This window comes from Nocardia sp. CC201C (genome assembly GCF_030010695.1).
Classification (GTDB): domain Bacteria; phylum Actinomycetota; class Actinomycetes; order Mycobacteriales; family Mycobacteriaceae; genus Nocardia; species Nocardia otitidiscaviarum.
Window position 1 is genome coordinate 1 of sequence record NZ_JASCXP010000010.1, and the last position, 41,696, is coordinate 41,696.

Sequence of the window (41,696 nt, forward strand, 5' to 3'; positions counted from 1 at the left end):
CGCACCAGGTACCGGCCGAAGCCGTCGTCGCCGACGCGGGAGATCCAGGCCGTCGGCACCCCGAGTTGGGTCAGCACGGCCGCCACATTGGCCTCGGCGCCGCCCGCCCCGCGCTCGAAGACGGGGGAGTCCTCGAGTGGTCCCGGCTGGGCCACCAGCACGGCCAGTCCCTCGCCCACGGTCACCGCCCGCGGCCGGTTCGGCATAGGCCAGATCACACGAACTCCCTTCGAACCCTTGCGGCTTTCGGCCATCCCGTGCAGACTAACCACCACTTACGCATTACGCAACAAGCGTTGCAGAATATGCAATGCATAGCGGCTATCTCGCCGCCCGCCGCGAACCGTGAATACCGAAGGGAGTTCCGTGGCCATCGACTCCGACGCCGTCGCCGCGCTGGACGAGCGCAGGCTGGGTCCGGAACACAAGTCCCTCCCGCCCACCGCGTGGGGGCTGACCGTGCGCGAATACCTGGACACCGCACCGCATCTCGACGACCTCGCCACCCCGGTGCTGACCGTGGACGCCGCGGCCATGGAATCGAACCTCGCCGTCATGGCCGATTGGACCCGCGCCGCCGGGGTACGACTGGCCCCGCACGGCAAGACCACCATGGCCCCGCGCCTGTGGGAGCGGCAGCTCACCGCCGGAGCCTGGGGCATCACCCTGGCCACCGGCTGGCAGGCGCAGGTGGCCCGCGCCTTCGGCGTGGACCGCATCCTGCTGGCCAACGCCCTGGTCGATCCGGTCGCGCTGCACTGGGTGGCGGCGGAGCTGGCGACCCATCCGGATGTCGAATTCCTGTGCTGGGCCGACAGTATCGCCACCGTCGAACTCATGGACCGCGTCCTGGAGTCCGCGCCGCACACCGATCGGCTCACCGTCCTGGTCGAACTGGGCGGACCGCACGGGCGCACCGGGGCGCGTTCGGTGCGGGGCGGACTCGAGATCGCCGCGGCGATCAGCGCGTCGAAGCGGCTGCGCCTCGGCGGCGTCGGCGGGTACGAGGGCGCACTCGCCCACGACCGGACCGACGGCGCGCTGGCAGCGGTGCACCGCTACCTCGACGATCTGGCCCGACTGCACGGTGAGATCGCCGCGGCCGGACTGTATCCCGGCGCGGCGGTGATCACCGCGGGCGGCAGCGCCTACCCGGAACTGGTGGTCGACCACCTCGCCGGACTCGCGGACGAGGACGGCGCGCGCGGCGTCGCGACCACGGTGGTGTTGCGCTCGGGCGCGTACCTGATCCACGACGACGGCTTCTACGCCGGAATCTCCCCGCTCGGCGCGGGCCACGCCGAGCGTCCGCTGCGCTCGGCCATGCACGGGTGGGCGCGCACCGTCTCCCGGCCGGAACCGGAGTTGGCGCTGCTCGATGCCGGCAAGCGCGATCTCCCGTTCGATGAGGGGCTGCCGGTCCCGCAGCGCATCGCGGGACCGGCAGTGCGCGCACTGCCCGGCCGGGCACTGGTGTCGGCGCTCAACGACCAGCACGCCTTCCTGCGGCTGCCCGGCGGCGGCCCGGAGGACGTGCCGGTCGGCAGCGTGGTGCGGTTGGGACTGTCGCATCCCTGCACCGCCTTCGACAAATGGCGACTCATCCCCGTGATCGACGATGCCGATGCCGACCGGCCCCGCGTGGTCGATCTGCTGCACACCTTCTTATGAGAGGCGGCGACCGTGCATGAGTTGCTGATCAGCGATATCGACATCATCGACGGAACGGGTGCGCCGCGCTTTCGCGGCGACGTCCTGGTCGACGGCGGCCGCATCACCGCGCTCGCCGAGCCCGGCACCGTCGCCGGAGCCGACCGTGTGGTGCAGGGTGAATCCCTGGTGCTGGCACCGGGTTTCATCGACATGCATGCCCACTCGGATCTGCATCTGCTCACCGATCCGGGGCATTTCCCCAAGCTCAGCCAGGGGGTGACCACCGAGGTCATCGGCCAGGACGGGCTGTCCTACGCGCCCGTCGACGGCCGCACCCTCGACATCGTGCGCCGCCAGATCGCCGGGTGGAACGGTGATCCGGATCTCGACTTCGACTGGCGCACGGTGGGGGAGTATCTGGACCGGCTGGACCGGGGCATCACTCCCAATGCCGCCTACCTGGTGCCGCAGGGCACGCTGCGGCTGCTCGTCGTCGGCCCGGACCAGCGGGCCGCCACGGCGACCGAGATCGACCGCATGCGCGAACTGCTCGCGCGGAGCCTGGCCGAGGGTGCGGTCGGCATGTCCAGCGGCCTCACCTACCCGCCCGGAATGTACGCCGACACCGACGAATTGGCCGCCCTGTGCGAGGTGGTCGCGGACGCGGGCGGCTTCTACGCCCCGCACACCCGCTCCTACGGCAGGGGTGCGCTCGACGCCTACGCGGAGATGATCGGGCTGGCCCGGCGCACCGGCTGTGCGGTGCACCTCACCCACGCCACCATGAACTTCGGCGAGAACCGCGGGCGCGCACCGGAACTGCTCGCCATGATCGACGCGGCGCTGGCCGACGGCTGTGATATCAGCCTCGACACCTATCCGTATCTGCCCGGCTCCACCACGCTGTCGGCGCTGCTGCCGAGCTGGGTCATGTCGGGCGGGCCGGATGCGGCGCTGGCGCGCATCGCCGATCCGGTGCAGCGGGTGCGGATCGCCGCCGATGTCACCGTGCACGGCTCCGACGGCTGCCACGGCGTGACCGTCGACTGGGACACCATTCAGCTCAGCGGCGTGCGCGATCCCGCGCTCGGGCAGTACGTCGGCCGCACCGTCAGCGAGATCGCGGCCGACCGCGACCTGCCGCCGGTGGCGGTGTTCTTCGACCTGCTGACCCGAGACCAGTTGGGCACCACCATTCTTCAGCACGTCGGCCACGAGGAGAATGTGCGCGCCATCATGCGTCACGCCCGCCACATGGGCGGCAGCGACGGCTTGCTCGTCGGGGACCGGCCGCACCCCCGGGCGTGGGGCACCTTTCCGCGCTACCTCGGGCAGTACGTGCGCGAACTCGGGCACCTGGGACTGGAGGACTGCGTCAACCACCTCACCGGTCGGCCCGCCGAGCGGTTGCGACTGCGCGACCGCGGGCTCATCCGGGAGGGCTACGCCGCCGATCTGGTGATCTTCGATCCGGCGACCATCACCGACACCGCCACCTTCGAACAGCCGAAACAGCAGGCGCGCGGCATTTCCCACGTGCTCGTCAACGGCGTGTTCGCCCTCGACGACGGCGCACCCACCGGCGCGCTGGCCGGTCGCGCGCTGCGCATGGATTCCGAGCGGAAGGAGACCCGGTGACCACCGCCCTGGAGGTGATCCGCACCGACCGCGCGCTGACGGTGGTGCGGGCACCCGAGATCCCCGACCCGCTCGCGCTCGCGGAGGCCCTGGCCGGGGCCGGGATCCGAGCATTGGAACTCACCTTCACCACCCCCGACGTGCTGGACTGCCTGCGCAAGGCCGCCGCCTCGACGAGCGCGGTGGTGGGCGCGGGCACGGTGCTCACCTCCGAACAGGCCGAAGCCGCCATCGACAGCGGTGCGCACTTCCTGGTCACTCCCGGACTGCGCCCCGCCGTCGCCGATGTGGCGCTGCGGCGCGGTATCCCGGTCGTCATGGGCGCTTTCACGCCCAGCGAGGTCATGGCCGCGCTCGACCTGGGCGCGGCGGCGGTGAAGATCTTCCCCGCCCGCGCTCTCGGGCCGGGCTATCTCCGTGATCTGCGCGGTCCCTTCCCGGCGGTGGATCTCATTCCCTCCGGTGGCGTCAACGCGGCCAATGCCGCCGATTTCCTCGCGCACGGCGCGGTGGCCGTCACGGCCGGAACCGATGTCGTCGCACCCTCCGATGTCGCCGCGGGCCGCTGGTCCGCCATCGCCTCGCGCGCGGCCTCGTTCGTTCGATCCCTTGAAGTGAGGTAACCCATGGGCGCCACCGTCGACTGGCTGCGCACCACCACCCCCGGGCTGCTGGTGCTGTGCGGGCTCGCCATCGCCGTGCTGCTGCTCGCGATCATCCGGTTCAAACTCGAGCCGTTCATCGCCCTGCTGCTCACCGGCCTCGGCCTGGCCCTGGCCGCCGGACTGCCGGTCTCCACCATTGTCGGAACACCGTTGAAAGCCGGGGAATCCCTGCTGGAGACGGGATTCGGCGGCATTCTCGGGCATATCGCGGTCATCATCGGCCTCGGCACCGTGCTCGGCGCGATCCTGGAACGCTCCGGCGGCGCGGACGTGCTCACCGAGAAACTGCTGAAACTCTTCGGCGACCGGGGCGCTCCCATCGCCATGGGCCTGCTCGGCCTCATCTTCGGCATCCCCGTGTTCTTCGATGTGGGCATCTTCGTCCTCGCACCGCTGGTGTACGTGGCCGCCACACGCGGGGCTCGGTCGCTGGTGCTGTACGCCATGCCCATGCTGGCGGGCCTGTCCATGACGCACGCCTTCCTGCCGCCGCATCCGGGGCCGGTCGCCCTGGGCGGCCTGCTCGGGGTCAGCCTGGGCTGGCTCATTCTGATCGGATTCGTCTGCGGCATCCCGGGATTCATCGCGGCGGGCATCGTGTGGGGCGGCTGGATCGGCAAGCGCGTGCAGGTCGAGGTGCCCGCGGACTTCCTGGTGCGGCCGCGCCAGTCGGCCGCCGGGGAGGGGCCTGGTACCGCGACCGATCCGAAAACCGGTGTGCTGGAACAGAAAGCGCCCTCCGTCGCGCTCATCGGGGCCATTATCGCCGTACCGCTGCTGCTCATTCTGGGCGCGACCTTCGGCAGCCAGATTCTCGACGACGGCTCGCGTGCGCTGGCCGTGCTGACCTTCCTGGGCACGCCCGCCGTCGCACTGCTGGTCGCGGTGCTCATCGCCTTCTACGTGCTCGGCATCAGGCGTGGGTCCAGCGTGCAGGAACTGGGTGTGCTCACCGGAGAATCGCTGCGGCCCATCGGCATGCTGCTGCTGGTCGTCGGCGCGGGCGCGTTCTTCGGAAAGGTCATCTCCGCCACCGGAATCGGCGCGGCGCTGGCCGACACCATGTCCGCGGCCGGGCTGCCCGTCATCGTGCTGGCCTACCTGATCAGCTGCGGGCTGCGCATCGCGCAGGGATCGGCGACGGTGGCCATCGTCACCACCGGCGGCATCGTCGCCCCGCTGCTGGCCGACCAGGGATACTCGCAGTTGGCGCTGGCGCTCATCGCCATGGCCATCGCGGCGGGTTCCATCATCCTCAGCCACGTCAACGACGGCGGGTTCTGGATCATCGCCAAGTACTTCAACCTGACCGTCAAGCAGACGCTGCAGACCTGGACGGTGCTCGAGACGGTGCTGTCGGTGGTGAGTTTCGCGGTCGCGGGCCTGCTGTTCGCGCTCCTCGCCTGAGGCGTTCGACGGTGGTCGATGGCGGCGGGAACCAGAGCCCGCCGCTATTACTTCGCGCCGAATGTCCGATTCGGTGCGTAACCTGGCTCTATGACTGATGCCGGTGAACTCGCGAGAGCCCTCTCGGGCCTGTCCGATGCCGACCTGGCCGCCGCTGTGGCAGCCGCCACCGATGGTCGCGCCGCCCTGGGAGCACTGCACGAGGTGGCGGCCTCACTGGCCGCGACCACCGGTCATGTGCCGGTCGCGGTGGGTGTGAGTACGGACACCCAGATTGGCGCGAACTATCCACAGCCCGACGCGCCGGGTGCGTTCGGGCAGGTCGGGGCCGCTCCTGTGACCGCCGGCATACCGGAGCCGACGCCGGGTATCGAAGCGGTCGGGGGCTATTCGCCCGGCGGAGTCCCTACTTTCGAGTCAGTTCGCGATAAGGTCGAGCAGCGCTACGGCACCGCGCGGGGGATGGGCGAATTGGATCGGCAGACACCTGTGGGCCGCAGCGTCGCCGAACAGTGGGATGCGCGGGAGAAGGCCGCGCGGGAACGCCTCGAGCAGATCCGGAAATCGGTCCACGAACAGGACTCCGATCAGCCGTAGTCTGCGCGGGCGGTCCCGGATCAGCAGATGGGTGGAAGCCGATGACCGAGCCGCGTGAGATCGCAGAACGACTCCTGGACGCCCAGGTCGAATACCTTGTCGGAGAAGTGAGCGGCGACCGGTTCGCCGAGGTGGTCGCCCGGGATGTGGAAGCCGTACTCGGTGTCGCCGACACCATGGTCTTCCGCGAGGTCGTCGGCATCGACGAGGCCAAGCAAACCGTCGCCACCGTGATCAATCTGATCGGCGGCAGCCCCGTGCTGCGGGATGTGGTGAGCGTCTTCGCCGACTCCATCTACGACAATATCGCCGAGAACAACGAGTACACCCTCGGCGACGTGGTGGACCGCGAGCCCGTCGAACAGTTGCTGGAGAAGATCTTCGGCATGCACCAGGCGCAGGAGCGGATTCTGGAGCGGCTCACCGAGAGTCCGCTCATCGCCACGGTGGCCTCGAAGTTCGTGGACAAGCTGATCAACGACTTCATGGAGTCCAACCGGCAGATGGCGGGCAAGATCCCGGGCGTGGGATCGCTGGTGTCGCTGGGCACCTCGGCCGCCAAGCAGGCGCGCAAGGCCGCCGAGAAGGCCGCCGGCGACGGCACCTTCCTCGGCGAAATGGCCGGTAAGGGAGCGCAATTCGCGCTGAAGCGCACCAACAACGCGATTCGCGAGATGCTGCGTGACGCGCCCGTGCACGACGCCGCCATGGAATTCTGGGATCTGCACGCCGGGGAGCCGGTGAGCGGTCTGCGCGAATACCTCTCGCAGCAGGAACTGCGCGAACTGGCCGTGATCATCTACCAGATCGCGCTCACCACCCGCGAGAAGGAGTACTTCGGGCTGCTCGTCGACGAATGCGTGGACGTGTTCTTCACCAAGTACGGCGATCACACCCTCGCCGCCATGCTGCCCGAACTCGGACTCTCGGGCGAGGACATCGCCGGGGAGATCCTGCGCTACGGTCCGGCGGTCATCGAGCAGGCCAAGCGAAACGGTGTGCTGTCCAAGCTGATTCGCGAGCGGCTGGAGCCGTTCTTCCTGTCCGAGCGGGTGCTGGGCATCCTCGCCGACGCCTGACCGGAGTGCATCGGCTCACAGTCGCGGCCGCGCTATGAGGCCGCGCACGGACCGGAGCGCCCCCGGCGCACCGGTCCGCCCCTCGGGCACAGTGGAAACAGAGCCCGAGGAGGAAACATGGAACTGCCGATCACCGGCCGGAGCCTGTGCGTACTGTCGACGGAGCCACTGCTCGCCCTCGGCGTGGGCGAATACGAACTGCACATCGGCGGCGAACTCGCCGTGGAAACAGCCAACGGCATCGAACACTTCGTCGTGGGCGACCCGTCCCGCGACAACGGTGACCTGGTGGTCCTGCTCGACGGTGTGATCACCACGGCCACCGTCCCCGACTCCGGCGGCCTCCACCTCACCCTGGACACCGGCCGCACGGTGGTGATCGAGCCGGACCGGTACTTCGAGGCGTGGTCGCTCACGGGCCCGAACTACCTGGCCGTCTCCATGCCGGGCGGCGAACTCGCGGTCTGGTCCACCTGAACGACATTCGCACCGCTGGGTATGGAATCGGAGGCGTGGCAGGCGTCGCGACGTGACGAATCGACGTCCCCGAGACGCCGAGCGGTTTCCGCGCAGACCTCGGCGCTACTCCACGGGGTGCGGGCACAGCGGGGTCGGCTCGACCTGGAACGGTGCGCGGGGCGGATACCGCCCGCGCTTCGGCGGCCCGACCGACCTCATGCCGCGCGACTGAGCACCGCGATGGGGAACCGGCGCGGGCTCAGGGCCTGGTAGGTGGCGAAGTTGGGTAGCCGGCCACCAAAGTGCGCCAGTGTCGGTCGTACTCCGCCTGATCTTCGACCAGCCGCACCGCGACCGGCCAGGTCTCCGGTCCGACCTGTACCCGTGCCGTGCCCGCGGCCATGAGGTTCTTCCACCAGTTCGGCTCGCCCGGATTGCCGCCGTTGGAACCGCAGACCAGCAGGTCGTCGCCGTCGCGGATGAGCATGAGCATGACCGGGCGGGGTTCGCCGGACTTGCGGCCGGACACGGTCAGGCGGAAGACCGGTTTGCCCTCGAGGGTGGTGAAGCGGGAGCCGCCGAAACGGGTGTAGAGCCTGCCGTGCAGTCGCGCGTAGAACCGCGTCACCGGCCCGAGGCGGGTGCTCGCGAAGTGGTTGAACCGTCCGGACAGCCGGAGCGGGACGTCGGATTGCTTGTCTGCCATACCTGTTCCTCGTGCCGGTGGCGTTGACGAACCCACCCTACCGACTGCTTGGTAGTTCATCGGCGTCGGTCGCCTCGGCGGCGCCGCGCACCGCGGGCGGGCGGTGCTCGGGCCGACCGGGGCGTCGTCGCGGCAATCCCCTTGTCCGCCGTCTGTGATCTTGGGATGGTGGGAGGCGTGTTCACTGTGCCGCGCTACGGACAGGCATCGCTGTCCGATCTGTTCCCTTCACTCCTGGCCGGGTTGGGGATTCCGGGGGAGACCGACCGGCTCGGACTGGGATTGGACGCGCGGCGTGTGTGCGTCCTGCTGATCGACGGGTTGGGCTCCGAGCAGTTGGCCGAGCACGCCGATGTCGCGCCATTCCTGGCCAGCGCCGACCCCCGGAGCCTGACCGCCGGCTTCCCGACCACGACCACCACCAGCCTGACATCCCTGGGTGTCGGCGTGCCGCCGGGGGAGCACGGTCTGGTGGGGTACCTGCTGCGGGTGCCCGGACACGATCGGTTGATGACGCCGCTCAAGTGGGGCCTGTTCGGGGCCGGGCCGAAGGTCGATCTGCTGAAGGAACTGTCCCCCGAGGAATTCCAGCCCCGGGCGACGGTGTTCGAGCGGGCTGCGGCAGCCGGGGTCGCGGTCACCCAGGTCGGGCCGATATTCCAGGCCGGATCGGGATTGACCCGGGCGGCCTTCCGGGGCAGCGACTTCCGCTTCGACGTCTCCATGGGTGATCTGGTGGACGGCGCGCTCACCGCGCTGCGACAGGGCGACCGCTCCCTGGTCTACGCCTACCACGCCGACCTGGACACCACCGGCCACGTGCGCGGCCCGGGCTCACCGGCGTGGAGATTCGAGCTGACCAATGTCGATCGCGCCGCGCAGGCCATCGCCGAACGACTGCCCGCGGACGCCGCGCTGCTGGTCACCGCCGACCACGGCATGGTGGAGGTGGACGAGCGTATCGACTTCGACACCGATCCGGCCCTGGCCGACGGCGTCGGCGATCTGGGCGGCGAACCCCGCGCCCGCCACGTCTACACCCTGGACGGTGCGGCCCCGGATGTCGCCGCCGCCTGGTCCGAACTCCTCGGCGACCGGTTCGACGTGGTGCTGCGCGCGGATGCCATCCAGCGCGGGTGGTTCGGTCCGGCCATCACTCCGGAGAGCTACGACCGCATCGGCGATCTGGTCGTGGTGGCCCGCCAGCGCGCGGGAATCGTGCGATCGGCCGTCGAACCGCTGCAATCCGGCATGGTCGGCCATCACGGCTCGCTGACCTCCGCCGAAATGCATGTTCCGCTGCTGGTGTTCCGGCCCTGAACCGACCTCACGGGTCGGATCGGACACCCACGCGTGAATGAGCTTGCACGTTCGTGCATAATCATCACATGGTGGATACCTCGGGTGGGCCCACGGTACGGGTCGCGGTAGCCGGTGCGAGCGGATATGCGGGCGGGGAAGTGCTGCGCCTGCTGCTCGGGCATCCAGCCTACCGAGCCGGGCGCCTCGAGATCGGGGCGCTGACCGCGGGGTCGAACGCCGGTACGGCGCTGGGTGAACTGCAGCCGCATCTGCTGCCGCTGGCCGATCGGGTGCTCGCACCCACCACCGCCGACGAACTGGCGGGCCACGACGTCGTCTTCCTGGGACTGCCGCACGGCCAGTCGGCGGCGCTCGCGCAGCAGCTGCCGGAGTCGACCGTCGTCATCGACTGCGGGGCGGACTTCCGGCTCACCGACGCGGCGGCGTGGGAGAAGTACTACGGCAGCCCGCACGCGGGCAGCTGGCCCTACGGGCTGCCGGAACTGCCGGGCGGCCGTGCTGCCCTGAGCGGGGCGCGGCGCATCGCCGTCCCGGGCTGCTACCCGACCGTGGCGAGTCTGGCGCTGGCCCCGGCCGTGGCCGCCGGAATCATCGAACCGAGCGTGCACGTGGTCGCGGTGACCGGCACCTCGGGGGCGGGGCGCAAACTCGATGTGGGGCTGCTCGGATCCGAGGTGATGGGCTCAGCGCGGGCCTACAACATCGCGGGCGCGCACCGGCACACCCCGGAGATCGCGCAGAACCTGAAGGCCGCCGGGGGCGTCGACGTCACCGTCTCCTTCACCCCCATCCTCGCGCCCATGGCGCGCGGCATCCTGGCCACCTGCACCGCGCCGGTGCGGGTGGACGCCGCCGAGGCCCGCGCCGTGTACGAGAAAGCCTATGCCGACGAGCCTTTCGTGCACCTGCTGCCGGAAGGCCGCCTGCCGCAGACCGGTTCGGTGCTCGGCTCCAACGCCGTCACCCTCCAGGTCCAGGTGGACGCCGACGCCGGGGTGCTGGTGGTGGTCGGCGCGATCGACAACTTGACCAAGGGCACCGCGGGCGCCGCGGTGCAATCCATGAATCTGGCCGTCGGATTCGACGAGACCGCAGGACTTTCCACCGTAGGAGTGGCACCGTGACGACATTCGAGAACGGCAAGCTGGTTCGGACCCAGGGCGTCACCGCGCCGCTGGGCTTCCGCGCCGCCGGTATCGCCGCGGGCATCAAGGCCAGCGGCAAGCCGGATCTGGCACTCGTCTTCAGCGAAGGTCCCGAATACGCGGCGGCGGGCGTGTTCACCCGCAACAAGGTGAAGGCCGCGCCGGTGCTGTGGTCGCAGCAGGTGCTCACCGGTGGTCGGCTGCGCGCGGTCATCCTGAATTCCGGTGGCGCGAACGCGTGTACGGGTCCGGGCGGATTCCAGGACACCCACGCCACCGCCGAGGAACTCGCGAAAGCCTTGAGCAACTGGGGCACCGAGACCGGTGCGGGTGAGATCGCGGTCTGCTCCACGGGTCTCATCGGCGACCGGCTGCCCATGGACAAGCTGATTCCGGCCGTCACCGAGATCGTGCACGAGATGGGCGGCGGGCTCTCCGGCGGCGCGGAAGCCGCGCGGGCCATCATGACCACCGACACCGTGCCCAAGGAGGCCGCCTTCCACCACCGGGACAAGTGGAATGTGGGCGGCATGGCCAAGGGTGCGGGCATGCTCGCGCCGTCGCTGGCCACCATGCTGGTGGTGCTGACCACCGACGCCGTGGCCACCCCGGCCCAGTTGGACGAGGCGCTGCGCAAGGCCACCGGCCGCACCTTCGACCGCCTCGACGTGGACGGCTCCTGCTCCACCAACGACACCGTGCTGCTGCTCGCCAACGGTGCGAGCGAGGTCGCGCCGACGCAGGCGGAACTCGACGCCGCCGTGCTCGCGATCTGCGACGATCTCGCCGGCCAGCTCATGGCGGATGCCGAGGGCGTCACCAAGCGGGTGCTGGTCACCGTCACCGGGGCGGTGGATGAGGAGCAGGCGCTCACCGGTGCCCGCGCCATCGCCCGCGACAGCCTGGTCAAGACGGCGTTCTTCGGCTCGGATCCGAACTGGGGCCGGGTGCTGGCCGCGGTCGGCATCGCGCCGATCGACCTCGACCCCAACCTGATCTCGGTGTCCTTCAACGGTGCTCCGGTGTGCGTCAACGGCACCGGCGCTCCCGGCGCGCGCGAGGTGGACCTGTCCGGGGCGGACATCCACGTGGTCGTGGATCTCGGCCTGGGCGCGGGCGAGGCCACCATTCGCACCACGGACCTCTCGCACGGATACGTCGAAGAGAATTCGGCCTACAGCTCATGAACCCACTGCACGAACAACTCTCGGCGCTGGACAAGGCGCACGTCCTCGCCGACGCGCTGCCCTGGTTGCAGAAGTTCCACGACAAGATCGTGGTCGTCAAATACGGCGGCAACGCCATGGTCGATGACGAACTCAAACGCGCCTTCGCCGCCGATATGGCGTTCCTGCGCACCGTCGGCGTACATCCGGTGGTGGTGCACGGCGGCGGCCCGCAGATCAGCGCCATGCTGACCAAACTCGGACTGCAGGGCGAGTTCCGGGGCGGTTTCCGGGTCACCACACCCGAGGTGATGGATGTCGTGCGCATGGTGCTCTTCGGTCAGGTGGGCCGGGAACTGGTGGGGCTCATCAATGCCCACGGCCCGTACGCCGTCGGCATCTCCGGTGAGGACGCCCACCTGTTCACCGCCACCCGCCGCACCGTCGACGTGGATGGCATCGCCACCGATATCGGCCTGGTCGGCGACGTCACCTCCGTCAATCCCGATGCGGTGCTGGATCTCATCGGTGCGGGCCGAATTCCGGTGGTGTCCACGATCGCGCCCGATGCCGACGGCGTGGTGCACAACATCAATGCCGACACCGCCGCGGCGGCGCTCGCGCAGGGTATCGGCGCGGAGAAACTCGTGGTGCTCACCGATGTCGAAGGGCTGTACACCGACTGGCCCGACCGGTCGTCGTTGACCAGCCGGATCGATACCGCCGAACTCGAGAAGTTGCTGCCGCGCCTCGACGCGGGCATGGTGCCCAAGATGGAAGCCTGCCTGCGCGCCGTGCTCGGCGGGGTGCCGACCGCGCACGTGATCGACGGTCGGGTGCCGCATTCGGTGCTGCTGGAACTATTCACGGGGGAGGGCATCGGCACGATGGTCACCCCGGCTCAGGAGTATGTATGACCAACACGGCCGACCTGCAGCAGCGGTGGTCCACCCTGCTGATGAACAACTACGGCACCCCGAAGGTCGCGCTGGTGCGCGGCGCGGGCGCGGTGGTGTACGACGCCGACGGCAAGCGCTACGTGGACTTCCTCGGCGGTATCGCCGTCAACAGCCTGGGGCACGCGCATCCGGCGATTCTGGAGGCGGTCACCCAACAGTTGGGCACCCTCGGTCACACCTCGAATCTGTATGCGAGCGAACCGGTCCTGGAACTCGCCGAGCGATTGTTGGCACACTTCGGTGACGGGCACGGTCGGGCGTTCTTCTGCAATTCCGGCACCGAGGCCAACGAGGCGGCGTTCAAGATCTCGCGGTTGACCGGTCGGACGAAGATCGTCGCCTGCGAGGAGGCGTTCCACGGACGCACCATGGGCGCGCTGGCGTTGACGGGTCAACCGTCGAAGCGGGCTCCGTTCGAGCCGATGCCGCCCGGTGTGGTGCACGTACCCTACGGCGACGCCGAGGCACTGGCGGCGGCGGTGGACGATCGGACCGCGGCGGTGTTCATCGAGCCCATCATGGGCGAGAGCGGTGTCGTGGTGCCCCCGGCCGACTATCTCGCGCGGGCCCGCGCCATCACCAAACAGCATGGGGCGCTGCTGATCCTGGACGAGGTGCAGACCGGGATCGGGCGCACCGGCCACTTCTACGCGCATCAGGCCGCGGGCATCGTGCCCGATGTGATCACCCTGGCCAAGGGGCTCGGCGGCGGACTGCCGATCGGCGCGGTGCTGGCGCAGGGCGCGGCGGCGGAACTGCTCACGCCCGGCCTGCACGGCACCACCTTCGGCGGCAATCCGGTATGCGCCGCGGCGGCGCTGGCGGTGCTGCGCACCATCGACGAGCAGGATCTGCTCACCCATGTGGAGACGCTCGGCAAGACACTGATCGACGGCATCGACGCCCTCGACCACCCGCTGGTGGACCATGTGCGCGGGGCGGGGCTGCTCATCGGCATCCAACTCACCGACGCGGTGGCGGCGCAGGTCGACGAGGCCGCCCGCGACGCCGGATATCTCATCAATCCCGCCAAACCGAACGTGATTCGGCTCGCGCCGCCGCTGGTGCTCACCGAAACCCAGGCCGATAATTTCCTGTCCGACCTGCCCGGCATTCTCGACGCCGCGCAGGCCAAGGCGAAGGGGACCCCACAGTGACCATCCGGCATTTCCTGCGCGACGACGACGTCACGCCCGCCGAACAGGCCGAAATCCTCGCTCTCGCCGCGGAACTGAAGCAGCACCCGCAGGGCCGCAAGCCGCTGGCCGGGCCGCGCGGGGTGGCGGTGATGTTCGAGAAGAACTCCACCCGCACCCGGTTCTCCTTCGAGATGGGTATCGCACAGCTGGGCGGGCACGCCGTCGTGGTGGACGGCCGCGACACCCAGCTGGGCCGTGAGGAAACCCTCGCCGACACCGGGCGGGTGCTCTCCCGCTACGTGGAAACCATCGTCTGGCGCACCTTCGAACAGGCCCGCCTGGACGAGATGGCCGCGGCCGCGACGGTTCCCGTCGTGAACGCGCTGTCCAACGAGTTCCACCCGTGCCAGGTGCTGGCGGACCTCCAGACGCTGAAGGAGCGCAAGGGCGACCTGTCCGGGCGCAACCTCACCTACCTCGGCGACGGCGCGAACAATATGGCGCACTCGCTGCTGCTCGGCGGCGTCACGGCCGGACTGAACGTCACCATCGCCGCCCCCGAGGGTTTCGAGCCGCTGCCGTGGATCGTCGAATCGGCGCGGGCGCGCGCCGCCGAGACCGGAGCCAAGATCGCCCTCACCAACGACCCCCTCGCCGCGGCCGAGGGCGCGGACGCCCTGGTCACCGACACCTGGATGTCCATGGGCCAGGAGAACGACGGCCGCGACCGCGTCGCCCCGTTCCGGCCCTTCCAGGTCAACGCCGACCTGCTCTCCCGTGCCGCACCGGATGTCACCGTCCTGCACTGCCTTCCGGCGCATCGCGGTGAGGAGATCACCGACGAGGTGATCGACGGTCCGCACAGCGCGGTCTGGGACGAGGCCGAGAACCGCTTGCACGCCCAGAAGGCGCTGCTGGTGTGGCTGCTGGAGAAATTCGAGGGCGGTGCGCGGTGAGCGGTGAGCGACGTTCGGCCGCACCCACCCGTTCGGGTGCGGCCATCGCGCGAACACGAGCGGGACGCCAGGCCCGCATCATCGCCATCCTGACCCAGCACGAGGTGCGCAGCCAGACCGAACTGGCCACCCTGCTCGCGGCCGAAGGCATCGAGACGACCCAGGCCACGCTGTCCCGTGACCTCGACGAACTCGGTGCGGTGAAACTGCGTGCCGCAGACGGCGGGGCGGGGGTGTACGTCGTTCCCGAGGACGGCAGTCCCGTGCGCGGGGTGACCGGCGGAACCGAGCGATTGTCCAAGCTCCTCGGCGACCTGCTGGTCTCCACCGACGCCAGCGGCAATATCGCCGTGCTGCGGACACCGCCGGGTGCGGCGCATTTTCTCGCCAGTGCGCTGGATCGGGCCGCACTGCCGGAGATCGTGGGAACGATCGCGGGTGATGACACCATCGCCGTCATCGCCCGGGAGCCGATGAGCGGGGCCGAATTGGCCGCCAAGATCGAGCAATTGGCCTGAAACCGGCGCTGATGCGGCGGCGCGCCCCGGCGTTCGATCTACGGTGGTCCCATGCCTCTGGATTACGACCGCTACACCATGGAGATCATCACCCAGACCGACCACCTCCGCACCGCCATCGAGAACGCAGATCTGACCACCCCGGTCCCCACCTGCCCGGAGTGGAATCTCGGCCAGCTCGCCCGCCATGTCGGCGGCGGCCAGTGCTGGGCGGCCGCCGCCGTGCAGCGCCGGGTGCAGGAGCCGCTGCCGGAGGACGAGTTCCAGTTCCGGGAGCTGTCGGCATTCGTCGACGAGAAGTCCGCCGATATCGATCCGTGGCTGGGCGAGACGTCGGCTCGGCTGTCCGGCGCGCTGGCCGCGGCGGGCGAGGGGCTGCCGCTGTGGACTCCGGTGCCGGGCGTGCGGTCCAGCGATTTCTATGCGCGTCGGTTCACTCATGAGGCACTCGTGCATCGCGCCGACGCCACCCTCGCGATCGGCGCGGAGTTCGCGGTGGAGCCGGATCTCGCGGCCGACGCCATCGACGAATGGTTGGAGCTGTGCTCGTTGCCCGATCTGCTCGAGCAACGCCCGCGAGTCCGTGAACTGTTCGGCCCGGGCCGCACCCTGCACCTGCACGCCACCGATGTGCCGGAGGAGCTGGAAGCCGAATGGGTGATCGACCTGACCGGTGCGGGCATCACCTGGCGGCGGGCGCACGAGCGCTGCGCGGTGGCGGTGCGGGGGCCGCTGACCGAACTGCTGCTCGTCATCTACCGGCGTCGCACGCCGGAATCGGCCGCGATCGAGGTCCTCGGTGACGGTGAGCTGTTCACCGGCTGGCTCGACCGCGTCGCCTTCGGGTGAGGGGACCGCGAGCCAACGCGCTACCCTGGACCGACATGGACCCCAACCTGTTGTCGGTGTACACCGGTCTGGCCGTGGGATTGGTCGTGGATACTCTCTACGGCATCGTCAGTGGACTGTCCTCCGTCCTACCCCGCTGAGCGTGTCCGTGCCCACCGAACTGCTCGATGATCTCGGTGCGCCGGTTCCGCTGCGGCGGCCGGTGCGGCGCGTGGTGTCGCTGGTCCCCTCCTTGACCGAGGCGATCGCGGTCACCTGCCCGGATCTGCTGGTGGGCGCTACCGATTGGTGTACGCATCCGTCCGATCTGCCGGTCGAGCGCGTCCGGGGCACCAAGAACCCGAACGTGCGTCGAATCGGCGTGATCGCACCGGATGTGGTGGTGTGCAATCAGGAGGAGAACCGGCGCATCGACGTCGAGCGTTTGCGGGATATGGGAATCGCGGTGTGGGTGACCAGGATTCGGACGCTGGAGGAGGCATTCTCGTCCCTGGAACGGCTTTTCGGACTGCTGCTCGACGCCGGAAATCCGGAATGGCTGGTGCGCGCACGCGCGCAATGGTCGCCGCCGCCACCGGAAACGCTGCGCGACGCGGTGATTCCGGTGTGGCGTGATCCCTGGATGGTCGTCGGGCGCGACACCTTCACCGGCGATCTCGCCCGGCGGCTGGGGCTGCGACTCGTGCACGCGGATCGGCCGGAGCGCTATCCCACCCTATCGGAGCGCGAGCTCACCGCCGGTGTCGAACTCGCCGTACTTCCCGACGAGCCGTACGTGTTCACCGAAATCGATGGGCCGGAGGCATTTCCGGGTATCCCGGTGGCCCTGGTGGAGGGGCGCGCCCTCACCTGGTACGGCCCCTCGCTCGCCACCGCGCGGCAGCGGCTCGACGAGCGGTTGGCGCAGGCGTTTCGGGTCTGATCAGGCCCCGATGGCGCGGGCCAGATGCGGCCAGGAGTCGTGCAGGTCCGTCTGGAACTGGCCCCAGGTGTGGGATCCGGCGGAGCGATCGACGTGGATCGGTGTCATTCCCTGCCGTGACAGGTGCGCGGCGAACGCCGCGGTGCACGAACTGGCGATGGCCTCGACGACGGGGGAGGGCAGGCCGTTGCGGTCGATGACACCGGGCACGCCGGACGCGGCCGACAGGTAGACCGTCTTACCGCGCAATCGCTCCGCGTGCAGATATGGATCATGGGCACGCCACACCTCGCCGCCGGGCACACCCCACATATTCGCCGGATTGCCGCCCCCGCGCAGCACCACCGCACCGGCCATCGCCACCCCGGCGGCGTCGGAGGTCCACGGGCAACCGCTGTAGGAGGCGACCGCGCTGTACCGGTCACCGGCCTGGATGGCCAGGTCGATCGCCGAGCCCGCGCTCATGGACACCCCGGCGATGGCATTGCGGCCACTCGTCGCGAACCGGGTGTCGACCGCGGCCGGCAACTCGCTGGTGAGATACGTCTGCCACTTGTTGCGCCCCGTGATGGGGTCGTCGGCGATCCAATCGGTGTACAGGGTGAACGCGCCCCCGATCGGCATCACCACATTCACGTTCTTGTCGGCGAAGAATTCCCTGACATCGGTGTCGTCCCACCAGGAGATCCCGTCCTGACCGCCACCCGCGCCGGTGAGCAGGTACAGCGTCGGAGCACCGGCGTGCGCGGCGGAAATCACCCGATTGGAGACGACGCGGTCCATGGCGGGGGAGTACACGTCCAGCACCGTGGTCTCGGCCAGCTCCGGAGCCGCTGCGGCGGGCCGGACGGCGACCACGGTCGCGGCGACCATACACACCAGCAGCAACCAGATTCTCGAAGCACTCACCCTTCCGTTGTACCAACCGCCGCAATGGAACTTCCAGGGCTCATGGTGCCTGCGGCCGCGGTGCTTCGTGCCGTGTCGGAGGTGTTGCGGGCGACGGCGGCGCGGAGGACCGCAGCTGCCGTGTGCTGCGGTTCGGGACCCCGGTTATGAATGGGCTTGCATCATCATGCATAATCATTTGCAGGACGACGGAGCGGGCCGCGGCGCAGGGAGCCGGAGGCGAACGCGGCCGGTCGGCACAGACTCATACGCACTAATCGAGGAGCACACGGACTATGACCAAGCGCGTCGTACTCGCCTACTCGGGCGGGCTGGACACCTCCGTTGCCATCAGCTGGATCGGCAAGGAGACCGGTGCCGAGGTGATCGCGGTCGCGATCGACCTGGGCCAGGGCGGCGAGGACATGAACGACGTGCGCCAGCGCGCCCTCGACTGCGGCGCCGTCGAATCCATCGTGGTCGACGCGCGCGACGAGTTCGCCACCGAGTACTGCCTGCCGACCATCCAGGCCAACGCCCTCTACATGGGCCGCTACCCGCTGGTCTCGGCCATCTCCCGGCCGCTCATCGTCAAGCACCTGGTCGAGGCCGCCGAGTACCACGGCGCGGACACCGTCTCGCACGGCTGCACCGGCAAGGGCAACGACCAGGTGCGCTTCGAGGTCGGCATCGGCGCACTCGCTCCCGATCTGAAGGTCATCGCCCCGGTCCGCGACTACGCCTGGACGCGTGAGAAGGCCATCGAGTTCGCGGGTGAGAACAACCTGCCGATCAACGTGTCCAAGAAGTCGCCGTTCTCCATCGACCAGAACCTGTGGGGCCGCGCCGTCGAGACCGGCTTCCTCGAGGATCTGTGGAACGCCCCCACCAAGGACGTCTACGACTACACCGTCGACCCGACCGTCAACTTCGAGGCCCCCGACGAACTCATCGTCACCTTCGACAAGGGCGTGCCGGTCGCCATCGACGGCCGCCCGGTCACCATGCTCGAGGCCATCACCGAACTGAACAAGCGGGCGGGCCGCCAGGGCGTCGGTCGCCTGGACATGGTCGAGGACCGGCTCGTCGGCATCAAGAGCCGCGAGATCTACGAGGCCCCCGGCGCCATCGCCCTCATCACCGCCCACCAGGAGATGGAGGCGGTCACCATCGAACGTGAGCTGGGCCGCTACAAGCGCCAGGTCGAGCAGCGCTGGGGCGAGCTGGTCTACGACGGCCTCTGGTACTCCCCGCTCAAGCGCGCCCTCGACGCCTTCGTCGCCGAAACCCAGCAGCACGTCTCCGGTGACGTGCGCATGGTGCTGCACGGCGGCACTGTGGTCGTCAACGGCCGCCGCTCCGACGAATCCCTCTACGACTTCAACCTCGCCACCTACGACGAGGGCGACACCTTCGACCAGTCCCTGGCCAAGGGCTTCGTCCAGATCCACGGCCTGTCCTCCAAGGTCGCCGCCCGCCGCGACCTCGGCAAGAAGTAGCCTCGAACCCGGGGATCACCCCGGAAGGAGGCCGCCGTGCGGACCGACGACGACAACTGGGATATCACCGAGAGCGTGGGTGCGACGGCCCTCGGAGTCGCGGCCATGCGGGCGGCGGAGAGCCGCCGCCCGGACGCGCTGTTCCACGACCCCTACGCCGAGGTCCTGGTGACCGCCGTCGACTCGCCGGTCTGGCAGCGCATGGGCCGCGGCGACTACGAGGACTCGGTCGCCGGGGCCCTGACCCAGCTGTGGAGTTTCGTGGTGGCGCGGACGCTGTACTTCGACGAGTACTTCCGCGCCGCCGCGGACGCCGGTATCCGGCAGTTCGTGATCGTGGCGGCCGGGCTCGACGCGCGCGCCTACCGCCTCGAGTATCCCGCCGGCACCATGGTATTCGAGATCGATCAGCCGAAGGTGCTGGAGTTCAAGGCGAAGACGCTCGCCGCCTACGACGGTGAACTGACGGTGCGGCGGCGCACGGTGGCCGCCGACCTGCGGCAGGACTGGCCGAAGGCGCTGCGGGACAGCGGTTTCGACCCGGACCTGCCCACCGCCTGGCTGGCCGAGGGACTGCTGCGCTATCTGCCCGCCGACGCGCAGGACCGGCTACTCGGCGATATCGTCGCGCTGAGCGCGCCCGGGAGCCGGGTGGCGCTCAACATGTCCGGCGAACGGTCCGAACGGGCCTACGCACTGGACCGCGAACGTACCCGGTTCATGGCCGAACAGGGTGTGCACGTGGACGTGCACCAGCTGTGGTATCCCTTCGAGGGCCGCAACCACCCGGTGGACTGGTTCCGGCAGCGGGGCTGGGTCGTCACGCCCGGCGACCCGCGCGAAGTCCTCACCCGCCACGGCCGCGACGTCGATTCCGAACTCACGGCCGACGAAATGGCCAGGCACATACTCATGACAGCGATCCACCCGTGACCACGATCCGACCCGGAGGAGACAGCACACGATGACCGAGCAGCACGGCACGAACGAGGGCGCGCTCTGGGGTGGTCGGTTCGCTTCGGGGCCCGCGGCGGCCATGGCGGCACTGAGCAAGTCGACGCATTTCGACTGGGCGCTGGCCCCCTACGACGTGCGGGCGTCGAAAGCCCATGCGCGCGTGCTGCACAAGGCGGGCCTGCTGTCCGACGGCGACCTGGACGGCATGCTCGCGGGCCTGGACCGACTGGCTGCCGACGTGGCATCGGGGGCGTTCGGACCGCTGGAATCCGACGAGGACGTGCACGGCGCGCTGGAGCGCGGACTGATCGAGCGGGTCGGCGCCGAACTCGGTGGCCGGCTGCGGGCCGGGCGGTCGCGCAACGACCAGGTCGCCACGCTGTTCCGGATGTGGCTGCGGGATGCGGTGCGGCGCATCGCCTTCGGCGTCCTCGAGGTGGTGGACGCGCTGGTCGCGCAGGCGGCCGCGCATCCGGACGCGGTGATGCCGGGCAAGACCCATCTGCAGGCCGCGCAACCGGTGCTGCTGGCGCATCACCTGCTGGCGCACGCGCATCCGCTGCTGCGCGATATCGAGCGGCTGCGTGACTTCGACAAGCGGGCGGCGGTGTCGCCGTACGGATCCGGGGCACTCGCCGGATCCTCGCTCGGGCTGGACCCGGAAGCCATCGCCGCCGACCTGGATTTCGACGCCGCCGCGGCCAACTCCATCGACGCCACCTCCGCCCGGGACTTCGCGGCCGAGGCCGCCTTCGTCCTCGCCATGATCGCGGTCGATCTGTCCCGGATGGCCGAAGAGGTGATCATCTGGAGCACACCCGAATTCGGCTACATCACCCTGGCCGACGCCTGGTCCACCGGATCGTCCATCATGCCGCAGAAGAAGAATCCGGACGTCTCCGAGTTGACCCGCGGCAAGGCGGGCCGCCTCATCGGCAACCTCACCGGCCTGCTGGCCACCCTGAAGGCGCAGCCGCTGGCCTACAACCGGGACCTCCAGGAGGACAAGGAACCCGTCTTCGATTCGGTGGCGCAGCTGGAACTGCTGCTGCCCGCCATCGCGGGACTGGTGTCCACCCTGACCTTCCACACCGACCGCATGGCCGAACTGGCCCCCGCCGGATTCACCCTCGCCACCGATATCGCCGAATGGCTGGTCCGCCAGGGCGTCCCGTTCCGCGTCGCGCACGAGGCCGCCGGGGCATGCGTGCGCGCCGCCGAGGCGCGCGGCGTCGGCCTGGACGAACTCACCGACACCGAATTCGCCGCCGTCGATCCGGCCCTCACCCCCGCCGTACGCGAGGTGCTGACCGTGCAGGGCTCCATCGCCTCCCGCAACGCCCGCGGCGGCACCGCGGGCGTGCAGGTCGCCAAACAACTCGACGAGGTGCGCGCCGCCGCCACCGCCCACCGCGACTGGCTGAGCTGACGCCCGGCCGAGCGCACCGGGCGGTGGCGACGGGCGGACTGTGCTCCGCCGTGTCACGATGGTCGGTGCGCTGCCGACGCCACCGACGCGTGTGGCGGTGGTGGACGGTGCCTGTGCGCCACGCGCTTGCGCGACCCGGCTGGCGGCGGAGGCCGGTTCACTGGCTGGAGCGCCGTCGCGTGGGGGTGAGCACGGCGCGCAAGGGCGCCCGTGTGCCCATGCGCACACCGCACCCGGATCGTGGGAGACTGCCGCTCGGCGAGCTGTGCTCGGTTGAGACGAGCATGTCGTGTGCCTGCCTGCCACCACGTTCCGCTGGGATCAGCGGGACAGGGGAAGCCGGGGCGGGGATCGGCGCAGCCGGACTCGCAGGGTCGTGCGTGGTAGTGGTCGGGTGCGCGGCCCGGAGGTGTCGGGCCATGGGGTTTCCGCGCGAGAGGGGCCGCCCGGACGCGTCGCGTGCCGCGTAGCGGCGGGCCCGGGATGGCGGGCCGCCACGGGTTGGGCCCTCCGCATCGTCACCGATGCTGGTCGTCGCGGGCGGGATACGCTCCCGGCATGACTCTGCTGTTTCTGGCGCTGGCCATCGCCTCCGAGGTGACCGCGACGGTATCGCTGAAGTTGTCGGAGGGATTCACCAAACCGGTGCCGTCGACGCTCGTGGTCATCGGCTACGGAGCGGCGTTCTACTGTCTGTCGCAGGCGTTGAAGCGCGGGATGCCGGTCGGGGTGGCCTACGGCATCTGGGCGGCGGTGGGCGTGGTGGCGGTGGCGGTCATCGGCGCGCTGTTCCTGAACGAGAAGCTCACCCTGGTCCAGGTCGGTGGCATCGGGCTGGTGATCGCGGGCGTGCTGGCGCTGGAACTCGGTGGGGCACACTGACCGGTGGCGCGCCGCCGGGCCGGTGGCGACCCGTCGGCGCACGGTGCGTGGTCAGTCCTGCACGCGCACCGCGTATCCCGCGTCGGCCAGTGCCTGGAGTACATCGTCTCGGTGCGCCGCGCCGCGCGTCTCGAGTGTCAGCGCCACCTCCACCTCGTCGACCGCGAGCCAGGACCCGGTGCGGGAATGCACCACGTCCAGCACGCTGGCCCCGGTGCGTCCGACCGCCCCCAGCAGCGCGCCGAGGCTGCCGGGACGGTCCGAGATCGTCACCCGCAGTGCGAGATAGCGGCCCGCGGCGCTGAGGCCGTGGCCGACCACGCGGGTGAGCAGCAGCGGGTCGACATTGCCGCCGGACAGCACCGCGCAGACCGGACCCCGGAGCTCGAGTTCCTCGGGCAGACAGGTCATGAGCGCCGCCACCGCCGCGGCACCGGCCGGTTCCACCAGCAGCTTGGCCCGCTCCAGGCAGAGCAGCAGGGCGCCCGACAACGCGTCCTCGTCCACCGTGACGATGGTGGTGTCGTGTTCGGCCACGTGGGCGAACGGCACCGCCCCCGGCAGGCCCACGGCGATACCGTCGGCCATGGTGGTCATGCGGTCCAGGGGCACCGGGCGGCCCACCGCGAGCGAACCCGGCCAGGCGGCGGCTTCGGCGGCCTGCACACCGATCACCCGAACCTGCGGGGCGAGATGGCGCAGCGCCACCGCGATCCCGGCCAGCAGCCCGCCGCCGCCGGTCGGCACCACCACCGTGCCCACGTCCGGCATCTGGTCCAGGATCTCCAGCGCCACCGTCGCCTGCCCGGCCACGATGTCGGGGTGGTCGAACGGGTGGATCAGGGTGGCCCCGGTCTGCCCGGCGAAATCCAGTGCGGCCGTGAGTGCTTCGTCGATGGTCGCACCGACCTGGTGCACGGTCGCCCCATAGGCCCGGGTGGCCACCAGTTTCGGCAGCGATGCGCCGATGGGCATGAAGACGGTGGAATGAATCCCGAGTGAGGTGGCCGCCCAGGCGACACCCTGGGCGTGATTGCCCGCGCTGGCGGCCACCACGCCGCGCGCCCGCTCGTCCGCCGGGAGATTCGCGATGCGGTTGTAGGCCCCGCGCGGTTTGAACGATCCGGTGCGTTGCAGATTCTCGCATTTCAGCCGCACCTCCACGCCGGTGCGCTCCGACAGCACCCGCGACGCCACCAGCGGCGTCCGGCGCACCACGGGGGCGAGGAGTTTCGCCGCGTCCTCGATACGTTCCACGCTGACCAGATCCATGGCCGCCATGCTGCCAGCCGGGTGTGGCGTGCGTCGCGCCGGGCACCGATATCCGCCCCGGCCACCACGGGTTGGCCAGATGGTAGCCATACCAAGGCCGCAGGGCGCGGAATAGAGTAATTAGTCCTTGTGACCGAACCGACAAAATATGCGCGGCACAGCGTATTAAAGGGCACACGCGCTGAATGCGCTTTCTGCTGTCCGAATTACGTACGGTATAGCCATGCAGCTTTCCCGGTTCACCGATCTCGGACTCCGGGCGATGATGCGCCTCGCGGTCAGCAGCGAAGCCGATACCCGTGTGACAGCGAAACTGGTTGCGAGACAGGTCAATGCCTCGGAGCACTATGTCGCCAAGGCCGTCTCGCGGCTCGCCGAACTCGGCTTCGTCGCCTCCCATCGCGGGCGCTCCGGCGGTATTTTCCTCACCGACGCAGGGCGCGCCGCGACAGCGGGCGCGATAGTCCGCGGTCTCGAGGGAGATGCCGAAGTCGTCGAATGCCTCGGCGAGCATCCGTGTCCATTGGCGAGTAATTGCCGTTTGCGACATGTTCTCCGGAATGCGCAGGAGGCGTTCTATCGGGAGCTCGACCATTACACGCTCGCCGACCTGGTGACCCCGCGGACCGTCGAACTGCTGCATCTGTCGGCCACTCCGGCAGTCGACCGCTAGCACGAGGAGACAGCATGACGACCGCAATGGATCCGGCCCTGGACGTCGTTCCGGAACTGGAACCCGAACACGCGGCGGTGATCCGGGCGACCCTGCCGCTGGTGGGCGCTCGGATCGACGAGATCACCCCACTCTTCTACCGCACGATGTTCACCGCCCACCCGGAGCTCATTCGCGACCGCTTCAACCGGGGCAATCAGGCGCAGGGCGCGCAGCAGCGCGCACTCGCCGCCTCCATCGCCACCTATGCCACCCATCTGGTGAATCCGGACCTGCCGCATCCGCGCGAACTGCTCTCCCGCATCGGGCACAAGCACGCCTCGCTCGGGGTCACCGCCGACGAGTACGCGATCGTGCACGAGCATCTGTTCGCCGCCATCGTCGAGGTGCTGGGCGCGGAGGCGGTGACCGCCGAGGTGGCCGCCGCCTGGGATCGCGTGTACTGGCTCATGGCCACCACCCTCATCGACTTCGAACAGGGGCTCTACCGGGCCGCCGGGGTGGCGGCGGGCGATGTCTACCGCTGGACCCGCGTGGTCGACCGCGTCGAGGATGCCTCGGGCGTGGTCACCTTCGTCGTCGAAGCCGAGGATCCGACCCGGCCGCTGCCCGATTTCCGTCCCGGGCAATATATTTCGGTCGGTGCGCTGCTTCCCGACGGTGCCCGGCAGTTGCGTCAGTACAGCCTGGTCAACGCGCCCGGCACGGGCAGGCTGGCGTTCACCGTGCGCCGGGTGGCGGCCGAGCTGGGGACACCGGAGGGGGAGGTGTCGTCGTGGCTGCACCGCCATGCCGTGGCGGGCGCCCGCCTGGAGATCACGCTGCCGTTCGGCGACCTCACCCTCGACACCGCGGCCACCACGCCGGTGGTGCTGATCTCCGCCGGGGTCGGCGTGACACCCATGGTCGGCATGCTGGAGTATCTGGCCGCCGCGAGGTCCACCCGGCGCACCGTGGTGCTGCACTGCGATCGCTCGGCCGCCACGCATCCGCTGCGCGACCGCGTCCGGGACCTCACCGCCGATCTGCGCGACGCCGACTACCGCGCCTGGTATCAGGCCGAGGGGCAGACCTTCGACCTCGCCGAGGTGGCATTGCCCGCCGACGCCGACTACTACCTCTGCGGCGGCACCGGATTCCTGCAAGCGGTGCGCGCGCAGCTGCTGGCGGCCGGAATCCCGGCCGGGCGCGTGCATTTCGAACTGTTCGCCCCCAACGACTGGCTGCTGGACGCATAGTCTGGCGATGACCGCGAGCTCGGAAACGACGATCCGACGGCGCATCCACCGCATGGTTGCCGACCTGCGTTAATGTCCGCAGCCGTGTGGAAATCCGGGATGATTCTCACGATGCTGCCGTGCGCGCTCGCCATCGCGGCCCCCGCGGCGGCGGTGCCGCCCCTGACCGGTGTGGCGGTGCTGCCCCTGACCGGTGTGGCGGTGCCGCGTGCGGCTGGTGTGGCGGTGCCGGCCGCGGTGGCGGTGCCGCCCCCGGCCGCGCCGCCGGTGGTGGGGGGCTGCGCCGAGGGCGACTTCCGCTGGACCGCCGTGCACGGCGGCATCGATATGACGCCCAAGCCGATGACCTTCACCTCGGTCGGATCGCTGCGGGACTGCGTCGGGTGGCCCGGTATCACCGGCGGCACCTTCACCGGCGTGCACGAGGCGTGGTCGGACTGCATGCATCCCGCGGACGGTCCGATCACCGTGCACATCACCTGGTCCAACGGTGCGGTGAGCACCGTGTGGGGGTGGTGGCCGGTGACCATGGCCCAGCCCAGCGTGGGTGAGCTGGAGATCGTCGCCGGTGCGGGTGCGGGCGGGCGGGTCCGGATCACGGCGGGCTACGAGATGATGACACCGGAGATGGTCATGGGCTGCCTGGGCTCCGGCGTGCGGACCGGCGTCGGCTGGGTGCGGGCCGCCATGCTCGGTTGACGCTTTTCCTGTTCGTGACATGGACGACCGAGAAAACCAACATGCGCCGCCTAGCGTGGCGCCATGCCCGCACGACGACACACCGCCCTGCTGGCCACGCTGGTGGCCGGTGCGCCGGGCCGCCCCCGCATCATCCTGAGTGACCTGCGGCGGCTCATTCTGGACGGGGCGGCGCCGCCGGGCACTCTGATCCCGCTGCGCGAGGTGGCGGAACTCTTCGGCGTCAGTCATATTCCGGTGCGGGAGGCGCTCGCGACCCTCATCGGGGAGGGACTGGTCGTACACGAACCGGGCCTGGGGTACTCCGTGGCCCGGCTGACGTCCGCGGAGCTGCGCGAAATCTATGTGGTGCGACAGACATTGGAGAGCGCGTCCCTCGTCGCCGCGGCCACCCATGCCAGCACCGCCGAGCGCACCGCCCTCATCGACGCGAATGCGCTACTGGAACAGTCGCTTCGAGACGGCGACGCGATCGCCTACCATCGCCATTCCCGCACCTTCCACACCGCGCTCACCCGCCCCTCGCGCATGTTCCGGCTGCTGCACATGCTCGAATCCGCGTGGAATGTCACCGAACCCGTGCAGCCCATGGTGCACGTGAGCGCGGCCGACCGCCTGCGCCTGCACAGTGACCACACCGTCATGCTCGACGCTTTCCTGTCCCGTGACGTCGATCGGCTGCTGCTCGCCGCCGAACAGCATCACAAGCGTCTCGAACAGGTCATCGCGACCCTGCCGACCGATACGGGCCTGCTGGCACCGGACGAGCGCACGGCGTGAGGGTGTCTACCCCCGCGATCGGACCGCGTGGTCCGCGATCTCCAGCACCCGTGCCAGCCATGGGGTGTGCGCCTCGGGGGAGTGGGTGAGCGCGGCCCGGAGTTGGTCCGGGCGCAGCCAGGTGAGGTTCTCCACCTCGTCCGGATTCGGTTGCGGCGCAAAGCCGTCGAGCCGACCGATCAGCACGTGGTCGAACTCGTATTCGACGCGCCCGGTTCCGGGGTCGGTCGCCTGATAGGTGAAGGTGCCCACCTCGGCGAGGTCGGCCGCCACACCCAACTCCTCGTGCAACCGCACCGCCGCGGCCTCGGCCACCGGCTGTCCGGGGGCGGGATGGCCGCAGCAGGTATTGGTCCACAGCAGCGGGAAGCGCGTCTTCACCGCGGCCCGCTGCTGGAGAAGCATCCGCCCGGCGGCGTCGAAGAGCATGACCGAGAACGCGCGGTGCAGCCGCCCCGGTGCGGTGTGCGCCTCCGCCACCGGGCAGGCCCCGATCGCCCGGCCGCGCTCGTCGACGAGTTCGACGGGCAGGGCTTCGCGATCGGTGGCCGCGCCGAGGCCGGGGGATTCGAGGGTCACCTACCCACCTTATCGGCGGCGATCAGCAGGTATTGGAAGCTACCCTCCCGGTAGGCGGTGAGGAACGGCTTCTCCACCCCGGTGGCCAGCTCCGAATGGGTGCGCAGGTCCCAGTACGGAATGGTGGCGGGGGTGAGGTCGGTGACCGCGATGGGCACCAGATTGTTGGCGGCGAGCGCCTTGAAGTACTCGCTGCGCGGATGGATATTGCACCCGTAGTGGGCGTCGATCCAACTCACCGAGGCCGAGCGCCCGCCGGTCACGTCATTGGAGCAGCCGGTGATCACCACGTAGCGCCCGCCCGGTTCGAGCAGCCGGGTGAACTCCGCGAACAGTTCGAACAGGTCCACGTACATGGTGGTCTCATTGGTCCAGATGCCGCGTATGGACCCGGCTTCGAAGCCGGTGTGCAGCATATTGGCGAAGTGGAACCGCACCTTGTCGGTGACGCCGCGCTCGCGCGCCTGGTCGTTGGCGAATCCGGCCTGGTACTCGGAGATGGTCACCCCGTCCACGGCGCAGCCGAACCGCTGATTGGCCATGAAGCTGGTGCCGCCCCGCCCGGATCCACCGTCCATCAGCCGGTCGCCGGGCCGCACGTCGCCGAGGTGGTCGAGCAGCAGATCGGCCTGTGCCGTCTCCAGCCGGTGCAGTTCCCGGACGAGGCGTTCCTGCCGGGTCTCCTCCGGACCCTCGATGACCGACCAGTCCGGCTCGCCGACCCCGTAATGGTGGTGGTACAGCCCGTCGACCTCGCCGAGTTTGGTGTTCACCCGATCGTCGTTGGGGTTGTCGTTCCAGTACGCGGCGACCGATCGCTGGAAGTCGGTGCGCAGGACCGGGCTGTTCTCGGCGTCGTGGTGGAGCATGGTCATGGCAGATCATCCTCTCGGTGGAGACTACGTGCGATGGGCGCACGGGGGAACGCGTGCGCCGCACGGGCGAACGCGCTGTCGGGCTGGCGGCGCTTGCTGCGAAAACGGCTGGAACGCTTCGACTTCGAGCCGATGCGCGCGGCTGCCGGTCAGTCGGTCTGCCGGGCGACCAGCACGTTGTCCAGAATGCCGAGGGCATCGGGTACCAGGACCGCCGCCGAGTAGTAGCAGCTCACCAGGTAGGAGATGAGCGACTGGTCGTCGATGCCCTTGAAACGCACGTTCAGACTCGGCTCGTACTCGTCCGGGATTCCGGTCTGGTGCAGGCCGATCACGCCCTGGTCCTTCTCACCGGTGCGCATGGCGAGAATCGAGGTGGTCTGAGTGTCGCTGACCGGCAGCTTTCCGCACGGGAAGATCGGCACCCCTCGCCATGCGGGCACTCGGTGCCCGTCGACCTCCACCGGATCCGGATAGATACCGCGCTTGCTGCACTCCCGACCGAAGGCCGCGATGGCCTTGGGATGTGCCAGGAACAGTCTGGTGCTGCGCCGCATGGACAGCAGTTCGTCCATATCGTCGGGCGTCGGCGGACCGGATTCGGTGTAGATGCGCTGCTTGAGATCGCAGTTGTGCAGCAGCCCGAAATCCGGATTGTTGACCAGGTCGTATTCGCGACGCTCGTAGAGGGCCTGGATGGTCAGTCGCAGCTGCTGTTCGACCTGATCCATCGGGTCGTTGAACAGATCCGCGACCCGGGTGTGCACCCGCAGCACCGTCTGCGCCAGGCTGAGTTCGTATTCGCGCGGGGCGGCGTCGTAGTCGACGAAGGTGCCATCGAGCAGTGGTTCACCGGAATGGCCGGAGGAGACGTTGATCTCGGCCTCGCCGTATTTGTTCTGCGGGCGTTGTGCGGCGGCGGCCACGGCCGCGAGTCGATCGCGCAGCGGCGGTGCGTTGTCGAGCAGTTCCTGGAAGGCGGTGCGGGGCAGCGCCAACAGTGTGACGGGCGTGACGGTCTTCAGGGTGACCGGCCAGATGGCATTCGGGTCGATCAACATCCGATCGCCGAAATAGTCTCCGCCCGACAGCATTCCGACCTTGGTGTGTTCGCCGAACTCGCCGGTGCCGTGTTTGGCGACCTTGCCGTGCACGATCAGCAGCAATTGGTCCATGGGGTTGCCGAATTCGGCGATGACCGTATCGGGTTCGAGATCGCGCTGCTCGAAGCGGCGCGCCATGGCACCGAGGATCTCCTCATCGTCGAAATCATGCAATTGCGGCATTTCGGTCAGTTCCTCCGGAATGACGCGTGCCTTGCCGCCGTCGATGAGGAATTCCACCTCACCATTGCCGACGGTGTAGGTCAGCCGCCGGTTGACCCGGTAGATACCGCCTTTCACCTGCACCCACGGCAGTGATCGGGTGAGCCAGCGCGAGCTGATGCCCTGCATCTGGGGTTCGGATTTGGTGGTGTGCGCCAACTGGTGGGCGGCGCCGGTGCTGAGGCTCTTTCGGCCGTTGGTCTCGGCCTGGACGGGCATTTCTATGGTCATGCTGAAGTCCTCACCCTCGAATTGCCGCCTGGGCGCGGCGGCCGGTGATGATCACGGCGATAGAGCGGGCTGTAGCTGCCCGCGAATTAGTCGGTTTGAGTGAAATGACATGCGCGACAGTGCGTTCCAGCCATTCGATGGTAGATCGCCGGCTCGGCGAGCCGCAGCGGAATGCGGGAACAATCCGGTGCCCGCAGTGTCATGACGTGTGTCGCAATATCGACGCGGCCGCATGAATACCGTCCGGGATGGTTCCAGGGCGACAAATTCCTTCACTCGTGTAGGACGCGCCGGTGGCCGCATGGCGCTGCTCACAGCGCCCACGAAGTAGGCTGACCATGTGACAAGCTCGTCTGAACGCGTTGGGGCGGGTGACGCAGGTCACGTCGAGGTATGTCTGGGAGAAGTCGTGAAATTCAATTCCAAGTCCGTCGTGGGGCCCGTGCAGCGGCTGGTCGCCACCGCGCAGAACGGGCTCGAGGTGATCCGGTTCGGGGGGCTGGCGCACGACATCGAATCGTCGCCGTACGAGGTCGTCGAGCGGAAGCGCATGTATCGCCTGCGCCATTACTTCCCTGACAGCAGCGCGCCGGGCCGCCCGGTCGCGGTGCTGGTGCCGCCGCTCATGGTGAGCGCCGAACTGTGGGACGTGAACGCCGCCGACGGCGCGGTGGGCATTCTCGACGCCGCTGGAATCGACTGCTGGGTGGTGGATTTCGGTTCCCCGGCGGTGGAAGAGGGTGGCTGGCAGCGGGATCTGGCCGACCACGTGCTGGCCGTGAGCGCCGCCATCGACACCGTCGCCGAGATCACCGGGCGCGCGGTGCATCTCATGGGCTATTCCCAGGGCGGCATGTTCGCCTACCAGGCCACCGCCTATCGCGGCGGGAAGGACGTCGACAGCATCGTCACCTTCGGCAGCCCGGTCGACATCGTGGCCGGGATGCCGCTGGGACTGCCGCACGGGTTGGCCGCCGATGTCGCGCAGTTCCTCGCCGACCATGTGCTCACCCGGCTGCCCATCACCGACTCCATGGTGCGGTTGGGTTTCCAGGCCCTCGACCCGGTGAAGACGGCGCGGGCGCGCCTGGACTTCCTGCGCCAACTGCACAACCGCGAGGCGCTGCTGCCCAAGGAGCGGCAGCGTCGCTTCCTGGAGGCCGAGGGGTGGCTCGGCTACCCCGGTCCGGCGCTCACCGACCTGCTCGAGCAGTTCGTCCAGCACAATCGAATGATGCTGGGCGGTTTCGTCATTCGCGACCAGCCCATTTCATTGGCGGATATCGAATGCCCGATCCTGGCCTTCGTCGGCGAGGTCGACGATATCGGCCAGCCCGCCGCGGTGCGCGGGATCAAGCGCGCCGCGCCCAATGCCGAGGTCTACGAGGCATCCCTGGTCGCCGGACACTTCGGCCTGGTCGCCGGCAGCACCGCCACCGCCCGCACCTGGCCGCTGGTGCGCGACTGGGTGCGCTGGGCGGACGGCCACGGCGAACTCCCCGCCGACATCTCGCCCATGGCCGAGCATGTGGCGCGCAACGGACAGCGGTCGACCCTGACCCGGGTGGTGCACGCCGCGGCCACCCTGGCCGAGGCCGGAACCAGCATCGGCAAGACGCTCGAGACCGTGGCGAGCAATTCGCTGCGCGGATCGGTGGAACTCACCGGGGAGGCGGCGCGCGCCCTGCCGCGCCTGACCCGCCTCGGCATGATCCAGTCGCACACCCGGATCTCGCTGGGTCGCCTGATGGACGAGCAGACGCGGCGCGCACCGCAGCGTGAGTGCTTCCTCTTCGACGACCGGGTGCACACCAATACCGCGGTCAACACCCGCATCGACAATGTGGTGCGCGGACTCGTCTCGGTGGGCGTGCGCCCGGCCACCCGGGTCGGCGTGGTCATGGAGACCCGGCCGAGCGCCCTGGTGACCATCGCCGCGCTGTCCCGACTGGGTGCGGTGGCGGTACTGCTCGCGCCCGGCAGCGAACTCGCGCAGGCCGTGGCGCTCACCGACACCAGACTGCTCATCGCCGATCCGGAGAATCTGCGCGACGCCGCCGCGACCGGGCTGCGCACCCTGGTGCTGGGCGGCGGCGAGAGTCGCGGCCTGGACATCCCGCTCGGCGGCGACGTGGTGGACATGGAGCAGATCGACCCGGCCGCGGTCGCCCTGCCCGGCTGGTACCGGCCGAATCCGGGGCTGGCGCGTGAGCTTGCCTTCGTCCTGGTGACGGGGACCGGTGACCGCTTCGACGTCAAATACATCACCAACCACCGCTGGGCGCTGTCGGCCTTCGGCACCGCCACCGCGGCCGATCTGGACCGCCGCGACACCGTGTACTGCCTCGCGCCGCTGCACCATTCGTCCGGATTGCTGGTGAGTCTGGGCGGGGCCATCGCGGGCGGCAGCCGGATCGCGCTGGCGCGGTCGCTGGATCCGGCCCGGTTCGCCGAGGAGGTGCACCGCTACGGCGTCACCGTGGTCACCTACACCTGGACCATGCTGCGCGACATCCTCGACGCCGACACCTTCCCGAACGGTCATTCGCATCCCATCCGCCTGTTCATCGGCTCGGGGATGCCCGCCGGGCTGTGGCGGCGCACCCAGGAGCGCTTCGCCCCCGCGCGGGTGCTGGAGTTCTACGCCTCCATCGAAGGCGATGTGGTGTTGGCGAACGTGTCCGGACAGAAAATCGGCTCCAAGGGCCGGCCGGTGCCCGGCACCGCCAAGGTCGAACTCATCGCCTACGACCCCAGGACCGACGAGATCCTGGTCGAGGACTCGGGTTTCGCGCGGCGCTGCGCCGACAACGAGGTGGGTCTGCTCATCGGCACCGCCTCCGATTCGGTGGATCTCTCCCGCGGCGGGCTGCGCGGGGTGTTCGCGCCCGGCGACGCCTGGATGCCGACGGAGAACCTCTTCCGCCGCGACAGTGACGGCGACTACTGGCTGATGGACCGGCGCGACACCGTCATCCACACCCCGCGCGGGCCGGTCTACACCCACCCGATCGTCGATGTGCTCAACGACATCACGGCCGTGGATATGGAAGTGGCGTACGGACTTCCGGTCGGCGACCGCATCCTCGCCGTGGCCGCCCTGAGCGTCCGCGCGGGCTACCGCCTCGAAGCCGAGGATGTCGGCGAGGCCCTGCGCGCCCTGCCCCCGGACCAGCGGCCCGATCTGGTCTACGTGGTCGACGAGATCCCGCGCAGCTCCACCTTCCGCCCCTCCACCCGCGCTGTGCAGGCCCAGGGCCGCCCGCGACCCGGTGACCGGACCTGGTGGTACAACCGGGAATCCGACCGGTACGAGGTGCTCACCCCGGAACTGGCGGATCGGCTCTTCGCCTGACCGGTGCGCGAACGCGGGGTGGCGGCGATCCCAATTCTCTGGTGGACTCCGTTGTGTGACTGAGAAATTGGAGATCACCCGGGATATCGCCGCCGACCCCGAAGCCGTGTACGCGGCCGTCTCGGATATCACTCGCATGGGCGAATGGTCCGAGGAGTGCTACTCCTGCGAATGGCACGACGGGTTCGACGGCCCGGTGGTCGGCGCCACCTTCGACGGGCACAACCGCCACGGCGAACACGAGTGGACCACCCAGGGCCGGGTCATCGTGGCCGATCCAGGCCGGGAGTTCGCCTTCGAATGCTCGATGCGCGACATCCACTACGCGACGTGGGGGTATCGCATCGAGCCGACGGAGGACGGATGCCGGGTCACCGAATGGAGCGAGGATCTGCGGCCCGCGTACGCCTTGGAGTACAGCAAGAAGATCTCGGGGGTGGACGACCGAACCGAGCGCAACCGCCACACCATCAGCGACACCCTGCGGCGACTGGCGACGGCCCTGGAAAACTGACGGATTCGTCCGCGCGCCACGCGGCGGGGTGGACGACCGGGGGAGGCCTCAGACCGTGAACCTCAGACCGTGAAGGCGGTGACCTCCTCGATCACGCGCCGCACCTGGACGTCGGACAGGCCCGGCCAGAGCGGCAGGCGCACCACGGTGCCGGAGAATTCGGCGCTGCGCACACAGGGCAGCGGGGTGCGGCCCAATTTCAGTCCGGCCGGGCTGGAGTCCAGGGGCACGTAGTGGAACGGGGCCACGATGCCGCGGTCGGCGAGGTGGCGGATGAGGTCGTCGCGGCGGTCCTCGGTGGGGACCCGCAGGTAGTACAGGTGTGCGGTGTGCTCGCGGTCGGCGGGCACGGTCATCAGGCGAATATCGTTGCGGCGCGCCCAATCCGGCAGTCCGGCGGCGTAGGCGTCCCACACCCGGTGCCGGTTGGCCTGGATGGTGTCGAACTCGCTCAGCTGCGCGTCCAGCACCGCGGCATTGAGTTCGCTGGGCAGGTAGCTGGAGCCGATGTCCTGCCAGGAGTACTTGTCCACCGCGCCGCGCAGGAAGCGCGCTCGGTCGGTGCCCTTCTCCCGGATGATCTCCGCCCGCGCCATCAGGATGTCATCGGTGAGCAGCACCGCGCCGCCCTCACCGCAGTGCACGTTCTTGGTGTCGTGGAAACTCAGCGCGCCGACCGTGCCGATGGTGCCCAGCGGTCGCCCTCGCCAGGTGCCGCCGAGACCGTGCGCATTGTCCTCGATGATGGCGAAGCCGTGGGTGGCGGCCAGGTCCAGCAGCCTGTCCATCTCCGCGCCCACCCCGCCGTAGTGGATGACCACGATGGCCTTGGTGCGCTCGGTGACCACGGCCGCCACCGCGTCCGGATCCAGATTGCCGGTCGCGGAGTCGATATCGGCGAACACCACCGTCGCCCCGCGCAGTGCCATGGCGGTGGCGGTGGAGGTGAAGGCGAAACTGGGGACGATCACCTCGTCGTCGGGTCCGAGTTCCAGCAGCAGCCCGGCCATTTCCAGGGCGTGCGTGCAGGACGTGGTGAGCAGCGCGTGCGGGGCTCCGGTGATGGCTGCCAATTTCGCGGTGGCCGCGGCGGTGAATCGACCGTCGCCGTGGCTGTGGTCCGAGGCGAGCACGGCCTCCAGATTCGCCAGCTCCCGGCTCGCCCGGAACGGGCGGCTGAAGATAATGCGTTCGGTGCTCACCGGAGTTCGGTCCCCTCATGGCGGTCGGCAACGGCCCCGGATCGTCCGACCACATGCCGAACGGCAGAGCCCGAGCGTCGAACTCTAACACGGTGCGGCGGCCGGGAATCGGCATCGTCGCCGGGGAATTTCCGCACCCGCGCGCCCGGGTGCGGTGCACTTCCCGAAGGCCTGCCTGTAGGGTCTGGAACTCGTGGTGGACAGTGGAATTCTCGGTACGCGGCGTGCGGTGTTCCGGTGGGGGTTCGTCACCTCGATCGGCGTGGTGCTCGGCTATGCGGCGGTGCTGTTGGCCGACGTGCGCCACTTCTACACCGATGACACCGAATCCCAGTACGCCCCACTGTGGGTGATGCTCGGCCGCGCCCTGCGCGAGGGCACCTTCCCGGTCATGGTTCCCGACCAGTGGATGTCGGGCAACTACACCATGGAGGAGGCGGGCCTGTTCAACCCGCCGCAGCTGCTGATCGACCTGATCGCGCCCTCGGTGCCGAATCTGGCCGTGTACGCCACCATCGTGAAACTGCTCTTCTCCATCCTCGCTGCCCTGGGCGTCTACCGCGTCTGCCTGGTCTACGGCGCGCGCCCGCAATGGGCGGCGGTCGCGGGCGTCGCCTTCCCGTTCTCCGGCTTCTTCCTCTTCTTCGACACCGCCAGCTGGATGACCTCGCTCACCGGCACCGCGTACATGCTGCACGCGTGGGCGTCCGCGGTGCGCTACGTGCGGGGGAAGGGCGGGCCGATTCCCGTATTCGTCTTCCTGTACCTGGCGATCTCGGTGCAGTACGTCTTCCCCGCGGTCGAATCCGTGCTCATGTTGGTCGCCGTCGCCGTGGGCGAGATCGTCGGCCGCCGCGGTTGGCAGCCGGTGGTTCGGCTGATTCTGTCGGCATGGCGCGTGGCGTCGGACGGGGTGCTGTCGCTCGTCTCGCGCCGACGCGGTGGGACGCGGGACGGGTACGACCGCATCCGTCCGCCGTGGACGGACATGATGAACGTTGCCGTTCGCGCGTGGGGGCCGGTGCTGCGACTGGCCCTGGTGGCGGTGTGTGCCGGGCTGGCGGGGCTCATGACGTATCTGCCGTCCATGCTCTCGGCCAAGGTGAGCTGGCGCGGCACGGCGCAGATCAATAACGACCAGTTCCTCACGGTGCCCTGGTCGGAATCGCTGAATGCCAGTCTGCCCAGCTCCTATCCGGCGTTCAGCTCGTGGTGGGGCTATGTGCAACCGCTGCCCATGACCTATATCGCCTGGTTCCTGATTCCGGCGCTGGCCTTCGTGGACTGGCGGCGGGCGCGCGAGCACTGGCGGGAGTTCATCTCCATCGCGCTGTTCGCCGTCATGGCGCTCATGTGGACGGCCGGTCCGGGCACCATCGGACCGCTGCGCTGGCCCGCCCGCGTACTGCCCATGCTGGCCATCGGACTGCTGGTGCTGGTGTGCGTACTGCTGGGCCGGTTCGGCACGGTGCGCGACTGGCGCGGGCGCGGTATCGCGGCCGGGGTGCTGATCCTGCTGCTGTGGGTGCGCACCTTCTCCGCCGACCCGCACCGCATCGGCTGGCATGTGCTCGCGGCGGTGGCGGTCGCGGCGCTGACCGCGGCGGTGGTCGCGCTGGGCCGCACCCGCGGTGTGGCCGCGGCCTGCCTGCTGACCATCGCCGCCATGTTCCCCATCGCGTTCGTCCAGGTGCGCGCGGTGCAGCCGAATCTCATGTCGTGGAACCTGCCCGCCGACCGACAGCAGGCCATGGCGGCGTTCCCGGATTTCGCGGGCCGCAATATCCAGCTCGGTGATCGCGGTCTGATCGGCCCGGCGGACACATCGCTCGACCGCGCCTACGGCTCCCTGGTCTTCGGCAACTACGCCAAGGACCTGGAACTGAACTACGTCCAGGGCTACACCCCCAACGGGCACTTCTACTTCGGTGAAATGCTGTGCATGCGCTGGGACGGCAGCACCTGCCCGGACGCCTACCGCCGCCTGTTCGCGCCCGAACCGACCACCGGACGCACCATCGTGGACCTCATGCTGCTGGACCGGGTGATCCTGCAGCGGGCCATGTTCCCCGACGCCCGCACCCAACCCGCCCCGCCGGGCTGGCACTGGACGGACTACCCGGGCCACGACCAGTGGATCTCGGTACTGGAGCGCGACGGCGGTCCCGTGTCGGGTCTGAACGGCCGCGTCGCCGACGCCCGCGATGTCACCGCGACCTCGATCGCGGAAACCGATACCACCAGCCGTGTGCGGGTGAGCTCCGACGACGGCGGCCGTGTGGTGTTCGCCCGGCTGGGCTGGCCCGGCTACCGCGTCACCCTGAACGGACAGGACATCCCCTTCACCACGGTCGCGAATTCCTTCGTGGCCGTGGATGTCCCCGCGGGCACCCGGGACGCGGAACTGGTGCTCACCTGGCGTCCGCCGGGCTGGAAGATCGGCATCGCCACCGGTGCCGCCGGCGTGGCCGGAATCGCGGTGCTGCAATGGCTCTACGTGCGATCGCGGCGCGAGGACGCGTCGGATTCGCCCGGCGAGTCCTCCGGTGAACCGGAACGTCAACTGGCAGGCTCGGTTTCGTGAGCACCGCCGACTACTCACCCGAGTTGACGGTGGACTCCGGTGTCATCGCCGAGCCCGCCGCCGACGCCCCGCCCGGCCTGCTGCTGCGCCTGGTGCGGCGGCAGGAGGTCGCCTTCGCCCTGGTGGGCGGCTTCAATACCGCGCTCGGCATGGTGCTCACCGTGCTCTGGCTGACCGTGCTGGAAGGCCATGTCGCCAAGGCGGCCGCGGTGGCGCTGGCCCCCGCGCTGGCCTATGCCGTCAGCATCGTGGTGGCCTTCGTCCTGCACCGCACCCTGGTGTTCCGGGTGCGCGGGCACGCGCTGCGCGATTTCGTGGCCTTCGTCGGCGTCAATTCCGGTGGGCTGGCACTGAACCTGCTGCTGCTCCAGGTGGCGGTGTCGGTGCTGCACTGTCCGGAGAAGCCCGCCGCCGTGGTGGTGATGGGCCTGGTCGCGGTCGCCAGCTTCTTCGGACACCGGCACATCTCGTTCCGCCGCTCGCACTGACAGCCTGTTGATTCACCCGGGTTGACGGGCTGTTTCGACAGCGCCCTTCTCGGGCGTCCGGCACTCACACCGCGAGCGGGTGAGTGCCGGTTCCCGCGTCTACCGGGCCGGTTGCACCGACACCCGTGCGGTGTCGGTCAGCGCCTTCCCGTCGGCGGGCTTTGGTGACCCGGCCCCCTGCTGGGAGGTCCGGGGATCCAGATACGTCTTTCACCGTGGCCGGCCAGTGTGCGAGGTTGACCGCCGCGTTCACATCCCGATCCAGCCGTAGCCCACACCCGCAGGCGAACACCCGATCGGCCAAACACAGCTGCGGGTTGACGGTGCCGCAGCGCGAGCAGCGTTTGCTCGACGGGAACCACCGACCAGCGGTGACAACGCTGCCGTGCCTCCAATCCTGTTTGTAGCGCAGGATGCGGGCGAACTCGGCCCACCCCGCGTCGCTGATCGCCCGGGCTAGGGTGTGGTTGCGGAGCATGCCGGCCACGTGCAGGTCCTCGATGACGAGCCGGTCGTGGGTCTTGACCAGCATGCCGGTGACCTCATGCAGAAAGTGACGACGAATCGCTGTGGTCTTGCGATGGTGCCGCGCCAGCCGCGCGGCGGCCTCGTCTCGGTTGCGTGATCCTTTCTCTGTGCGGGACAGTGCTTTCGACAGTCGTCGCTGCCGGGCCAACCCGGCCGCAAGGGGCTTGGGCGCGGTGATCCGGGCGACCTCGCCGCCGTCGGTGGTGGCGGCGACCAGGAACGCGGACAGTCCTCGATCCACGCCGACCCAGCCATGTTCGTCGCCGGGGTCGCGGGGCCGGTGCTGGTGGGTGGGGTGCAGGTCGGCGGCCTCGGTGGCCACGCTGACCCACCACCGGCCACCACGCTCGGTTACGGTGGCGTACAGGATTCTCGCGCGGTGTTTGGCTAGCATCCGCCGCAACCGGCGGGTGTCGTCCCGTACGCGGATTATTCCGAGGCCGGGCAGGGTGACCGAGCGGGGGGTATCGCCGTCACCGACCCGGATCGACGGACGGCCGTTCTTGGCAGGCTTGTTCCGCAGCCGGAACGCCCGGGGCGCACGCCGTTTGGACTTGAAGCGGGGAAACCCGACTCGTCGGCCCTTGCGGCGACCGGTACGCGAGTCTGACCAGTTGGTCAGGGCGCGGCCGCAGTCGACGGCGGCTTCCTCGAACACCTGCTGGCACACCTGATCCCGCCACACCAAACCGGTCACCCGCACCTCGGCGACCCCGGCGGCGTCGACGGTGAACACCCGTCCGGCTGCCTCCGTTTTCTTCCAGGCGTTGAACGCGTTGATCAGACCGAACCCCGTCCACGGCACCGGATGCTCGGGGTCGGTTGTGCGGTGGGTGAGGGCGGTTTTCACCAGGTGCAGGCATTGGTTGAACGCGAACCGCGCCGCGCCCGCGTGCCGGGCTAGCGTGGTGTGCTGCTCGGGGGTGGGGTCGAGGCGGTAGCGGAAGGTGGTGTGCCTGCTCATCACCGGCGAGTGTGACACACGCCACCGACAACAAACCCGGGGTCGGTCCGACCAGCACCGGACGACACGAAACGACCAGTTCACAAACAGGCAGTGCGCGTGAGACGCCCGCCACACGGTGGGCGCTGGAACCGGACAGATGGCATAGTTCGTGCAACGGATGACGTTGTCCGCCAACTGTTCAGGATCGACGTGAGCACCAGCTTCATCTACCGGTACGGAACCGTCTACGAACTACTCATGCGGGGGCTGTACGGCCGACACTACGGCGCGCGGTATCGCGCCATCGCGGCCCTGGTGCCCGAGCACGCCGAGGTACTCGATCTCTGCTGCGGTCCGGCCACCCTCTACACCCGCTACCTGCGGAAGAAGTCGGTGCGCTACACCGGACTCGACCTCAACGAGCGCTTCATCGCCCGGCTGAACCGCGCGGGCGGCAACGGGCAGGTCTGGAATCTGCGCGCCGACACCCCGCTGCCCGCCGCCGACTACGTCATCATGCAGGGCAGCCTCTACCACTTCCTGCCCGATCCGGAACCGGTGCTGGACCGCATGCTCGACGCCGCGCGGGAACGGGTGATCGTCGCCGAACCGGTGCGGAATCTGACCGCCACCCGCCATCGCGCCATGGCCGGGCTCGGCGGACGCCTCACCGACGCCGGGGACGGCGCGCGGCCGCTGCGTTTCGACGAGGAGACCCTCGACGAACTGTTCCGCGGCTTCCCCGAACACGTCGAGGAGCGCCGCCTCATCGCCGGCGGACGGGAGAAGCTCTACCTGCTGAAGCCCTGAGCCGAGCGGTCAGCTCCCGACGTGCTCGATCTCGCGGTCGGCTTCCGCGGCCCGGTCGGCATCCGGCCGCGGCGTCGGCGAATCCACGGTCAGATACAGCGGTTTGCCCACCAGGACGTGCAACGCCACACCCAGGTATTCGGCGATCAGGCCGAGGGAGAACAGGATCGCGCCCGAACACAGCAGCAGTACCACGATGGTGGACGCCCAGCCCTCGGGAGCCCAGTTCTCCCGGGTGAGCACCTGGAACACCACGAAGGCGGCCAGCGCCACCCCGGCCAGCGCCAGCGTCACGCCCAACATGCTCACCAGGCGCAGGCCGCGGGTTCCGCTGCACAGCACCATCTTCCAGAACAGCGAGAACAGGCGGCGGTAGTTGTAGCCGGATTCCTCCCGGCCCTCCGCGCGCAGCGTCACCGGCACCTGGGCGACCGTGCCCACCACCCAGGTCAGCGCCACGTCCAGGTACACGCCATTGGAGGCGACATCGGCGAGCTGGCGGCCGATATCGCCGCGGATGAGCCGATAGCTCTCGAAGCGGGTGGAATCCGGGAAGGCGAAGACAGTGGCCAGTACCAGTTTCGCGCCGCGCGAGGTGAGATTGCGCAGGAAGCCGTGCGGGCGGGTGTTGGTCGGCTTGGAGTAGATCAGGTCGGCGCGCCGCTCCAGCGCGGCGTCCAGGAACGCGCCGATGAACGCCGGGTCGTGCTGCCCGTCCTCGTCCATGGTGACGATCCAGTCCCCGCGCGCCGCCGACATTC

At 69.3% G+C, this 41,696-nt stretch carries 39 protein-coding genes; 29 read left to right on the forward strand and 10 right to left on the reverse strand.

Annotated features, from left to right (window positions below; genetic code table 11):
• The coding region (locus tag QK444_RS02230; protein WP_282776537.1) for a PfkB family carbohydrate kinase at window positions 1–206 on the reverse strand (206 nt) is incomplete at its 3' end.
• Between the two features lie 160 nt (window positions 207–366).
• Here QK444_RS02230 and QK444_RS02235 point away from each other — a divergent pair.
• From QK444_RS02235 to QK444_RS02265, 7 genes are all read left to right on the forward strand, one after another.
• A complete protein-coding gene (locus tag QK444_RS02235; RefSeq protein WP_282776539.1) occupies window positions 367–1,671 on the forward strand; it encodes an amino acid deaminase in 1,305 nt (434 codons plus the stop codon).
• 12 nt (window positions 1,672–1,683) lie between these two features.
• On the forward strand, window positions 1,684–3,291 hold the full coding sequence (locus QK444_RS02240; RefSeq protein WP_282776541.1) for a D-aminoacylase: 1,608 nt from the start codon (window positions 1,684–1,686) through the stop codon (window positions 3,289–3,291).
• Window positions 3,288–3,914: a bifunctional 4-hydroxy-2-oxoglutarate aldolase/2-dehydro-3-deoxy-phosphogluconate aldolase gene (locus QK444_RS02245; RefSeq protein ID WP_282776543.1), complete on the forward strand. Its 627-nt coding sequence runs from the start codon at window positions 3,288–3,290 to the stop codon at window positions 3,912–3,914. Before QK444_RS02240 ends, QK444_RS02245 begins: the two co-directional genes overlap by 4 nt.
• A 3-nt stretch (window positions 3,915–3,917) precedes the next feature.
• Complete coding sequence (locus tag QK444_RS02250; RefSeq protein WP_282776545.1) at window positions 3,918–5,363, forward strand: gluconate:H+ symporter; 1,446 nt, start codon at window positions 3,918–3,920, stop codon at window positions 5,361–5,363.
• A gap of 90 nt (window positions 5,364–5,453) precedes the next feature.
• Complete coding sequence (locus tag QK444_RS02255; RefSeq protein WP_282776547.1) at window positions 5,454–5,960, forward strand: hypothetical protein; 507 nt, start codon at window positions 5,454–5,456, stop codon at window positions 5,958–5,960.
• 41 nt (window positions 5,961–6,001) lie between these two features.
• Window positions 6,002–7,039 carry a hypothetical protein gene (locus QK444_RS02260; protein WP_282776549.1) on the forward strand — a complete coding sequence of 346 codons (1,038 nt, stop codon included), beginning with the start codon at window positions 6,002–6,004 and terminating at the stop codon, window positions 7,037–7,039.
• A 117-nt stretch (window positions 7,040–7,156) separates the two neighbouring features.
• Window positions 7,157–7,516, forward strand: coding sequence for a DUF6188 family protein (locus tag QK444_RS02265; protein WP_282776550.1), 360 nt, complete (start codon window positions 7,157–7,159; stop codon window positions 7,514–7,516).
• A 241-nt stretch (window positions 7,517–7,757) separates the two neighbouring features.
• On the opposite strand, the gene QK444_RS02270 is transcribed toward QK444_RS02265, so the two are convergent.
• A complete protein-coding gene (locus tag QK444_RS02270) occupies window positions 7,758–8,204 on the reverse strand; it encodes a nitroreductase family deazaflavin-dependent oxidoreductase (RefSeq protein WP_282776551.1) in 447 nt (148 codons plus the stop codon).
• 177 nt (window positions 8,205–8,381) lie between these two features.
• On the opposite strand from QK444_RS02270, the gene QK444_RS02275 reads away from it, so the two are divergent.
• From QK444_RS02275 to QK444_RS02315, 9 genes are all read left to right on the forward strand, one after another.
• Window positions 8,382–9,524 carry an alkaline phosphatase family protein gene (locus QK444_RS02275; RefSeq protein ID WP_282776553.1) on the forward strand — a complete coding sequence of 381 codons (1,143 nt, stop codon included), beginning with the start codon at window positions 8,382–8,384 and terminating at the stop codon, window positions 9,522–9,524.
• A 68-nt stretch (window positions 9,525–9,592) separates the two neighbouring features.
• The gene (gene argC, locus QK444_RS02280; protein ID WP_029928911.1) at window positions 9,593–10,651 is read left to right on the forward strand and encodes an N-acetyl-gamma-glutamyl-phosphate reductase; all 1,059 of its coding nucleotides are present in this window, start codon (window positions 9,593–9,595) and stop codon (window positions 10,649–10,651) included.
• A complete protein-coding gene (argJ, locus tag QK444_RS02285) occupies window positions 10,648–11,859 on the forward strand; it encodes a bifunctional glutamate N-acetyltransferase/amino-acid acetyltransferase ArgJ (RefSeq protein WP_282776556.1) in 1,212 nt (403 codons plus the stop codon). The genes argC and argJ overlap by 4 nt, the downstream gene beginning before the upstream one ends.
• Window positions 11,856–12,755, forward strand: a complete 900-nt coding sequence (gene argB, locus QK444_RS02290) for an acetylglutamate kinase (RefSeq protein WP_029928907.1) — start codon at window positions 11,856–11,858, stop codon at window positions 12,753–12,755. The genes argJ and argB overlap by 4 nt, the downstream gene beginning before the upstream one ends.
• Window positions 12,752–13,954 (forward strand): acetylornithine transaminase, encoded by a 1,203-nt coding sequence (locus QK444_RS02295; RefSeq protein WP_282776559.1) that lies wholly within the window; start codon window positions 12,752–12,754, stop codon window positions 13,952–13,954. The genes argB and QK444_RS02295 overlap by 4 nt, the downstream gene beginning before the upstream one ends.
• Window positions 13,951–14,892 carry an ornithine carbamoyltransferase gene (gene argF / locus QK444_RS02300; protein ID WP_282776561.1) on the forward strand — a complete coding sequence of 314 codons (942 nt, stop codon included), beginning with the start codon at window positions 13,951–13,953 and terminating at the stop codon, window positions 14,890–14,892. Before QK444_RS02295 ends, argF begins: the two co-directional genes overlap by 4 nt.
• A complete protein-coding gene (locus QK444_RS02305; RefSeq protein ID WP_282776563.1) occupies window positions 14,889–15,410 on the forward strand; it encodes an arginine repressor in 522 nt (173 codons plus the stop codon). Before argF ends, QK444_RS02305 begins: the two co-directional genes overlap by 4 nt.
• A gap of 51 nt (window positions 15,411–15,461) precedes the next feature.
• Window positions 15,462–16,259, forward strand: a complete 798-nt coding sequence (locus QK444_RS02310) for a maleylpyruvate isomerase family mycothiol-dependent enzyme (RefSeq protein WP_282776565.1) — start codon at window positions 15,462–15,464, stop codon at window positions 16,257–16,259.
• Between the two features lie 142 nt (window positions 16,260–16,401).
• Window positions 16,402–17,181, forward strand: coding sequence for a helical backbone metal receptor (locus tag QK444_RS02315; protein WP_306358247.1), 780 nt, complete (start codon window positions 16,402–16,404; stop codon window positions 17,179–17,181).
• On the opposite strand, the gene QK444_RS02320 is transcribed toward QK444_RS02315, so the two are convergent.
• Window positions 17,182–18,090 (reverse strand): alpha/beta hydrolase family protein, encoded by a 909-nt coding sequence (locus QK444_RS02320; RefSeq protein ID WP_282776567.1) that lies wholly within the window; start codon window positions 18,088–18,090, stop codon window positions 17,182–17,184.
• A gap of 275 nt (window positions 18,091–18,365) precedes the next feature.
• On the opposite strand from QK444_RS02320, the gene QK444_RS02325 reads away from it, so the two are divergent.
• The 4 genes from QK444_RS02325 (at window position 18,366) to QK444_RS02340 (ending at window position 22,836) form a co-directional block, all read left to right on the forward strand.
• Window positions 18,366–19,568 (forward strand): argininosuccinate synthase, encoded by a 1,203-nt coding sequence (locus QK444_RS02325; RefSeq protein WP_282776568.1) that lies wholly within the window; start codon window positions 18,366–18,368, stop codon window positions 19,566–19,568.
• Window positions 19,569–19,604: 36 nt separating this feature from the next.
• Window positions 19,605–20,501: a class I SAM-dependent methyltransferase gene (locus QK444_RS02330; protein WP_282776570.1), complete on the forward strand. Its 897-nt coding sequence runs from the start codon at window positions 19,605–19,607 to the stop codon at window positions 20,499–20,501.
• A 31-nt stretch (window positions 20,502–20,532) separates the two neighbouring features.
• A complete protein-coding gene (gene argH / locus QK444_RS02335) occupies window positions 20,533–21,954 on the forward strand; it encodes an argininosuccinate lyase (protein WP_282776572.1) in 1,422 nt (473 codons plus the stop codon).
• Window positions 21,955–22,512: 558 nt separating this feature from the next.
• Window positions 22,513–22,836, forward strand: coding sequence for a multidrug efflux SMR transporter (locus QK444_RS02340; RefSeq protein ID WP_282776573.1), 324 nt, complete (start codon window positions 22,513–22,515; stop codon window positions 22,834–22,836).
• 51 nt (window positions 22,837–22,887) lie between these two features.
• Here the strand turns inward: QK444_RS02340 and ilvA are convergent, their stop codons facing one another.
• On the reverse strand, window positions 22,888–24,117 hold the full coding sequence (gene ilvA / locus QK444_RS02345; protein ID WP_282776574.1) for a threonine ammonia-lyase: 1,230 nt from the start codon (window positions 24,115–24,117) through the stop codon (window positions 22,888–22,890).
• Window positions 24,118–24,331: 214 nt separating this feature from the next.
• Here ilvA and QK444_RS02350 point away from each other — a divergent pair, with 214 nt between their 5' ends.
• The 4 genes from QK444_RS02350 to QK444_RS02365 all read left to right on the forward strand — a co-directional run bounded on the left by QK444_RS02350 (window position 24,332) and on the right by QK444_RS02365 (window position 27,498).
• A complete protein-coding gene (locus QK444_RS02350) occupies window positions 24,332–24,781 on the forward strand; it encodes an Rrf2 family transcriptional regulator (protein ID WP_282776576.1) in 450 nt (149 codons plus the stop codon).
• Window positions 24,782–24,795: 14 nt separating this feature from the next.
• Complete coding sequence (locus QK444_RS02355) at window positions 24,796–26,019, forward strand: globin domain-containing protein (protein WP_282776577.1); 1,224 nt, start codon at window positions 24,796–24,798, stop codon at window positions 26,017–26,019.
• Window positions 26,020–26,118: 99 nt separating this feature from the next.
• A complete protein-coding gene (locus QK444_RS02360) occupies window positions 26,119–26,718 on the forward strand; it encodes a hypothetical protein (protein WP_282776579.1) in 600 nt (199 codons plus the stop codon).
• Between the two features lie 63 nt (window positions 26,719–26,781).
• Window positions 26,782–27,498, forward strand: coding sequence for a GntR family transcriptional regulator (locus tag QK444_RS02365; RefSeq protein WP_282776581.1), 717 nt, complete (start codon window positions 26,782–26,784; stop codon window positions 27,496–27,498).
• Window positions 27,499–27,504: 6 nt separating this feature from the next.
• Here the strand turns inward: QK444_RS02365 and idi are convergent, their stop codons facing one another.
• From idi to QK444_RS02380, 3 genes are all read right to left on the reverse strand, one after another.
• Complete coding sequence (idi, locus tag QK444_RS02370) at window positions 27,505–28,077, reverse strand: isopentenyl-diphosphate Delta-isomerase (protein WP_244961837.1); 573 nt, start codon at window positions 28,075–28,077, stop codon at window positions 27,505–27,507.
• Entirely contained in the window at window positions 28,074–28,952 is an 879-nt protein-coding gene (locus QK444_RS02375) for a geranyl diphosphate 2-C-methyltransferase (RefSeq protein ID WP_282776584.1), read from the reverse strand. Before QK444_RS02375 ends, idi begins: the two co-directional genes overlap by 4 nt.
• Before the next feature lie 149 nt (window positions 28,953–29,101).
• Window positions 29,102–30,508, reverse strand: a complete 1,407-nt coding sequence (locus tag QK444_RS02380) for a family 2B encapsulin nanocompartment shell protein (RefSeq protein ID WP_282776586.1) — start codon at window positions 30,506–30,508, stop codon at window positions 29,102–29,104.
• A 409-nt stretch (window positions 30,509–30,917) separates the two neighbouring features.
• On the opposite strand from QK444_RS02380, the gene QK444_RS02385 reads away from it, so the two are divergent.
• Window positions 30,918–33,863 (forward strand): AMP-binding protein, encoded by a 2,946-nt coding sequence (locus QK444_RS02385; protein WP_282776588.1) that lies wholly within the window; start codon window positions 30,918–30,920, stop codon window positions 33,861–33,863.
• Between the two features lie 55 nt (window positions 33,864–33,918).
• Window positions 33,919–34,377: an SRPBCC family protein gene (locus tag QK444_RS02390; RefSeq protein ID WP_282776590.1), complete on the forward strand. Its 459-nt coding sequence runs from the start codon at window positions 33,919–33,921 to the stop codon at window positions 34,375–34,377.
• A gap of 62 nt (window positions 34,378–34,439) precedes the next feature.
• On the opposite strand, the gene rffA is transcribed toward QK444_RS02390, so the two are convergent.
• Entirely contained in the window at window positions 34,440–35,579 is a 1,140-nt protein-coding gene (rffA, locus tag QK444_RS02395) for a dTDP-4-amino-4,6-dideoxygalactose transaminase (RefSeq protein WP_282776592.1), read from the reverse strand.
• Window positions 35,580–35,772: 193 nt separating this feature from the next.
• Here rffA and QK444_RS02400 point away from each other — a divergent pair, with 193 nt between their 5' ends.
• Together QK444_RS02400 and QK444_RS02405 are read left to right on the forward strand one after the other, a co-directional pair.
• The gene (locus QK444_RS02400) at window positions 35,773–38,163 is read left to right on the forward strand and encodes a hypothetical protein (RefSeq protein ID WP_282776594.1); all 2,391 of its coding nucleotides are present in this window, start codon (window positions 35,773–35,775) and stop codon (window positions 38,161–38,163) included.
• A gap of 44 nt (window positions 38,164–38,207) precedes the next feature.
• Window positions 38,208–38,651, forward strand: a complete 444-nt coding sequence (locus QK444_RS02405) for a GtrA family protein (RefSeq protein WP_029928862.1) — start codon at window positions 38,208–38,210, stop codon at window positions 38,649–38,651.
• 64 nt (window positions 38,652–38,715) lie between these two features.
• Here the strand turns inward: QK444_RS02405 and QK444_RS02410 are convergent, their stop codons facing one another.
• Window positions 38,716–40,143: an RNA-guided endonuclease TnpB family protein gene (locus tag QK444_RS02410; RefSeq protein ID WP_282776596.1), complete on the reverse strand. Its 1,428-nt coding sequence runs from the start codon at window positions 40,141–40,143 to the stop codon at window positions 38,716–38,718.
• Between the two features lie 192 nt (window positions 40,144–40,335).
• Between QK444_RS02410 and QK444_RS02415 the strand changes: the two genes are divergently transcribed.
• Entirely contained in the window at window positions 40,336–40,935 is a 600-nt protein-coding gene (locus tag QK444_RS02415; protein ID WP_282776598.1) for a methyltransferase, read from the forward strand.
• Between the two features lie 9 nt (window positions 40,936–40,944).
• Here QK444_RS02415 and QK444_RS02420 read toward each other — a convergent pair.
• Window positions 40,945–41,696, reverse strand: a 752-nt coding sequence (locus QK444_RS02420) for a glycosyltransferase (protein WP_282776600.1), incomplete at its 5' end; no start/stop codon positions are given.

Bases quoted from the DNA above. Each gene is read 5' to 3' on its own strand.
- QK444_RS02250 (WP_282776545.1), top strand. From the start codon at position 3,918: ATGGGCGCCACCGTCGACTGGCTGCGCACCACCACCCCCGGGCTGCTG.
- QK444_RS02255 (WP_282776547.1), top strand. From the start codon at position 5,454: ATGACTGATGCCGGTGAACTCGCGAGAGCCCTCTCGGGCCTGTCCGAT.
- QK444_RS02260 (WP_282776549.1), top strand. From the start codon at position 6,002: ATGACCGAGCCGCGTGAGATCGCAGAACGACTCCTGGACGCCCAGGTC.
- QK444_RS02265 (WP_282776550.1), top strand. From the start codon at position 7,157: ATGGAACTGCCGATCACCGGCCGGAGCCTGTGCGTACTGTCGACGGAG.
- QK444_RS02270 (WP_282776551.1), bottom strand. From the start codon at position 8,204: ATGGCAGACAAGCAATCCGACGTCCCGCTCCGGCTGTCCGGACGGTTC.
- argC (WP_029928911.1), top strand. From the start codon at position 9,593: ATGGTGGATACCTCGGGTGGGCCCACGGTACGGGTCGCGGTAGCCGGT.
- argB (WP_029928907.1), top strand. From the start codon at position 11,856: ATGAACCCACTGCACGAACAACTCTCGGCGCTGGACAAGGCGCACGTC.
- QK444_RS02295 (WP_282776559.1), top strand. From the start codon at position 12,752: ATGACCAACACGGCCGACCTGCAGCAGCGGTGGTCCACCCTGCTGATG.
- QK444_RS02310 (WP_282776565.1), top strand. From the start codon at position 15,462: ATGCCTCTGGATTACGACCGCTACACCATGGAGATCATCACCCAGACC.
- QK444_RS02325 (WP_282776568.1), top strand. From the start codon at position 18,366: ATGACCAAGCGCGTCGTACTCGCCTACTCGGGCGGGCTGGACACCTCC.
- argH (WP_282776572.1), top strand. From the start codon at position 20,533: ATGACCGAGCAGCACGGCACGAACGAGGGCGCGCTCTGGGGTGGTCGG.
- QK444_RS02340 (WP_282776573.1), top strand. From the start codon at position 22,513: ATGACTCTGCTGTTTCTGGCGCTGGCCATCGCCTCCGAGGTGACCGCG.
- ilvA (WP_282776574.1), bottom strand. From the start codon at position 24,117: ATGGCGGCCATGGATCTGGTCAGCGTGGAACGTATCGAGGACGCGGCG.
- QK444_RS02350 (WP_282776576.1), top strand. From the start codon at position 24,332: ATGCAGCTTTCCCGGTTCACCGATCTCGGACTCCGGGCGATGATGCGC.
- QK444_RS02355 (WP_282776577.1), top strand. From the start codon at position 24,796: ATGACGACCGCAATGGATCCGGCCCTGGACGTCGTTCCGGAACTGGAA.
- QK444_RS02360 (WP_282776579.1), top strand. From the start codon at position 26,119: ATGATTCTCACGATGCTGCCGTGCGCGCTCGCCATCGCGGCCCCCGCG.
- QK444_RS02365 (WP_282776581.1), top strand. From the start codon at position 26,782: ATGCCCGCACGACGACACACCGCCCTGCTGGCCACGCTGGTGGCCGGT.
- QK444_RS02375 (WP_282776584.1), bottom strand. From the start codon at position 28,952: ATGACCATGCTCCACCACGACGCCGAGAACAGCCCGGTCCTGCGCACC.
- QK444_RS02380 (WP_282776586.1), bottom strand. From the start codon at position 30,508: ATGACCATAGAAATGCCCGTCCAGGCCGAGACCAACGGCCGAAAGAGC.
- QK444_RS02410 (WP_282776596.1), bottom strand. From the start codon at position 40,143: ATGAGCAGGCACACCACCTTCCGCTACCGCCTCGACCCCACCCCCGAG.